The following is a 55,740-nucleotide window of genomic DNA, read 5'->3' as shown; positions in this document are numbered from 1 at the left end:
CGCCGCCGGGGTGTTGAGCGACGCAGTGGTGGCGTTTAGCCGCTTGCACCCTGCGCTGCATATAGAACTACGTAGCGGCGACCAAGTAAGCGATATGGTGCAGGACGGCATCGATTTAGCGTTTCGTCTAGGCTGGCTAAAAGACTCCACGCTACGCGCCCGTCGAATAGGCACTTTTCAACAGCATGTGGTGGCTGCTCCTGATTATCTGAAACGCTACGGCACGCCTTCACACCCCAAGGCGCTGGAAGACCATGCATGGATCGCTTTTACGCCGTTAAAAGCGCCGTTAACCTGGACTTTCCAGCGACGCGATGAGCGGTATGAGGTGCAAATGAGCGCAGGGTTGGCAGCCAACTCAACGGTGAGCTTAGTCGCACTGATGGTCGCTGGCGGGGGGCTCTCCGTATTGCCGGATATGACCGCGGCGCCAGAGATCGCGGCTGGGCGTTTAGTGCGAGTACTTGAAGAGTGGACACTGCCGGAAGGCGGCGCCTATGCAGTCTATCCGCCGGGGCGGCACATAACCGCCAAAGCGCGCGCATTTATGACCTTTTTTGACGCCTGGTTACAAGAAGAGCCTTAACGGGGTGCTGCATTTAATTCGCTGTCACTGTCATAAGTTAGGTTGGTTTCCCAGCTTTCGCTGCTAACGGCTATCGCTGCATGAATACCGGCGGTATCGCCTGCTTTGAAGGCCGCATAGATAGCTTTATGGTCCTTCAAGGCGGTTTCCGGTAGTGAGCGCATAGAGGTTTCCAGTGCGGCTTCGATCAGTTGCAGCAAGGTTTCGCCGACGCGGATGGTCATGGGGTTATGGGTGCTGTGCAGAATGGCGCGATGGAAGGCAATATCGTGCTTGGAGGTTTGAGCACCCGCGCGGATGGCTTCTTCCATGGCGTCGATACTCTGCTGAATACGTTGATGATCCTCTGCCGTTGCCCCGCTCATTGCTTGAAGCGTGTAAGCCGGTTCAAACATGCGGCGAAACTCCAGTACATCCCGCGTCATGCCTCGCGCCAGGATCATCCCGAACGCCATCGGGTCGACGAGCGGCGTGCCTGGTTCGCGGCGAATCATGGTGCCTTGACCCCGTTTGACCTCAACGATCCCTATCGCTTGCAGCATCTTGATGGCTTCACGCACGCTGGATTTACCAATGCCCAGGGTGTGAGTGAGCTCCGTTTCCGAGGGCAGGTAATCCCCTGGCTTGAGGTCGCCTCGTATAAGAGCGGTTTTAATACGCTCTAGCAGTTGCAGCGCAACTGAACTGCGATCCATTGAATCTCCAAAAGAGGTTGTACGGGTCGAGCTAATCTCGGGCTGGCGTTTAAAACTCATGAGGGCCTCGCGTGGCTCATCGGTGTTTCCTGCATTTTATCAATGCCCTAAGCCTAGCGGCTTAAGACAGCTGATTGCATATATTTAAAAGACATATTCTTATTTTCCATTGTTTTATGTGACTGCCTTGCTAATGGTTTGTTCTTTAGTCTAGTCTGAAATCAGACATCTGATGTCTGTTGTTTGTGACGCAAAGCATAAAAGATGGGAACCTGAATGACCAAAAAGCACATCGTGGTATTGACCACGGGCGGCACTATTGCCAGCAAGCCCAGTGATTCAGGCCGAAGCCAGTCAGGGGAGCTAAGCGGCGAGCAGCTGCTGGATCAGGTAGCGCTGCCGCAGGGTGTCGACGTCACGTTAGAAGTGATGTCGATCCTGCAGAAACCCAGTAATGCCGTCACTCTCGCGGATCTTGCTGAACTCCATTGCCAAGGGCGGAGAGCATTGTTGCGAGCCGATGTGGACGGTCTGGTGATCACCCACGGTACCGATACCTTGGAAGAGACCGCTTACTTTCTATCGCTCACGCTGCCAGCGGATAAACCGTGTGTGATCACCGGTTCCCAGCGGGCGCCTCACCAGTTAGGTACCGACGCCTTTAAAAACATCTGCGATGCCATCGTGGCGGCGGTTAGCCCCCAACTGAGTCAGCTTGGCTGTGTCGTGGTATTCAACGAGTCGCTGTTTGCTGCGCGCTATGCCCGCAAGGTGAGCAGTTTCCAGTTGCATGGATTTGATGCCCCCGGCGCTGGTTCGCTGGGGTATATCGACGGTCAACGGCTCAAGCTTTATCACACAGGGACTGCGATTGAGCCCCCCATTGAAGGCTGGGATGTTCCGCTGCCGCGTGTCGATCTACTGCCCGCCTATCTGGATGCCTCGCCAGCACTGCTGAAAGCCTGCTTAGAGAGTGGCGCGAAGGGGGTGGTGATCGATGGCTTAGGCCGGGGCCACGTGCCACCTGGCTGGATGAACGAAATACGAGCATTGGTTAGCGCAGGTGTCCTTGTAGCGGTCGTGAGTAGTTGCGCTCAAGGGCCGGTGAACACCAGTTATGAGTTTAGCGGCAGCCTGGCTGATTTGGTCTCGGCTGGGGTGATCGCGCTCAACGATATCAGTGCACGCAAGGCAAGGCTTGCACTTGCCTTGCTGCTGAGTAGTACCCCGCGCGAAGCGCTGGGGGATGCGATGGAACGCTTAATGGCGTGAGCGGCCTTTTAACCTTGCTCAACTGCAATAACAGGAAGCTAAAAAGCAATTCCCCATAACTAAATAAGGTGCTGGACATGAAACTAACGCTGACAAAAGCCACTCTCTCCGCTGCTATTGCTGTTGCTTCTCTAAGCGCGGCTCAGCTTCATGCGGCCGACTATACCTTCAGCTTCGCACACGTGTTGATTGAAGAAACGCCGAACGGCCAGGCGGCGCTGCGCTTTAAAGAGGAGGTAGAGGAGAAGTCCGATGGTCGTATCGAGATTAACGTGCTGCCGGCCGCTCAGGTAGGTGGCGACGTTGAAATCATTGAGCAGATTCAGATGGGCCTGGTCGATATCGGTATCCCGCCAACGGCCACCCTGGGTAACTTTGAACCGCGCATGCAGATTTTGGATCTGCCGTTCTTGATTGCCGATTACGACACCATGGTGGAAACCCTGGATGGTGAAGTGGGTCGCGAAATCCTCGATACCCTGAATGGTCATAACATGTACGGCGTCAACTTCTGGGGAGCGGGCTTCCGCCATATCACCAACAATGATCGCCCGATCGAAACCCCCGAGGATATGGACAGTATCCGCATGCGCACCATGCAGGCGCCGATCATCATCTCCACCTATGAAAACCTGGGCGCTAATGCCACCGCAATGGCCTTCACCGAGGTTTACAACGGCCTGCAGCAAGGCGTGGTGTCGGGGCAGGAAAACCCACTGGCCAACATCTATACCATGCGTTTCCATGAGGTGCAGGATTATCTCTCGCTGACCAATCACGCTTACCACGCCTATGCGGCGGTAATGAACCAGGACTCCTGGGACTCGCTGCCGGAAGATCTGCAGGCGGTGATGCTGGAAGCCTTCGATAACGGCCGAGACGCGTCCCGTGCGCTAACGCTGCAGGACGAAGAGACCATCATGGAAGAGATCAAAGACGAAATTGCGATCAACGAACTCACCCCAGAGCAGCGTGACGCCTTTATTGAAGCCAGCATGCCGGTGCACGAAGAGTATGAAGATATCGTCACCACGGAGTTGCTGCATAAGGTCTATGACGCTGTGGGTATCGAGTATTGATCCAACGGGTCGGCTAAGACCTGGCTCCTCTCTTCTTACCCCTGTCAGGGTGTGGATATCTCATGTTCGAAGCGCTCAACAAATGTCTTGATCGCTTGGAAAGTGTGGCGATGGTCGTTTTCATGTCGATTGCGACCATCCTCACCACCATCCAAGTCGTGTATCGCTACGGCTTTAGCGGTTCGCTATTTTGGGCTGAAGAAGTCGTTATTTACTCCATTATCTGTATGAGTTTTATAGGTGCCAGTATGGGTGTGCGCCATGGCACGCATATTTCGGTGGATGTGCTGAATGCCATTGCCTCGCCCGCTGTGAACCGCTGGCTGCACATGATCGCAGCACTGATCGGTATCGTGTTCGCTGGCTTCATGACCTATTACGGCTTTGTTCTCTATTTCAGCACGTTGGATCGCGGACAGTTAACCGCTGCACTTCGCCTGCCGATGGCATGGTTCTATCTGCCGATTGGCGTTTCCGGTGTACTGCTGATTCTGCGTTATCTATGGGTAATCAATGAAGTCTGGAAAAAGCCTCCGGTGAGTCTCTCCGAAGAGCTTGTGGCTGAGTCGGATAAGCTCATTTAACCCTGGAGGGCGACCATGATTACTGCATTATTACCGATCTTTTTTGCCGTTCTACTGCTTGGGCTGCCCATCTTTGCTTCCTTGGCATTGGCGGTGTTTCTTGCCATTGAATTCTTTGGCGCTACCAATCCGGTAATCGTGCCGATGCGCATGTTTACCGGCATGAACAACTTCTCGCTGATGGCGATTCCGTTCTTTATCCTGGCGGCGGAGCTGATGCGGATTGGCGGGCTTTCCGACCGGTTGATCAATCTTGCCAAGGCGTTGGTAGGGTGGGTGCCAGGGGGCTTGGCGGCGGCCACGGTGCTGTCATGTCTCTTCTTCGGGGCCATTTCCGGTTCAAGCCCCGCCACGGTGGTGGCGATTGGCTCGATCATGTTCCCGGCACTTGTCGCTGCTGGCTACGATAAGCGCTTTGCGATTGGGTTGATCGCCACCGCCGGTACCTTGGGGCCGATCGTGCCGCCGAGTATTGCGCTGATTATCTATGGCTCAGTGACCGGTACTTCAGTGGGGCGGCTGTTTGCAGCGGGCCTGCTGCCTGCCATTGTGATTGCTTCGATTCTCATCGCCTACTGCATCGTCTTTAGCAGCATCAAAGGCTATGAGCGCGCCCCTTTCCCCTCGCTGAGGCAAATCTTGGTAGCCTTTAAAGATGCTGCCTGGGGCCTTGGCCTGCCGGTGATTCTGCTGGGGGGCATCTACAGTGGCGTCTTTACCCCGACCGAATCGGCGGCGGTCGCCTGCGTATATGGCCTGTTTGTCGGCATGGTGGTTTATCGCACCATTAACGTAACGGAACTGGTGGGTACGCTAAGAAGCTCTGGGTTGATTTCCGCGACGTTACTGCTGATTACCGCGGGGGCCTCTGCTTTTTCTTGGCTGCTCGCGATTACCGGTACGCCCAGCCAGTTGGCAGGCGAAGTGCTGTCGTGGACCGACGATCCGTTCCAGGTCATGGCGCTGTTTAATGTCGTGATGATCGTTGCTGGCTTCTTCCTCGATAGCGCCTCCGCCATCATCGTGCTCTCGCCACTGCTGCAACCGATTGCGGCCCAGGTAGGCGTGGACCCGGTGCATTTTGGGGTGATCACGCTGATCAACTTCTCGGTGGGGATGATTACGCCGCCGGTAGGGTTGAACCTGTTTGTCGCCATGGCGATCTCCAAGATGTCGCTGCAGGAAGTGTTCAAGGCCTGTTTACCGCTGATTGGCTTGATGCTGTTAGCGCTGATCATCATCACCTATATACCGTGGCTGAGTACCTGGCTGCCCTCGTTAATCTATTAACAGCTGGTTTAATGAAACTAAACAATAAGGACAACGAACCATGAGCAAAACGATTGAACAAGCGGTGGCGGAGCAGAGCCTTACGTTACCGGCGATTCCAAGGCCGCGTGGCATGTTTCTGCCCTGGTCTCAGTTGGGCAGCCAGCTGTTTTTAGCCGGGCAGATTTGTGAGCGTGGCGGTGATGTTCTCTATCCCGGTAAGGTAGGGGCTGAGTTCGATCTTGAAACCGGCAAGCTGGCGGCCCAGGCGTGCGCCTTGAACCTGCTGGCCTCGCTCAGCAATGCCCTTGATGGCGATTTTTCCCGCGTGGTGCGATGCGTGCGCATGAATGGGTTCGTCAATGTGGCGCCGGGCTTTCATGATGTGCCGTTGGTCATTAACGGCGCGTCCGAACTTTTTGTCGCGCTGTTTGGCGATGCGGGGCGTCATGCTAGAACCGCCATTGGGGTAGCGACACTACCCGGCAATGCGGCGGTGGAAGTCGAAGCGATTTTTGAAGTGCGTTAAGCACCCACAGAGGTACGTAAAGCATGCAGGATTCACCCATTTTTCTACCGTTGCGTGAGCAGCGCGAGCGGCTGCGGGCGGGCACGCTGACCGCTACCGCGCTGGCCGAAGCGGCAATCGCTGCTTATCAGCAGCGCGGCAAACACGACCACGCCTACCTCACCTGGAACGGCGAGCAGGCACTGGCAATGGCAAAAGCTGCCGATGCGGTGCTCGCCCAGGGTGGTGATGCGGGAGCGCTAATGGGCATGGCGGTATCGATCAAGGATATCTACGCCGTGACGGGGCTGCCGACTTATGCGGGCTCTTCCCAACGCCTGCCGAAGCGCTGGGAGCGCCCCGGCCCGGTGGTGAGCACACTATTGAAACAGCTGCCTTCTGTGATGGGTAAAACCCACTCCGTTGAGTTTGCCTTTGGCGGCTTGGGCACCAATGCCCATTGGGGAGCACCACGCAACCCCTGGGATGCACATCAGCACCGCACGCCTGGCGGCTCAAGCTCCGGGGCGGGTGTTTCACTGGTGGGCGGTACGGCAAGTTTGGCATTAGGCACCGATACCGCCGGTTCAGTGCGTATTCCTGCCTCAATGACCGGCGTAGTCGGCCTGAAAACCACCGCCGGGCGCTGGTCGACCGAGCAGATCGTACCGCTTTCAAGCACGCTGGATACCCCAGGGTTACTGGCGCGTCGGGTAGATGACCTTGCCTTTGCGTTCGATGCGTTGGATGGCGGCCTTAGCGGTCAGGATGATCGAATGCCAGCAACACCGACGCTTGCCGGGTTGACCTTTGGAGTACCAGAAACGTTTTTCTGGGACGACTGCAGTCCAGGTATCGCAGAAACCGTACGCGGTGCCATTAAGCAGCTGGAAGCCGCCGGGGCGCGAATAGTGACCCTCGAGTTGCCCGGCATCGACGAAGCGTACGAACTCTTCAAGCTGGGCGGTGTGGCTGCGCCGGAATTGGCAGCGTTTCTAAACACCGAGCTACCCGAGATGATTGACTCCCTGGATCCTAACGTCGCCGCCCGCGTTAAAGCGGCAGATGACATGCCTGCCTGGGAGTATGTGCGTCGTCGCACGGTGCTGGACTCGCTTGCCGCCTCTGCTGCCGCTCGCATGGCCGATGTAGATGCAGTCCTTACTCCCACGGTGGCGATTACCCCGCCCACTATCGAGAGTCTTCAGCCCGAAGGTGCCTATCCCAAAGCCAACATGCATGCCCTGCGCAACACGGTGATCGCTAATTTCCTAGGCCTGTGTGCCTTAACGCTGCCGGTTGGGAAAGACGCCGCAGGTATGCCTGTTGGCCTACAAGTGCTGGCGGGGCCTTGGCAAGACGCTAATCTTTTGGCCATTGGTCAGGCGATTGAAAACGAGCTGGGATCAGGCTTGGAAATTCTTGGTCAACCGCCAGCGATATGAGCACTGAGACGGCCTAAGTACTCCCGCCGGTTTGGAGCGTAAAGCCCACATCGTGCTGGCGGCGGTAGACGTTTTTACCGCTTAGACGCCGGATGAGTTCTTTGGCGGCTAAGCGGCCCATCTCTTCTCTGGGTGAAAGAATGGTAGTGAGCTGAGGAGTTACGTGCTGACCAAGGGGCAGGCCGTTAAACCCGGCAATGGCGATATCCCCTGGCACGCTTAGCCCTTGACGTTGAGCCGCCAGCAGGGCGCCTGCCGCCAAGTCGTCGTTGGCAAAGTGAATGGCTTGGGTATGAGGGTATTGCACGAGCACTTGGGCCAGTCCTTCAGCGCCCGCCTGTAGGCTGCCCAGGGTATCTAGTTCCAGTAGTGGGGCGTCGATCCCTTTCTCCTTTAGTACCGCTTTATGGCCTTCGTAACGCATGCTGGCGCGATAATCCTGCGAGAGCCGGGCGCCTACATAAACAATCTGGCGGTAGCCTTTGTCGAGAAGATGGTCGGCCATGCAGCGGCCTGCCGCCACGTGATCCAGCCCAACGTTAAGATCCATGCCTTTGCCCAGCTCCATCACCTCCATAATGGGGTGATCCCAGTTCGCCAGCAGCGTATGGCACGCCTTGTTATGGCGCAGCCCAGCGGTGACCAGTGCAGAGCATGACCAGCCCAGAAAAGTGCGCACCAATTGATACTCGCGGTCTAGATCGTAGTCGGTGTTACCCAGCAGTATCTGGTAGCCCTCGGCTTCCAGCGTCTCCTGCAGCCCCTTGATGACTTCCACAAACACGCTATTGATCAGTGACGGCACGATCACGGCAATCAGCCGTGATCGGGATGAAGCCAGACTACCGGCTACCAAGTTGGGCACGTAGCCCAATTGCTCTACGGCTTGTAGAACACTCAGGCGTGCACTATCGCTGACCTTATCAGGGTTGTTCAGTGCTCGAGATGCGGTAATCGGTGATACCCCTGCCGCTTGCGCCACTTGGCTGAGCGTGACTTGGTCGGAGCTTCGGCGCTGCCTGGCAGGGCTGGGAGAGGCAGCGTTGGGCGAGTCTTTAGACATTGGTCGCACGTCCCTGATTTTCAGCTTGTCGTAACGCCAACAATAATCTAAAACGAATGGTAGCGCTATCATGACAGCGCTACCATTTAGCTTCTAATTGCACTGCGACGAGAGCAACAAACACAACAACGATCTCAGCAACAGTCTCAACAGCCGTCTCAACCACTGTCTCAACAACAAAGAGGTGCCGTTAGGTGAGCCAACACGATAAGCAATCACTTCAAGTAGGTCTTATTGGCCTGGGCGCCATGGGCATGGGTACGGCCACCGCTATGCTCAAGCAGGGCTTTAATGTGACCGGGTGTGATATTTCCGCTGGGGCACGCGATGCCTTCGTGGCAGCAGGGGGGCAAAGCGTAGCCACTCCTGCCGAGCTTGCTCACTGCCATATCGTGTTGGTGGTTGTCGTTAACGGGGCGCAGGTTGAGCAAGTGCTGTTCGGTGAGCAGGGTGTGGTAAGCCACTTGGCTCGAGACAGTCTGATCATACAGTGCGCCACGGTGGCGCCCAGTCAGGCCAAACAGCTTGGTGAGCGTGTGGCGGCAGAGGGCTTGCTGCTGCTGGATGCGCCGATTAGCGGCGGTGCTGCTAAAGCCAAAAGTGGTGAACTATCGGTAATGGCATCCGGGGCAACGGAGGCATTTACCTACGCCGAAGCGGTGCTAAACGCCATGGCTGCCAAGGTTTATCGCCTTGGCGATGCGCCTGGCGTTGGCTCAAGTATGAAACTGGTCAATCAACTGCTGGCAGGTGTGCATATCGCCACCGCTGCTGAGGCCATGGCGCTGGGCATTCGCATGGGGCTCGACCCAGAGGTGATATATGACGTCATTACCCACTCGGCGGGCAACTCCTGGATGTTCGAAAACCGCGTGCCGCATATCCTGAGTGGTGACTACACGCCGCTTTCGGCGGTGGATATCTTCGTCAAAGATCTCAACATTGTGCATCAAACCGGCCGCGAGCTGGCATTGGCAACACCGGTAGCGTCCAGCGCTCTGCAGCAGTTTACCGCTGCCAGCGGTGCAGGTTTTGGTCGCGAAGATGACTCGGCAGTGATTAAAGTCTACCAGCGGTTATCGGGCATCGCGTTGCCAGAAGCTGCCAACGACGCCCAGGGAGCCTAATAAAATGGGGATGGGAGCGAACATCGTACTGGGCGCTATTGCCGATGACTTCACTGGAGCGACCGACCTTGCCAATAACCTGGTGCGCGGCGGTATGCGCTGCCTGCAGGTGATTGGCGTGCCCCAGCAAGAAATCGACCTCGCTGATATCGATGCAGTGGTCGTGGCGCTGAAATCGCGTTCCTGCCCAGTAGACGAAGCCGTGGCGGACTCACTGGCTGCCCTTGAGTGGCTTCGCCAGCAGGGCGCCCGGCAGTTGTTCTTCAAGTACTGCTCCACCTTTGACTCCACCGACCAGGGCAATATCGGCCCGGTGGCGGATGCGCTGCTGGAAGCCCTGGACGCGTACCAGACGGTGATGGTGCCCACCTTCCCGGTTAACGGCCGTACGGTCTACCAAGGCCATCTGTTTGTGGGCGACCGCTTGCTCAACGACAGCGGTATGCAGCACCACCCACTGAACCCCATGCAGGACGCGGATCTGGTGCGAGTACTCGCCCGCCAAACGCCGCACCCGGTGGGCTTAGCCAACCGCGCGGTGCTGGTTCAAGGTGCGGAGGCGACCCGCACTCACTTAACGATACTGGCAGATCAGGGGGTTCGCCATGTGATCTGTGATTCCCTGGATGAGCAGGATCTGGATGTACTTGCCGAAGCTACGGTTGCGATGCCCTTGGTTACCGGCGGTTCAGGGCTAGGGCAGGCGTTGCCCGCCCAGTATCGTGCCCAGGGCTGGCTGGGCACGATCAGTGAGCCGGGGCGTTTATCGCCTGCCTCGGGCGGGGCGCTGGTGCTCTCCGGTAGTTGCTCCCGGGCCACGCTGTCCCAGGTGGCGGATTTTCTGGCCAAGCACCCTGCTGGTGGCTTCGCCCTGGATCCCTTGGCGTTGGCCGAAGAAGGACAACAGCAGGAGCAGGCGCTGGCCTTTGCCCGCAAGCGCTTATCTCAAGAGGCGCCGGTACTGCTCTATGCCTCGGCTGATACTGAAAAGGTTAACGCCGCCCAGCAAGCCCTTGGCGTTGCGCATGCGGGTGCGTTAGTGGAAGAGGCGCTGAGCCAGTTGGCTGTCAAGCTTGTAGATGAAGGCGTTGGCCGGTTGCTGGTCGCCGGGGGCGAAACATCAGGTGCAGTAGTCTCGGCGCTGGGCATTGCCACCCTGCGCATCGGCGAGCAGATCGACCCCGGCGTACCCTGGACCCAAGCCCCTCTAGCCGGTCGCAATGCGCCGCTGTCGCTGGCGCTGAAATCTGGCAACTTTGGTGGCGTCGACTTTTTTACTCGGGCGTTTGAGGTGCTGGTATGAGCATCCACTTGCATCGCCATCCCCAGAACAGTTTACGTGAGCAGATCAGCACTCTGGGGAAATCGCTGTTTGACCGCGGCCTGACCATGGGCTCTAGCGGTAATATCAGCGTGCGCCTGGACGATGGCGGCTGGCTGATGACACCCACTAACGCATGCTTGGGGCGGCTGGATCCTGCGCGAATCTCTCATTTGGACAGTAACGGCCAACTGATGAGTGGCGACTCGCCCACCAAAGAGCAGTTTTTGCATATGGCGATGTATGAGGAGCGCCCGCAATCCGGCGCGATTGTGCACCTGCACTCCACTCACTCGGTGGCGGTCTCTTGCCTGCCGGGCGTAGATCCCTGCGACTGCATACCACCACTCACTGCCTACTACGTGATGCGGGTGGGGAAACTGCCGCTGGTGCCGTATCACATTCCTGGCGACCCCAAACTGGGCGATGCAGTGCGGGGGTTAGCGGGCAAACACAGCGCGGTATTGCTGGCTAACCACGGCCCGGTGGTGGCGGGTAAAAACCTCGAGGCAGCGATCTACGCCACCGAAGAATTGGAAGAAACCGCCAAGCTCTACCTGCTGCTACGGGGTGAAAACCCGCGAGGGCTAACGCCGGAACAGGTGGCGGAGCTGGAAGCGCGCTTTCCACGGGATTAACGACGCACTTAACAATGACGTACTGAACAACAAGAGCACCACGATGATTCGATTAGCCGCCAACCTCAGCATGCTGTTTAACGAGCACGCCTTTATGGATCGCTTTGCCGCTGCTGCGAAGGCGGGCTTTAAAGGCGTTGAGTACCTGTTCCCGTACGCCTATGCCGCCGATGAGTTAAGAGATGCGCTGAACAAGCACCAACTGGAGCAAGTGCTGTTTAATCTGCCGCCAGGTGATTGGGATGCAGGTGAGCGAGGCTTGGCGAGCTTGCCGGGTCGAGAAGGAGAGTTTCGTGACTCGGTGATTGAAGGGCTACGTTACGCCGAGGCGCTCAACTGCCCTCGGGTGCATGCCATGGCGGGGCTGCTCCCGGAAGATGCCGATGCCGCGACCCAGGCTGAACACCACGCCACCTATATCCGCAATCTGCATTTTGCTACGGAAGAGGCGGCGAAAGTTGGCCGAGAGATACTGATCGAGCCGATTAATACGCGCGATATGCCCGGCTTTTTTCTCTCTCGCCAGGCCCAGGCCATGGCGGTATTGGAAGAGGTTGGGGCAGAAAATCTAAAGCTACAGTTTGATCTCTACCACTGCCAAATTATGGACGGCAACTTGATTCTCCACCTTGAGCGCCAGTTCAGCTCCATAGGGCATATTCAAGTCGCAGGCGTACCCGGGCGCCACGAACTGGATGTGGGGGAGGTGCATTACCCGGCCATCTTCGAGCGCTTAAGCGCGCTGGGCTATAGCGGCTGGATCGGCTGCGAGTATCGCCCCCAGGCCGACACTCGCGCGGGGCTGGGGTGGGGCGAGGTGTGGGGCCTAACCACACACTGATCGGCACTATCTGCTCGACTCCCACTGATCGGCCCCAACTGAATGAACAATAACAACACTACAACAGGATCCTCACGATGCATATTGCCATTACCGGTGCTGCTGGGTTTCTCGGCCAGCGTTTAGTCAAGCAATTGCTTGAACGTGGTGAGCTTCGCCAGCAGCCTATTACGCGCTTGACACTGATTGACCAGATCGAAGCGCCGCAGCCTGCAGCGGGAAGTGTTGCTGTGACATCAGTGGCGCTGGATATTACCCAACCCGACGCACTGGATAGCGTGTTAGAGCAGCGACCTGATGTGATCTACCACCTGGCGGCGGTCGTAAGCTCCGCCGCAGAAGCCGATTTGGAACTCGGTATGCGGGTTAACTTCGATGCCACACGGGCGCTGCTGGAAGGCTGCCGGGAGCAGGAGCTATCCGATACTCGCTTGATTATGGCCAGCTCCGTGGCGGCCTACGGCGGTGAGTTGCCGGAGGTACTGGATGATATGACGGCACTCCATCCGCAAAACTCCTACGGTGCACAAAAAGCCATGTGCGAGCTGCTCATCAACGATTACAGCCGCCGAGGGCTCATTGATGGTTTAGTGCTGCGCCTACCGACGATTGTGATTCGACCCGGCCGCCCTAATGCTGCGGCCTCCAGCTTTGCTTCCAGCATCCTACGTGAGCCGCTCAAGGGCGAAGAGGCGGTTTGCCCGGTGCCTACCGAGCTGCCGATGTTTGTGATGTCACCGGGCAAAGTGGTGGCGGCGCTGATTCATGGTGCGGAAGTGCCGAGCGAAGCCCTGGCCTCTTTTCGCGCCTTTATGCTACCCGGCATTACCGTCACGGTAGCCGATATGCTGGCAGCACTGCGCGATGTGGCCGGCGAGAAAGCGCTTTCGCTGGTACGCCATGAGCCTGACCCGCGCATTGAAGCCATTGTGGCGAGCTGGCCGGCGCGTTTTGAAACCGCGAAAGCCAAGCAGCTTGGTTTTGTGGGCGACGACAACTTTAAACAGATTATTGATGCGTTCGTTACTGAACCGTCGTGAGTTCCGGCCTGCCACCCGAGGTAGGCAAAAGCCTGGGGCGACGCTACCAATAGCGTGTGTCGCTCCGCACTCCACCCTCACAACAACATAAAGAGGGCACTTCAATGACTAAGCAACACTTTACAAAGACACCCACAATTACACGCCATGCCCTGGTGGCGGCGATTAGCGGTATTGCTACCGTTGGCATTGCACTACAAGCCCATGCGGCGACGGAAGTGAACCTGGGGCACACCCTTTCTGACAGCTCCCACTACTCAGTGGGTGCAGATGCCTTTAAAGAGGCGCTGGAGCGTTTGTCTGATGGCGAGTTCACGGTGACCGAGCATACCTCGGGGTCGCTGGGCGGCGAGCGGGAGATGATCGAAGGGCTGCAAATCGGCACCGTCGATGTGGTGATTACCTCTACCGGCCCGCTAGGTAACTTCGTTCCCGAAACCTATGTGCTCGACCTGCCCTTCCTGTTTGAGAACTACGACCAGGCGCGCTGCGTGCTGGATAGTGAGCTTGGCGACGAACTACTGGAAAAAATGGGCGATCACGATTTGATCGGCCTGGCTTGGACGGAAAATGGCTTCCGTCACCTGACCAATAGCCAGCGAGAAATCGCCACACCAGCAGATACCGAGGGCCTGCGCGTTCGCACCATGGAGAACGAGGTGCATCAGGAGGCTTTCCGTCAGATGGGTGCTCGGCCAACGCCGATGGCCTTCCCGGAACTGTTCACGGCACTTCAACAGGGTACCGTCGATGGCCAGGAGAACCCGATTACGGTCATCGTCGCCACCAACTTCTGGGAAGTGCAGGATTATCTCTCATTAACCGGGCACGTCTATTCGCCGGCCATCGTCCTGGGGTCGCCGATTCTGCTAGATGGCTTAAGTGACGAAGAGCGTGGCTGGTTTAGGGAAGCTGCTGTCGCATCTGCTGAAGCAACCCGTGAAGAGGTCTCGCGGCTAGAGCGTGAAGGCGTGGCGCTGCTGGAAGAGAATGGTATGACGGTAAAGACCGACATTGATGTTGCTCCTTTCCAGGAAGCGGTTCAGCCCGCCTATGAGATATTTACTTCTGAGTACGGCACCGAAATGCTGGAGCGCATTCAGGACAAAGCCAGCAGTTGCTGAGCGCTTCTTCCTCCCCGGCCTTCGGCGTAGCCGGAGGCCGCTTTGGCATGGTGATCTCTTATGCTAGCGGTATTTCTTCGTTTTGAGCATCAGTTAACCCGGCTTGCAATGCTGATCGCAGTGGTCATGCTGGCGATATCGGTGACCCTCAGCTTTTATCAGGTGCTCACCCGCTTTGTGTTTAACGCCCCCTCTACCTGGACGGAAGTCGCCTCCCGCGCCGCCATGATCTGGTGTGTCTTTATGGCCGCTGCCGCCACCTTTCGGGGCGGTTACATGATGGCGGTGGAGGTCGTTTATAAAGTGGTACCTGTGCGTTTTCTCACTCTTTTAGAGGTGCTCATTGTGGTGTGCTGCCTGCTGGTGCTTGGGGTGCTGATCCATTACGGCATCCAAATGACGATGCGGGTGAGCAATCAAACCATGTCGGGAATGAATATTTCGATGTCGTGGGCCTATGCGGCGATTCCCACGGGTTCAAGTTTTGCCATTGTGGCTGTTGCGGCTCGGCTTTTAGCGCAGCTCAGTGGACGTGAAAAGGTAGGGCCGGAGAATAGCGAAATTACTCCTGAGAAGGCGTTGGTTGAAGATGGCCATCTCCCTAAAGGAGGGGCGCAGTCATGAATATGGTTATTGGCCTGTCGCTGATCATTCTATTCACCTTCGGCGTGCCGATCGCGATTTCGATTATCCTGGCGTCAATTATCGGCATCGAATTCTTTACTCGCTTGCCACTGTTGCTGGTGCCGCAGCAGATGTTTATCGGTATTGATAAATTCCCGCTCATGGCGATCCCATTTTTTATTCTTGCCGGGAATTTGATGGCCGCAGGGGGCATCTCCCAGCGCTTGGTGGACTTAGCCAAATCTATCGTGGGGAAGGTGCAGGGTGGCTTGGCCATGTCCTGCGTACTGACCTGCATGATGTTTGCGGCGGTGTCAGGCTCCAGTGTGGCCACCACCTTCGCGATTGGCGCCATCCTGATTCCGGCGATGGTGAAACATGGCTACCCAAAGCCCTTGGCTGCCTCCATTCAGGCGTCATCCGCTGAGCTGGGTGTGCTTATACCCCCGTCGATTCCTCTCATTCTGTATGGCGTGAGTACCGATACGTCCATTGGCCAACTGTTCCTCGCCGGCATTGGCCCCGGCATATTGATTGGCAGCGCTCTGATACTCTTTCTCTACCTGTTTTGCAAGGTGCGCGGTTACGGCAAGGACGACTATAAAGACAGCACCGGATTTATGATCTCGGTAAAGCGTGCCTGGGTGGCCATGCTAATGCCGGTGGTCGTGATTGGCGGTATCTATGGCGGGATATTTACCCCGACTGAAGCCTCCGCCGTGGCCGTGTTTTTTGCCCTGATCGTGGGAGGTTTCTACTACCGTGAACTGAAGGTCGATGACCTGTGGCCGATTATGCGCCAGAGCGTGATCTCTACCGCCGCCGTTATGTTGATTATTGCCGCGGCCTCGCTATTTAGTTTTCTGCTTAGCCGCACGGGGCTACCTGCACAAATCGCCACCCTGGTCACCAATACCATCAATGATCCTCTGATGTTTTTGCTGGTGGTCAATGCATTGCTGTTGGTTGTCGGCATGTTTATCGAAACTTCCGCCGCTATTCTGGTGTTGGCACCGATATTGACCCCGATTGCAATGCAGTTTGGCATCCACCCCGTCCATTTTGGGCTGGTGATGGTGGTTAATCTGGCGCTTGGCATGATTACGCCGCCGCTCGGCGTAAACCTCTTTGCTGCCTGTGCGGTTGCCAAAATCTCGATCGATCAAATGCTGCCATGGCTGGTGCGCTTTGTGCTGGTGGTATTGGCCTGCCTAATGGCGATTACCTATATGCCGTGGATTTCCATGGGGCTGGTGACTGCTTTTTACGGTTAATTTTTTACTGAATCCTGTCGCTTTTTAGCATTACCCGAACAATGACAATTAAAGGAGTGCGATATGCAAGATGCATTAGTGTTACCGCCTCAGCAGGCGCTGATTGGTGGTGAGTGGGTTGATACGGCCACTACCTTACAAGTAGAAGCACCAGCTTCGTGTGAGCCTTTGGCACGTATAGCACGTAGCCAGGAGGGTGACGTTAAGGCAGCCGTTGAGTCGGCACACCAGGCGTTTTCCGGCCAATTGGGCGAGTGGGCGAGTTGGTCTGCCCGGCAGCGCAGCGAATGGTTGCTACGCTTTGCAAATATTATCGAGGCGCATCACGAGCAACTGGCACAGCTTGAGTGTGCTGATACCGGGAAGCCCATGACTCAAGCCAGGGGCGATATTGGTGCCTGCGCACGCTACTTTCGCTTCTATGGCGGTGCGGCGGACAAGCTCCACGGTGAAACCATCCCCTTTGAGACCGACTTCGCGGTCATGACCCTGCGTGAGCCCTACGGCGTGTGTGCGCAAATTATTCCCTGGAACTACCCATCGCAGATCTTCGGGCGCTGTGTGGCCGCGGCGCTGGCCGCGGGTAACACCGTTGTGCTCAAGCCCGCGGAGGATGCCTGTTTAAGCGTACTGCGTTTAGCGCAACTGGCAGTGGATCATGGCCTTCCGGCGGGTGCACTCAACGTGGTGCCAGGGCTTGGTGCTGAAGCGGGCGCTGCCCTTGCTGCCCACCCAAACATTGATCATCTCTCCTTTACCGGCTCGCCAGAGACCGGCACCCATGTCGCCCAGGCGGCCGCGCAGCACCATGTACCCGTCACCCTGGAACTTGGCGGTAAGTCTCCCCAATTAGTGTTTGCCGATGCGGATATTGATGCCGCGCTTCCTGCGGTGGTGCGCGGCATTATTCAGAATGCCGGGCAGACCTGCTCCGCAGGCAGCCGTTTGCTGGTGCAGCGGGAGATCGCTGAGAGCGTGGTCGCTAACCTCAGCGAGCGCTTCGCTGCACTGCGCTGTGATGCAGGCGAAGCGGATGCTGACTGCGGCCCACTGATCAATGCGCGTCAAAAAGCCAAGCTGGAAGCGCGCTTGGCGGCCGCCGAAGCCGACGGTATTCGCGTGGCAGCAAAAGGTCAGTTAGCCGCAAGCGCGCCAAGCGGCGGCCACTTCGTAGTGCCTCAACTACTCACCGATATTCCCGAAGGGCATGAAGTGCTTCAAGAAGAGTTGTTTGGCCCAGTGCTGGTGGTGCAGGTGTTTGAGGACGAAGCGGAAGCTCTGGCGCTGGCTAATGCTACCGATTTTGGCCTCTGTGCCGGTATTTGGACGCGCGATGGTGGTCGCCAGCTCCGTTTGGCTAAAGGTATTCGCAGCGGTCAGGTATTCATCAATAACTACGGTGCCGCCGGTGGTGTAGAGCTACCATTTGGTGGCGTTGGGCGTTCCGGCCATGGCCGAGAGAAAGGCTTTGAAGGTCTGCGTAGCTATACCCGAATTAAGACGGTTGCTATCAAGCACGACTAATCACCATTAATGGAGCAATGACAATGACAACATCTCGCCAGGTAGGCATCGTCGGCGTAGGCCTTATGGGCCATGGGATTGCCAGCAGTCTGCTGCGCGCAGGCCACCAAGTCAGCTTTCTCAATCACTCGGGCAATCAGCCCGTAGATGACCTGCTGGCCGCCGGTGCTACCGCGTTGAATTCAGGCCGAGAGGTAGCACAGAGCGCTGAGGTGGTGATTCTGTGCGTGACCGGCTCACCCCAAGTAGAAGCGGTGCTATTTGAACCTAACGGCGTTTTGGAAGGGATAACGCCCGGTAGTATCGTGGTGGATTGCTCCACCGCCTTGCCCAGTTCAACAGAAAACGTCGCTGCCAGAGTCACAGAGGCTGGCGGGCGCTTTATGGATGCCGCCATGACGCGCACCCCCAAAGAAGCGGCTGAAGGGCGGCTCAACTTGATTGTCGGTGCGCCGAAGGCACTGTTCGATGAAACGCTGCCTCTGCTGCAGGGCTTTGCCGAAAATATTGCCCATGCGGGCGATGTGGGCGCGGGGCATACCCTTAAACTGCTGCATAATTTTGTTTCGCTTGGGTTTTCTGCGGTATTGGCGGAGGCCACTGTCGCTTCACGTAAAGCGGGCATCAGCGATACCGCCTTGCTTGAAGTGCTTGGCGCAGGCGGCGGCGGTGGGGTAGTACTCGAGCGGCTGCGCCCCTATATCGCTGACAATGACCCTTCAGGCTTTAAGTTTAGCGTTGCCAATGCCAGCAAAGACCTCGGTTACTACCATACGATGACCGAAGACCTCGCCGTGGAGGGAGGTATCGCTGAAGCCGTCCGCAACCTGTATAAATCGGTAGAGGATCAAAGCCTGCCAATACCCGCGCTAATCGGTGTGCTAGAGCGGCGTTAAAACAGATTGTGATTTTTCAATGGGCTGTGTTTGGCCTAGGTATTCCCATACGCCGCCAAAAACACATCCACGGCGCTACTGACCTGATGATGCAGCTCTTCATCGCTGGGGAGGTGGCGAACGCCCATGCGGACTTCTGTGACCAACATGCCTTGCCACATACTGCACAGGTGGCTGGCGGCAAGCGTGGGTGTGCCAAGCGTTAAATGCCCGGTTTGGGCTAGTCCCTCCAATTTCTCCTGCAGCCACTGCTTAGTGGCCCAAGGGCCTGCCTCAAAAAAAGCCTGTAGCAGCTCAGGGTGCTGCTCTCCCTGAGTGTTCATCACCCGCTCAACCGCCAAGACATGGGGTTCCAACAAAAAGTGCACTAAGCTCATGCCGACTTCGATCAATGATTGGCGAACCCCCTCGTGGGTGTCGGGCAGTTTATCTAATCCCCTGCGGATGATTTCGGTTTCGCGACGTATCACACTGCCAAACAGTGCCTCTTTGGTCACAAAGTGGCCGTAGACTGTGACTTTGGAAACCCCCGCTTCCCGGGCAACGGCTTCCATCGTTACCCCCTCTAAACCGTGGCGAAAAAACAGACACGTCGCCGCATCCATCATGGCATCCCGTTTAGCCATATCCTTGGGTCGTCCAGCGCGGCGCTTTGATTCAGGCGATGTATGTTGGGGCTCTGTCATTCGGTGCAATCCGGGCTATTGAGTAAATAAATATTGAACGGTATCGTTCAAGAATAAACCATTTCGAGGCCAACATGGGCACTCCTCTAAAAACTTCCTGGAACCACCGGTTTCGCGGCACGCTGGCGGCGCTGTTGATGGTAGGTGGCACACTGGCGACGGTGTTTTCTCTCTCCAGTCAGCACAGCAGTGCTCAGCAGACCCGCCAGCAAGGCGCTGATAACGCCCTGTTACAGGTGTCGACCAAGGCCCTGGAGCAAGCCGAACAACTGCAGCGCGATGTGCGCTTAACCGGTCGTGTGGTGTCGCGCCAGTCGGTATCGCTGGCGTTCGAACCCGCGGGGCGGGTCAGTGCTGTGTCAGCAGACAGAGGCGATGCGGTTGCACAGGGGGATGTGCTTGCCACGCTGGATACCCGTCGATTGGAAAGCCGCTTAGCGGAGGTAGCTGCACGCAGTGAAGAAGCCCGTGCCAGCCTCGCCCTGGCTCAGCGCCAGGAGGAGCGTGAAGCGCAGCTAAACCAGAATAACTTTGCCAGCCGCACGGCGCTGGATCAGGCCCGGACAGATCGACTGACCCTCCAGGCTCGCCTGGCGGCGCTGGCAGCCGAGCGCGATAGCCTTACCGCCGATTTGGATGACAGCACGTTAAAAGCGCCCTTCGGCGGACGAGTGATCGAGCGCCATGTCAGTGTCGGCAGCTTGGTGAGTAGCGGCACTACCGCTTTCGATCTTATCGATGTCGAGCAGTTAGAAGCGCATCTTGGCCTACCCGCAGCGCTGGCCGCGACGTTTACGCCAGGTGAAGCCGTTGAGCTGATGGTGAATGGTGAGGAAGTCAGCGGTAAGGTACGTGCTCGGCTCCCCCAGGTTGATAGCGACAGTCGCACCCAGACGCTGGTGGTATCGCTGGAAACCCCAGACCATGCCGTGCCCGGCGATCTGGCAGAGCTGCGCTACAAGATCACAGAGCCCGCAAACGGATACTGGGTGCCGTTGGATTCCCTGCAAGCCTCCGACCGTGGCCTGTGGAACGTATTGGTGGCCGAGCCGTTAGAGAACGATCACTACCGTGTGGCCCAGGCCAGCGTGGAGCTATTGCATAGCGAAGGAGACCAGGCCTTTGTACGCGGCACGCTGGCGTCGGGCATGCGGCTGATTACCGGTGGCACCCACCGTGTAACGCCAGGTCAGCAGGTCACGCTAAGCGAGGAAGTGGCCTATGAAGCGCCTTGAGTGGTTATTTAACCGTCGACTGTTAGCGCTAGCCCTGGGCCTTCTCGTTGTCGCCGGACTGTCGGCCATTCAAACGCTGCCACGCGCGGAAGACCCCCATTTGGTGGCGCGCATGGCCACCGTGCTTGCGCCTTTTCCTGGCGCCACCCCCGAGCAGGTCGAAGCTTTAGTGGCGCGTCCCATTGAGGATGAGCTACGCACCATCGCTGAGATTAACGTGCTGGAATCCACCTCACGCCAGGGCATTGCGGTGATTAGCCTTGAGCTTGAGGATGCCGTGACCAATGTAACGCCGGTGTGGAGCCGCGTGCGCGACAAGCTGGCCGATGTCGCCCCTACACTGCCTGACGGCGTGCAAACGCCGGAACTGCTGGATGATCGGGGCTACGCATTTAGCATCGTGGCCGCATTGCGCTGGACACTGGATACCCCGCCCAATCCCCAACTGATGGAGCGCTACGCCGAGCGTTTGGAAGCAGCGTTTAGAAACGTCCCTGGCACGGAGTATACCCACCGCTTTGGCGTGGCGGGGGAGCAGGTAGAGGTGAGGGTTAACCCGCTTGAACTGAACGCCTTGGGGCTCTCCGTCGGGCAATTAGCGGCCACTATTGAGGCAAGCGATGGACGACGTACCGCAGGTGAAGTGGTCACCGACGGCCACCGGCTGACGGTGGGGCTAAGCGGTGAGTTTGATGCGCTCGATAGGCTACGCGAGATAGAAGTGACGACTCGGCAGGGGCACACCGTAAGACTTGGCGAGTTGGCTGAGCTACGCCGGGGCGTGCAAGACCCGCCCGCCGCAGTGGCACTGCTTAACGGCGAACGAGCGGTGTATGTCGGCGCACGTATGGCTCCCGGCCAGCGAATCGATAACTGGGTGGAAAAAGCACAAGAGCAGTTGGCGGTGTTCGCCGATGAATTGCCTGTCGGCATCGCGGTTGAAGAGGTTTTCGAACAGGCCAGTTACACCAACCAGCGCTTAAGTGACGTGGCTGGCAGCCTGCTGATGGGGCTAGCGCTGGTGGTGGCGATCCTGTTCATCACTATGGGCTGGCGCTCGGCGGTGACGGTGGGGTTGGCGATCCCCGCCACGGCTCTGCTCACCCTGGCGTTCTTCAAGCCGCTGGGTATCGATATTCACCAGATGAGCATTACCGGCATTATCGTGGCGCTGGGGCTAATGGTCGACAATGCCATTGTGATGACCAACGCCCTGCGCGAGCGCTTTTTGAAAGGCGATTCAGCGCTTGCCGCTACCCGGGACACATTGCGCCACTTAGCGGTGCCGCTGCTGGCCAGCACCTTAACCACCATATTGGCGTTTATGCCGATTGTGTTGATGCCGGGCCCAGCGGGGGAGTTCGTGGGGCCCCTGGCCATGGCGGTGATGGTCGCACTGGTAAGTTCTTATCTGGTTTCGCTGCTGCTGGTGCCTGCGCTGTCACCCATGCTGTTAGCCAGGGTCGCTGATAAACCTCCAACGCCTCGCAATAACGGCGTCAGTGGGATGCTCAAGCGCGGCTTCCGCCGTACGGTACGCAGCGCGCTGCGTCACCCCTGGGCCGCCATGATCATCACCCTGTGTGTGCCCGTGGGTGGCATGGCGTTGATGCCCACGCTGGATGTGGCGTTTTTTCCTCCCGCAGACCGCGACCAGTTTCACATTGAGGTGCGCCTGCCCCCCGCCAGCAGTATGGCCAACACCGAAGCACTGGCCCATGAAGTCGATGCCATGATTCGTGAGTTGCCGGGCATCACCCGCGTCTCGGCGTTTGTCGGTGAAAGCGCGCCAATGATGTACTACAACGTGCTTACCAATGAGGATAACAACCCGGCATTTTTGCACCTGATTGTGGACACAGCGTCTTTACAAATCACTAATGAACGAGTGCCCGCCTTACAGCAGGCGCTTGATCGGCGTTTCCCTCAGGCCCAAAGCGTAGTGCGCAAGTATGAGCAGGGGCCGCCGTTTAAAGCCCCGATTGAGCTACGTGTCTATGGTGATGATCTAGCGGTGCTGTCATCGCTGGGACTTGAGCTAGCGGGTCTGATGCACCAACTGCCTCAGGTGACCCATGTGCGCGCTGGCATGCAGCGTGATTTGCCCAGGTTAACCCTGGATATCGACCACACCGCACTGAGTGATGCGGGTCTAACGCCGCAGCGGCTAGCGGAACAAGTGGGGGCCGCGCTCTCGGGGCAATCGGCAGGCATGCTGCTGGAGGATACGCAGCAACTGCCTGTGCGGGTGCGCTACGCCGATGAGTGGCGCACTAACGCAGAACAGCTGGCGGCGCTGCGCCTGGTCAGCGATCAAGTAGCTGAGGGACTGCCACTGGCGGCGGTGGCAGAGGTGTCACTCACGCCTGCCTGGAGCGTGATTACCCGCCGTAACGCTGAACGGATGCAGTTGGTACAAGGGTACCTGGTGGCCGACGCTCTTCCGGCGGTCTCCATGGCTCAGTTGGATGCCAAGCTTCAGGCAGCGTTGGCGTCGGGGGCGTTTCAATTGCCCCCTGGTTACCGAATCGAAACCGGTGGTGAAGCCGCCGAGCGAGATGACGCCGTGGGCAAGTTGCTTGCCTCGGTGGTGTTGCTGGTCATAGCCATGGTGGCCACCGTGGTATTGGCATTTAACTCCTTTCGGCGGGCCGCCATCGTATTTATTGCCGGCGCCCAGGCGATGGGTATGGGTATTGTGGCGCTGCTACTAAGCGGGCATGCGTTTGGGTTTGTGATTATCGTCGGCATCATGGGGCTGGTGGGAGTAGCGATTAATGCCACTATTATCATTATTGCTGCCTTTGATGACGATGAAGCCGCCCGCCGAGGCGATATCGATGCCATGCTGGCGGTGATCAGTGGCCCCACCAGCCGGCATATCGTTTCGACCACGGTCACTACCTTTGCAGGCTTAATTCCGTTGATGTTGGCTACCGGCGGGCTATGGCCACCATTCGCGCAAACCGTTGGTTTTGGACTGCTCTTAGCGACGCTAGTGTCGTTTTTCTTTACCCCTGCCCTTTATCGGCTGTGGGTATCGAGATCTGTTGACGTTGAGTCTCATGACTGCACGACTATTTTACAAGGATGAGTAAAATAGAATGTATCAACAATCGGTCAAAAGCGTAATGAAGCGAGTGGATAACGCCCTTTATCTAGTCAAAGAGCAAGGGCGGTATCGCGTTTCAACGGGTGGCCTATTAAAATCGGCGCAGCAGGCTTAAGCCGGGTCGCGATCAACCGCAAACGCTGACCATGCCTGACGAACGGTCATAATTTCCAAGCGATTGATGTTGATATGGGCGGGCAGCGTGGCCAAGTAGTAAAGCTGCTCGGCGATATCCTCTGCTTGAAGTGGCGTCGTACCCCGGTAAAGTGCATCCGAAGCGGCCTGGTCGCCTTTAGTTCTGACCAGCGTAAACTCGGTTTCTGCCATGCCGGGCGCCAGGTCAGTGACTCGCACGCCAGTACCTAACAGATCGCAGCGTAGGTTGTAGCTGAACTGCTGAACAAAGGCTTTCGACGCGCCATACACATGCCCGCCAGGATAAGGCCACTGACCCGCCACCGAGCCGAGATTGAGAATACTCGCGCCTTTACCGGTTTTCAGCAGCAGCGGCAGCGCCGCGTGTGTCACATTGACCAACCCCGTGATATTGGTGTCGATCATGGTGTGCCAATCCTCCAGCGCCACCTTTTGCGCCGGTTCCGGTGCCAGGGCTAACCCCGCATTATTGATTAAACACGTCAGCGGCAGAAACGTTTCCGGTAAGTTGCTAATGGCATCAGTCACCGCATCACTATCGCGGACATCCAGCGCCAGTGTTAGCACGGGCACCTGCTTGGAAAGCTCCTCCTCAAGTGCTTTGAGGCGCTCTACGCGTCGCCCGGTTAAAATCAATGACCAGCCCGCTTTGGCAAAGCGCTGGGCAGCCGCTTTACCAAACCCTGACGTCGCTCCGGTAATAAGTACGCTAGGCATTGCAATTTCTCCACGTTATTCAAGCTATTTAAAGGCAAATAATTAAAGGCGATGGGCGCGTTCTTACATCACTGTAAGCAACGCTGGTTCAAGCCTTTAGGGCCAGTTCGTGCCTGTTACTGTGACATCGCTGTTTTCCAATGCGTCTGTCCCTTTGGCACGTAAAGACTGGCCCTACAGCCTAAACGGTTGACTCACTAGGCTGGCAAGCACGCTATTTCTTAACGGATTACTTAAGGTGCTTGCTATGAATACCAATATTGCCGCTTCACATCCACCCGAAAGCGGTGTGGATAATACTTATGTACACACCTTAGATCGCCAGTATGTGTTCCACTCCTGGGCACAGCAAGGCAGTTTAGACCCCATGGTGATTGCAGGGGCTGAAGGGTGTCGCGTATGGGACTATGTGGGGCGCTCGTATCTGGATTTTAGTAGCCAGTTAGTCAATACCAATATCGGCCATCAGCACCCCAAAGTGGTGAGCGCGATTCAAGCCCAGGCCGCGAGCCTGTGTACCATTGCCCCCGCCCATGCCAACTTGGCTAGGGGCGAAGCGGCCAAGCGCATTATCGCCAAAGCGCCCGCTGGGTTTAGTAAGGTGTTTTTCACCAATGCGGGCGCGGATGCCAATGAAAATGCCATTCGTATGGCGCGTCTTTATACCGGGCGAAGCAAAATACTATCCGCCTACCGCTCCTATCACGGCAACACCGGTTCAGCGATTGCTGCCACCGGTGATTGGCGGCGGGTGCCCAATGAGTATGCCAGCGGCCATGTGCACTTCTTCAACCCTTACCTTTATCGCAGTGAGTTTTGGGCGCGCAATGAAGAGGAGGAGCGTGAGCGGGCGTTGCAACACCTGCGCCGGGTAATTGAGTGCGAAGGTGCTAATGCGGTCGCGGCCATCCTGCTGGAAACCATTCCCGGTACGGCTGGCGTACTGTTACCTCCGAAGGCGTATCTTCAGGGCGTTAGAAAACTCGCCGATGAGTTCGGTATTGTACTGATTCTAGATGAAGTGATGGCTGGCTTTGGTCGCACAGGGCGCTGGTTCGCTTTTGAACATTACGACATGGCGCCGGACTTAATCGTCTTCGCCAAAGGGGTGAACTCGGGCTATGTGCCTGCCGGGGGCGTGATTATCTCTGAATCCATCTCACGCTATTTCGATGACCACTTCTTTGTCGGCGGTCTGACGTATTCCGGCCACCCGCTGGCAATGGCGGCGATAGTCGCGACCCTGGATGCGATGGAAGCAGAGGGCGTGGTTAAAAACGCTGACGCGGTGGGTAATGGCCCGTTAGCCGCAGGGTTGCAACAGCTTGCCGAGCGATACGCCATCATTGGAGATTGGCGGGGCGTTGGAGTGTTTCACGCTTTAGAGCTCGTCAGCGACCCGGTTTACAAAACACCACTGCCAGGGGCGGAAGTGTTGCAACTCAAGCAGCAATTAATGGAAAACGGACTGCTGGTCTTTACCGTTGAGAACCGCATCCATGTGGTTCCGCCGTGTATCGTAACGGCCGCTGAAGTAGAGGAGGGTTTAGCCATCTTGGATCGCGTGTTGAAAAACTGTACGGCATCACGCTAGATTGGTTTTTAAATGCCCGTTTTAAGTGCCCGTTGTTAAAGTACCCGTTCTCAAGTGCTTAGAGCGTTATCGTAGGCGAGGCCCAGGCGCTGTATGCCTGGGTCGATACGCTCCCTCTCGATGGCGCCAAACCCTAGCCGGAAAAAGCGCCGCGGCGGGGCGGCATCGAAGAAGTGCTGGAAGCCGGGTTCAATGAGCACACCCCGCTGGGCGGCATGCCAGGCTAGCCGCTGAGTGTCGATGCCCGCATCCGCTTCCATCCAGAAGGCGCTGGAACGACTGCTGCTGTGGCTGAGGCAGCCGGGCAATGCCTGATCAATAGCGAGCCGCATCGTGTCGCGCCGCCGGTCGATCTCCTCCACATGCAGTTTGAGGTAGCGCTCGTAATAGCCTTGAGAAATAAACTGTGCCAGCTGGTGCTGTAACGCGGCGGGTGGGTGACGGTACATCATACGGCGCAGCGCTCGCAGCTCGTCGATCACCTCGGCATCGGCCACGACATAACCCATGCGCAGACCAGGCGAGAGCGCCTTGGATAAGCTGCCCATGTAGATAATTCGGGCGCTCTGCGCGCTGGCTTTGAGGGCTGGCAGTGCGAACTGGTCGCCATGAATCTCGGCGTCGTAGTCATCCTCAATCACGATTTGGTCGTGATGGGGTAGCTGGGCCAGTAGAGCTTCGCGCCTCTCGCGGCTCATGGTCACACCTGTGGGCACCTGATGACTGGGCATGACGTACAGATAGTCACACTGCTGAGACCCCTCAAGACGCATGCCTTCCGTATCCACGGTTTGCAACTGCAGGCAGGCACCGCGCTGGGCAAACACATTCATTGCTTCGCGGTAACCGGGAGATTCTAGCGCCACGCGAGTGCCCCGATGGCAGAGCAGTTGCGCGATCAGATAGAGTGCATTTTGCGTTCCCATGGTGATCAGAATCTCTTCTGAGCGAGCAAAAATTCCCCGGCGCGGCAAAATACGTTTGCGCAATTGCTCAATCAGGAGCGGGTCGTCCTGGTCAATACGATCGCGCAGCCAGGGTTTATCGCGTTGCGAACTCAATAAGCGCCGAGAAACATCTCGCCACTGGGCTAACGGAAAAAGTCGCGTATCTAACTGGCCGTAAATAAACGGGTAGGCATATTCCGACCAATTACCGGGTTTGAGAATGCCTTGGTAGTTAGTAGGGCGCTGAGTAATGCGTTTGTGCCAGTTTGGTGCGCTTACGGCGTCGTTACAGGGGTCGGTTAACGCTGTTAGTGATGAACTAAGCGTTGATTGAGGGTCGCTATAATCAGGGTGTAAATAGTAGCCGCTACGAGGGCGACTTATTAAATAGCCATCCTCGACCAGCTTTTCGTAAACAATCGCCACCGTATTACGCGAAATACCCAACTGCTGCGAAAGTTTGCGGCAGGAGGGGAGCGCGTCCTCGCTGGGTAAACTGCCCATACGAATCGCTTCCAGCAGCGTTTTGCGTAGTTGTTCTTGCAGGCAGGCGCCAGCGTTAGGGTCGACCTCAAGACACAGTGATGTCATGCACATCTCCTCTTTAAAACCCTGGCCGTCTATCCCATTCACTCAAGCATCTCTCCTTAAACAAAGCATCTTTCGTGCCAGCTCTGTTGTTGGCAGTGGCTATCGGTAACTGTCCTTTTAATTTGCGCTAACTGGCTCTAATCGCAGAGAGGATAAAAATCTAGGGTGAAGTCAGCTTCTGCATATCGCCCAACTGTTTGCAGACCCACTGCAAACGCAAAGGCGAGCGATGTTTTGACTGCTTTTTCTAAAACCTATTTTTTAAAAGCGTATTTTTGAAAACCTAGGGGATATCAGACGATGAAAAAAATAGCTGCCTTAGCCTCCGCAATAAGCATCGGCGCGCTTGCTTTAAGTGCGTCACTGACCGTTTCCGCTGCGGATTTAGATGAAATAGAGAGCCGTGGCTATATGAGCGTGGCCACCGAAGATAACTACGCGCCGTTTAACTTTATGAGTGGCAGCGACCCCGATGGCTTTATCAAAGATATATTGATTGAACTGGAGGAGTACGCTGACTTCGAGATCCGCCAGGATATTTTGCCTTGGACGGGGCTTTTGGCCTCGGTTTCATCGGGCCAATACGACATGGCACTTACCGGCGCGTCGGTGACCGACGAACGCCTGCGGGTGTTTAACTACGCGCCGCCGTTTGCATCGGCACAGCACTTTTACATTAAGCGGGCAGGTGATGACCGTATCAACAGCATTGAAGACTTAAGTGGTATGACGCTGGGTGTTCAGGCGGGCAGTGCACTGCTATCGCGCCTGCCAGAGTTGGAGGTCATGCTGGAAGAGAGTGGTGGCGAGCTGGGCGACGTAATGCAGTATGAGGCCTATCCAGAAATCTACGCTGACCTGGCCAACGGTCGTGTCGATTACGTGATTAACTCCATCGTGCCGGTTAATGACCTGATCAGTGAACGCCCTGACGTATTTGAAGCCGGTCAAGCGGTCTCCGGTCCTGGCTATGTTGCCTGGCCGATGCCTAAAGACAGCCCACAACTGCTGGCCTATATCACCGACTTTATGAGCCACCTGCGTGATTCTGGCCGCCTGGCCGAGCTGCAGGAAAAGTGGTTTGGCGAGTCCTTTGATGACCTGCCGACAACCCCTATCACCTCAGTGGAAGAGTTCCACGAAATGGCCGGTATGTAAGCCATCACATTCGCCTGCCGCCCAGCCTGGGCGGCGGTTTTCTTATCGCGAATTAGGGGGTGAGCATGGACAGTAGCGCATGGGGGCTTCTCATCCAGGGCGCCTGGACAACGCTTTGGATATCCGGCATCTCCATTGCCATCGGTGTGGTAATGGGGCTTTTGATTGCATTGCTTAGGGTGGCCAAAATTCCCGTTTTGCATCAATTGCTAGGCGTCTACATTAGCTTGGCGCGGGCAACGCCGCTGGTGACGCTGGTGCTGTTTATCTTCTTAACCGCGCCGACCATGGGCGTTAACCTCAACCGCAATGTGGCCGGTATTATCGCGTTAACCCTCAATACCACTGCTTTTAACGCTGAAATCTGGCGCTCTGCCTTTAACAACTTCTCCAAAGAGCAGCGTGAAGCGGCCCTGGCCATCGGTATGACACCGTGGGTCTATTTCCGCCGTATTATGCTGCCACAAATCACCATTACCAGCCTGCCGGGCTTGGTGAATGAAATGTCATTTCTGATTAAAGGCAGCCCCGCTATTGCGGTCATCGGCGTCGTCGACCTGACCCGTGTGACCAACCGTATTTCGGCGGTGACCTACGACCCACTGCCACCCATTTTAGCGGCTGCGGCGCTGTATATGCTGATTATCAGTCTGTTGGTGTGGTTTCAACGTGTGGCTGAGCGTAAAGCCAGCCGGCTGGCCGTTTAAGGTGGTCGTTTAGGGAGTCTCTATGAGCAACTGGGAAATTCTTTGGTCATCTTACGATGTGTTTTTAAGTGGTTTTTATAACACCTTAAAGCTATTTGGTTTATCCGCTGTCTTGGCTTTTTTAATGGGCAGCGCCATGGTGTTTTTATTGGAGGGTTCCCGCCCACGGTTAAAGGTTCCGCTGCGGATTTTTATCGATGGCATGCGTATGCTGCCATTTTTGATCCTGGCCTACCTGCTCTATTACGGCTTACCTAGTGCAGGCATCCGCATGAGTGCCTGGACGGCCGGGATTATCGCCCTGGTGATCTACCATGGCGCATACTTCGCGGAGATTCTGCGCGGCTGCCGCGCTACCTTCGCCCAAGGGCAGGTAGAGGCAGCAATCGCCCAAGGGTTCTCGCAGCCCCAAATGTTTATGCGCATTATCTTGCCGCAGCTGATTTTGAAAACCCGCGGCTTATTGGGTAATCAGTTGATTATCCTACTCAAAGACACCGCCTTTCTGGTGATCATCACCGTGCGCGAACTCACCGCGGCGGCGAGCAGCCTGTCGAGCACCTACTTCATTCCCATGGAAGCGTTCATCGTGGTGATCGGCTTCTACTGGCTGATCAGTATTGGTTTAGAACTATTTATCAAAATGATTGGCCGTTTTGGCGCCAAGCGAGGATTCGAAAATGCCTGAGACCGCCGCTGTTAGTATTCGTAACCTTTCCAAAAGCTTCGATGGCATTGAGGTGCTGCGGGATGTATCGCTGGAAGTTCAGCCCGGCGAAGTGGTGAGTATTTTGGGCTCATCGGGTTCGGGTAAATCTACCCTGCTGCGCTGCATTAACTGGCTTGAGCAACCCGACCGGGGCGACATCCGTATTGCCGGTGATCGTATCGGCGTGAGTGACACTGGAAAACCCATGTCGCGCCGTGAGCTGGCAGGCATGCGCGCGCGCTTGGGCATGGTGTTCCAGGGCTTTAACCTCTGGCCTCACCTGAGTGTGCTGCGTAATGTCACCGAGGCGCCAATTCATGTTCAGGGGCTAAGCAAAGCCGAGGCTGACGAGCGAGCCATGGCGCTGCTCGAAAAAGTCGGCATGGCCGACAAGCGTGAACAATATCCCTACACACTCTCTGGTGGTCAGAAACAGCGGGTAGCGATTGCGCGGGCACTCGCCATGCAGCCTAAGGTGATGCTGTTCGATGAGCCCACTTCAGCCCTCGACCCCGAGCTGGTGGGGGAAGTGCTTGGGGTGATCAAAGACCTCTCCAAAGAAGGCTACACCATGGTGCTGGTGACCCACGAAATGGAGTTTGCCCGGGCAGTCTCCGATCAAGTGGTCTTTCTCGACAAAGGCATCATCATTGAAAAATCCCACCCCAGCGAGTTCTTTGAGAACCCTAAAACCGACCGAGTACGGCGCTTTCTGGAACTTGAAGCGCCTGCGGTGTGAGCACACTGAATCTGGCGCTGGCTAGATCATTACCCCAACTGCCTGCGCCAGCGGCTCTCTATGGTATCCAGCTCTGCCGGGCCGTACTGTGCATGATCATGCGGCCCGTAGTAGGCCCATAATTGATCGCCATAATCGAAGTGCCACCACTCGCTGGGCAGGTTGGTGAAGCCTTGTTGTTGCAGGGTGTGATAGAGCAGGCGGCGGTTATCCCGCGCCTTATGTTGCTGCGGGGTAAGCATTTCCAGCTTTTCGAAATAGTCGCTATGGGAGGCGGGAAGCGCCTCGTCAAACAGGGTGCCCATATCCAGTGGCAGGCCATCGGCATCACAAAGCGTGACATCGACGGCGCCGCCGGTGAGGTGCGGGCTGGGGGCTAAAGGGTCGCGACTGGGTACCGATACGAACTCTCTTGTACGCTCCAATAGCTCCGCGTCGCTGAGGTCTGGATGGTGGTGGTGGATGGCTTCATGCAGGGTATCAAACAAGTACTGCTGCACCCGCCATGGCCGCCAGCCATCCAGTACGATCAACCCGATGCCCTCGGGTAAGCTACGTGCCGCAGCGAGTAGCGCCCGATAAACCCCCTCACGAACGAAACACTCCGGCACCGCACCCGGAATACCCAGCCGAGCATAGGCGGGGAACACGCTGACCGGTGCCGGGGCGAGGCTCATCGGTACCAAGCGCTCGCCGTTATCTTCAATAGGCGCGCGGCGCAGCTGTTCCCAGCAGGGAGCTGAATGGCTGGGTATAGGCGGCAAGGCCTTCAATAGTGTGCTCAAAGGCATTATGTTATCCAAGCAGAGTGTTATCCAAGCTGGTTATTAAAACTAGTTGTCAAAACTGAGTAGGCAGCCACAGCGTCAGCGATGGAAAAAGGATTAATAGAATAAGCACCGCAATCGCCGTCAGCACAAAGGGCCAAATGGTTCTAAATAGCGACACTATCTCAAGCCGACTAACCGCGGCGGCCACGAACACACAGGCGCCCAGCGGCGGCGTGATTAAGGCAATGGTAATGTTTAGCGTGATAATGACGCCCAGATGGATGGGGTCGATACCTGCCATCATAGCCACCGGCGCAAAGATAGGCGTCAGTAGCATCAATGCCGACACCTCCTCCATAAACATGCCCGTGATGAAGGTGATCGCACTAAGCAGCAATAAAATAACCACGCTATTGTCCACGTAGGGTGATAGCAGGGATACAAACTGCGCAGGTACTTGCGCATAGGAGAGCAGCCAGCTAATCGTCGCCGAGGCCGCCATGATGAGAAAAATCGCCGAGGTTAAGCGTGCCGTATCAAGGATGGCTTGCCAGCACTCTTTAAAGCGTAACCCTCCCAGCACAAAGCCACATAAGGCCACATACAGCGCTGTCAACGCGCCCGATTCTGTAGGCGTCACAAAGCCCAGCACGATGCCAGCAACAATAATAAAGGGAGCGATAAGCGCGGGCAGAGCGGCCGCGAAGGCTATGCCAAGTTGGCCGATTGAGGGCAACTGGCCACTTTTGGGTAATCGGTGGCGCCAGGCATACCAGGCGTTCATGCCCATAAAGGCAACCCCCAGCAGCAGACCTGGTACTACGCCCGCCAGAAATAGATCGCCTACTGAGGTGTTGGTCAGTGAGGCGTAGAGGATCATAAAGATACTGGGTGGAATAATCGGGCCGATCAGCGAGCTACCGGCGGTCAACCCAGCGGCAAAAGCCCTTGAGTAGCCCTCCTTCTCCATGGCAGGTACTAACAGCGACCCCAGTGCCGAGGTATCCGCCACCGCTGAGCCATTGACGCCTGCGAAGAACACGCTCGACACCACGTTGACGTGGCCCATACCGCCCCGCAAGTGCCCCACTATCAGGCGGGCGAACCCCATCAGGCGCTCGGTTAAGCCGCTGACGTTCATCAGGTTGCCAGCGAAGATGAATAACGGAATAGCCATCAAGGAGAACACATTGATACCGCCAAAGAATTGCTGGGGCAGCATACGTGGAATCATTGAGGGGTCGACAAACAGAAAGCCTACTATCGCCGTGGTCAGCAGTGCGATGAACAGAGGAAGCCCAAGCAAAACGTGGCCGAGGAAAACCGCCAACATAGTCACAATCATAAGGTGTCCTCGACAGTTTTAAGTGGCGCGGGGCCATAGAGAAGCGCATGCCAAGCCAGTAATAAAAAGCCAACGGGTAGCGAGAGGAGGGGCACCGTGCGGCTAATGCCAAGCCCTGAGGTGGTAAACATGCTGACCGAGAGTGCATAGCGATAGCTGACCCAGGCACCCCCCGCTGCAATCAGCAGGGTGAGCAGCCACTGGTACACGTTCAGCAAACGCGCGAGAGGGGGTGGCAGTAGCTTCTCCAACAGACCAACGCGCATGTGACCCCCTTCCGACCAGACGGTGCCAGCCGCGAGCATCACGGTGGCGATAATCAAAAATCGCGATATCTCATCTGTCCAAATAGGGGCACCACCGGCGATGTAGCGGGCAAACACCCCATACAATATGGCCGCAACATTGAGGGATAGCAGCGCGCCCGCCAGGGTTAGGGACACCGGGCGGCTGATCGCCAGTAGACGGGATCGAAACGTATTAAACATGGCAGCCTTCCAGGAAGCACAGAAACGTTAAGCACTAGAACATGCAGTACTGGAATATTAAGTACTGGAAATAGGGGGCCGGTAAGGTACCAGCCCCTGTTGTTAACAGCCGTTAGTCGAGCAGTTCGCTCATGCCTGCATCTTCCAGCGCCATATCGATCCAGCGTTGCTCGATATCACGTTCTTCGAGCCACTCAAGATAGGCGGGCTGGCCAATGTCGCGGAAAGCGGTGAGCTCCTCTTCAGAAGGGCGAATCACTTCCATACCTTGCTCTTCCAGGTAGGCGATACGTGCCTCGACCTGTTCCTCGTTGTGCTCACGGGCATTGTGATTAGCTTCGGCGACGGCCTCCATAAAGGTGCTGCGAAGCTCATCGTCCCAACCTGCGATCATGTCGCTATTGCCCACCAGGAACTGATCGGAGTATTGGATATTGGCTAGGGTCAGGTAATCCTGCACTTCGTAGAGGCTGCCCAGGATGATATACATCGGCGGGTTCATCTGGCCGTCGGCCACTCCTGTACGCAGTCCCATGTAGGTCTCTGTCCAGGGAATGGGAGTGCCGGAGGCGCCGAAGGATTCATAGAGGGCTACCTGGCTGGGATCCATGGCCCGGAAACGCAGCCCTTCGAAGTCGTCCGGGTGGCTGATAGGCCGTTCATTGTTGGTGAATGCCAGGAAGCCCCCCTCTTCGACGACCGCCAGCATATCGATACCGGCACGCTCCTGCAGAGCACTGCTGACTTCCTGCCAATACTCTCCTTCATCGAAGAAGCTACGTGCTGCCGCAAAGTCGTCGAACAGAAACGGAATAGCGCTGACGAAGATCTCATCAACGAGAGGAGAGACGCCTGCAAATGACGCCACGTTGAGCATGGGCGTATTCATGGTTTGTTCCATGCGCTCCTCTTCATCACCCAGCATGCTATTCGGGTAGAGCTCAAGCTGTATCTCACCGTCAGTTTTTTCGTCTACCAACGTTTTAAGGTTCTCTGCAAAGACGTGGACAGCATTCTTTTCGGGATCTGGGGCACCGTTGTAACTCAGATTAATGGTGGTGGCTGCAAGAGTGTTTCCTGCCATCATGGCAGAGCCAATCAGGCAAGCCGAGATGAGTCGTTTGGGTAAAAAGTGCTGAGTAAACATCGTAAGTCTCCTGGTTTATTGTCGTGAGCTATGAGGCGCTAAGGGCGCGTTATTGGATTTATAAGGAGTGCTTACTAGAAGACTATGTATTGAGGTGTTGACTATGCAATACCTAAACTGTGGCTTTTATTGCAACAGTCGTGGTGCATCGGCGGAGAAAAAGCGCATGCCTTTGTGCAAATGATCGATGCAAGTGATTGAGGCGACCGGGAGTTCCTGCCCTTTCAGGCTAACAATTTGTGCCCGCGTACCGTTCATCACCGGGTACTGCATGGGTAGTGTGAAGATCTCACCGCGCTCAATCTCATCCGCTACGGTGAGTTCGGGCATAAACGTAACGCCGATGCCTGAGCGGACGAAATTCTTTAGCACCGAAACAGAGTTGGTATGCAGGCGTGCTTCAAGATGAATGCGCTCCTGGTGGGCCACCATATTGACCATTTGCCGCATACCAAAAGGATTGTCCATTAACGCCAGGGGCCACTCCTTTAAGTCATGCAGCGTTACCGGGCGGTTAAGATCACTTAGTGGGTGATTGGGGGGCACAATAACATCGAGCGGCTGGCGTGTTTCCACGTGGCAGAAAAGTTGCGGGTCTACCGGCGGTGCATAAAGTAGCGCTATATCCACTTCACGATCTTTGAGTAACGACATCGCTTCGTTGACACCCGCCATGCGAATTTCGACATTGATACCTGAAAACGCTGACATAAAAGTGCCTAGCGGTGCGGCGATCAGGTCAGCGATAAACCCTTCTCCCACGGCAATGCGAACTTCCCCTTTCGCTAGACTTTGAAGTGCCATTAGCTGGGAGAGCACCGCTTCTTCTGAAGCCCGCTGGGCATGAAAATGGTGCACCAGTAGCTGGCCCGCTGCGGTTGCGCGCATCCCTCTTCCGTGCCGCTCGCATAGCTGGGTATCCAGCTCTTCTTCTAGTGCTTTTAGTTGGCGGCTAACGGCAGAAGCATCGACATTCAGGTGGGCCGCGGCGCGCCTGAGCGAGCCGCGGCGAATCACTTCATTGAGGTAGGTTAATGCACGCTGGTTAAGCATAAAACACGCCTGTAGTGGAGTGTTTTATATCTTACCCGCTATCACATTATTGCTGGCTCTTAATGTAAATAGTTTTTTAATGTGATTAGTTTTACGCGATCGGTTTTAGCCTGGAAGACGGCCATAGTCGTGAACGCTTATTCCACGGGGCTTATTCCAAGGACTCACTCCAAGGGTGTTATTCCACGGGCCGGGCACGCTGGATGATTGCCGCGCAATCCAGCCCGGTGGGTAGCGTGCCTGTATTGAGGCCACTGCGGTCGGCAAGGCGACCAGCGCAGAATGCATCGGCCACATAAGCGGGGGCGTGCTGAACCAGCAGGGCGCCCTGTAACGCTAGGGCCATGCCGTCCGCCAACTGGCGGGCGCGGTACTGGAGCGTTTGAGTATCCTGCATCTGCCGCTGTAATTGGTGGATAAAACGGTCAAGATGCCCATTGGTGCCCTGTGAAAGGCCGAGTTCGGCGAAGTAGGCGTCGAGTACTTCGGGCTGCTTTTCAATCGCGCGCAGGATATCCAGGCACTGAACATTACCGCTGCCTTCCCAGATGGCGTTAACTGGGGATTCGCGGAACAGACGTGCCGTTATGTGGGTCTCCATGACGCCGCTTCCACCAATCACCTCCATTGCCTCGTATGCGTGGTGGGGCGTGCGTTTACATATCCAGTACTTGCCCACAGGGGTGGCGATTCGCGAAAGCAGGCGCTCATGCTCGTTGTCCTGATGATCCATGGCGCGGGCCATACGCAGCATTAAGGTGGTGGCGGCTTCGCTCTCAATGGCCAAGTCAGCGAGCACATTTTGCATCAGCGGCTGCTCGCTGAGCCGCTTCCCAAAGGCATGCCGATGAGAGGCGTGGTGAATGGCCTGGGCGGTGGCTTGGCGCATTCCGGCAGCTGAACCAATCATGCAGTCGTAGCGGGTCATGGCGACCATCTCGATGATGGTGCGCACGCCGCGGCCTTCATCGCCCACCATCCAGGCAAAGGCGCCCCGCAGCTCGGTCTCGCTGGAAGCATTCGATACGTTGCCCATTTTACGTTTTAGCTGCTGTATATGAAGCGGGTTCTTACTGCCGTCGGGCCGCCAGCGTGGCAGCAAGAAACAGCTCAAGCCACTGGGCGCCTGGGCGAGTACCAGAAATGCATCGCACATTGGCGCGGAGACAAACCATTTATGCCCCACCAGCTCAAAAGCTTCCCCCGGCCCGCCTTGATCAATCGGGTAGGCGCGGGTGGTGTTCAAACGCACATCGGAGCCGCCCTGCTTTTCGGTCATTGCCATGCCCAGAGTGAGGCCCTGTTTCTCGAAATAGGGGACGTTGCGCGGGTCGTAATGTGGGGCGGTGATTTTATCGCCCCAGCTCTCAAGCAGGCTGGGTTGATGGCGCAGTGCGGGCAGGGCTGCAAAGGTCATGGTAATCGGACAGCCGTGGCCCGCTTCTACCTGGGCCTGTAAAAAGTAGTTGGCGGCCCGATAAACATGCGCACCGGGCCGAGGGGTTCGCCAGGGGCTAGCATGCAAGCCGTGCTCTATCGCCGTTTGCATAAGCTGATGATAGGCGGGATGAAACTCGATCAAATCGACCCGATGGCCTTGCTGGTCGTGGGTCACTAACTGGGGGGAGTAACGGTTGGCCTCAACCCCCAAGGCAATCGCCTCAGCAGAGCCCGCCCACTGGCCAAACGTCTTGAGTGGGGCATCGTCGTCAGACCCGCTTTCACGGTTAACGCCTTCCTGAAGAACGCGATCAGCTGTGTAGCTATTGTAGCTTTCCAGCGGTGGCGGCTGGTTTTCTACCTGGTGAGTGCTAGCTTGGAGTTGATCGGCCAGGGGGTAATGATGGTTCATGGCAGGCACCTAGCGCGTAACGACGATAAGGGTGATTGTTTAAACGAACGTTTTACGGCTCATATATTTTGGAGCGTTTATGAGAGCATAGTTGCTGGACGGAGTAGTTGCTGGACGGAAAAGTCGCTAAAAACGGAAGGCGAAGAGGGGGAGGGATGGATCCTGCTTTGCTCAGTCAGCGTATTTAACCGACAATGCCGCTTATCCTTCTCAGTCACGGGTACTATCGATGCAAGCAAACGCGATGCAGACAAACGGCTTTTTTGACGAAATTGGCGAAACTATCGGTGAAGCCATCCGCGTGGTGGTGGAGTTTCTGCTGGGCATTTTCACCAACTTCTTCGGTGCGTTCGGCGATTTCATCAATGGCCTGACGCGCTCGCTGGGCATCAATGACTCGTTTTTCAGCATTGCCGTCTTAGTGATCGGGCTGCTGATCCTGTGGGGCGGTTTGCGCGCGTTTCTGCGTGGCTCGCTAATCGGCGGTATTGTACGTACCGTATTGGGGCTGTTTATTCTTTCGTGGTTGATGATGTAGACACACTGAGAGGAGGAGTAGATGAAGCAGTTTGCGTTGATCGCCTATGATTACACCGATGAGGGGGCCTTAAACCGCCGCCTGGCTTGTCGCGAGCTGCACCTGGAAGGACTGCGTAATCTCTATCGGTCGGGTAATTTCGTAAGTGGTGGGGTAGTGCTGAACGATGAAGGTAAAATGATCGGTTCAAATGCACATTTCAGATTTGCTACTCGAGAAGATTTAGAGGCTTGGCTGGCGCAAGAGCCTTATATGACTGAGCGTGTCTGGGAGCAGGTCGATATACGCGAAGTTAAGCTGTTTGATCCCTCTATATAGTATGACGAACGAGCTCGGGTATTGTTTATAAAAAATGTCATAAAATAATGCCCCCGTTTCTCTCCTTGGTTAACACCCCATACACTGATGATGAGCAATCGCGTTGCCCTTGAGTCAGTTTCATCAGGGGCATGATAGATTGTCATTTGCTTATTTGGTGCATTTTGGCATCATTTGCACTCATTTTGTGCAAAGCGAGTGTAATGAAAACTTATCTTGGCAAGATGCGGGGGCAGCCAGTCAAGCGTGCCTGGGTAGGCTGGCAGGATGCTTTTTGGTCATGGGTCGGGGCCTTTACCGGTATGGCGGTCATTTGCTGGTTAAGCTCGGCGTGGCTGTCACAACAACTGCTCATCGTAGGCTCCTTCGGCGCAACCTCGGTGCTCATCTACGCAGCACCTGAAAGCCCTTTTGCCCAGCCCAGCCATGTACTCTTTGGCAGCGTGCTCTCCGCGGGTATTGGCGTTGCTTGCTACCAACTGCTGGGAGCGACCCCCCTCTCAATGGCTCTGGCCGTATCACTGTCGGTGCTGGGTATGCAGCTAACCCATACGGTTCACCCACCAGGAGCCGCGGCGGCTCTGATTGCGGTAGGCGGGGGTGCCAGCGTTCATCAACTGGGGTGGTGGTATCCTCTTTTGCCAATCGGAGCGGGCAGTATAGTGATGCTGGTAATCGCCATATTGGTCAATAACCTTGCCCGTCACCGCCGTTATCCGCGCTACTGGTAATGTTAAAATTGGCTCAGCTGTTGTTCCAGAGCAAAGATATGGGCATCTTTGGCGCCTAGTTCCCGCAGCGCCACGGCGAGGTTGACCAAGTAGTCGCGGTTGGGGCCGCTGGGCCCATGGGCGTTGGCAATTTGCTGGGCGATCTCATCAAGCGGCGCGTCGCCCAAAAAGGCCGGATTGTCATCGCTGGCCAGATAAATAAGCCCTTCGCTCTGTTCGGTTCCGTTGCCTTTCTCGTCCATAAACGTCAGCGGTACTTTTTCCCGCAAATAGCCGTTCTTCTCCCGCACATCCAACGGCGCGAGCACTTCCGGGGCAATGCGGTAGGCCATGCCGTGGCAAATCGAATCTTTGGCGCGGATCAGCGTTGCCACCCGCCCAGGCGCTTCAGGCGTGCCGCGGTGATCATGGGAGCCCTGCCAAAATCGCCGCTCCCAGCCGTGTATATACGCCGGGCGGCGCTCCAGGTAGGCAAAGTCAGCCTTCCAAATCAGTGAGCCGTAGCCGAATAGCCATATCGCCGCATGGCCTTCGAAGAAGTTTCTTTGCTGGTTAAGTGCAGTGGTATCAAGCATCGGTATCAGGCAGCGTTTTTAAGGCACATTTTTCAAGTAACATGGGGGCCAACGACGGTGTAAAACCACCATCTTAACATGTCACGGTTGATCACCCACACGATTGCCAAGACCACGACTGGAGGCAGCCATGCGCGCGATTTTTCTGGTGGATAACGGCTCGCTACGAGCGCAGGCAACGCTGAATTTACGCCGCGTGGCGGCTTCGCTTAGCGGGCTTGTAGGCGAAACCGTGCAGGCGGCCTCGCTGCTGCACTCCAATAAGATTCCTGCGGATGAGGTGGGAGGTATTCCCGCCACTACCCTTGGCCCCGCCGCTGAACGCTGTGCCGAACAGGGGGCAACGGAGATTATCGTGCTACCGTTCTTTTTTGGCCCCAGCAAAGCGCTGACGGGTTATCTGCCCGAACGCATGGCCACGCTGCAGGAGCGCTTTCCCCACGTTAAGGTGCGGGTAGCCCAGCCCTTAGTGGATGAGTTCGGCGATAACGACCTGCGTTTAGCCCATCTGCTGGCCGATAACGTGCGCGACAAGCTTCGCCCAGGTACTAAACCGCATGTGGCGCTGGTGGATCACGGCAGCCCGATTCCTGAGGTTACCGCCGTACGCAACCGCCTGGCGGGGCAGCTTAGCGTGCTGCTAGCCGATGACGTAGCGTGTGTTGCCGCTGCCTCCATGGAGCGGCGCGAGGGCGATGAGTACCGCTTTAATGAGCCACTGCTGGAAAACTTGCTGGCGCTACCCGAGTTTAAGATAGGCTCGGTGATCCTGGCGATGCTGTTTCTTTCGCCGGGGCGCCACGCCGGGGAGGGCGGCGATATTGCCGAGATTTGTGCAGCGGCTGAACAGCAGTATCCAGGGCTTTCCGTTACCACGACGAAGCTGGTGGGGGAGCATCAAGGGATCGTTGATATATTGCACTCGCGGCTGCGCCAAGCGCTTGATGATGAACGCTTTCTACTCGATATCCCGGCAAGCGCCTGACGCCACTAGGGTTTGATGGGTGAATACACGCCTAATAGCGCGTAGAATCGCGAGCCTTTCTATTCGTTGTAAGCTGTCGTCGTTACTGACAATGCGCTAACCAGGGCTCCTTTTGTGATCGCTACCGCCAATATCACCATGCAGTTTGGGGCCAAGCCCCTGTTTGAAAATGTCTCCGTTAAATTCAATAACGGCAACCGTTACGGCCTGATTGGCGCGAACGGCTGCGGCAAATCCACCTTTATGAAAATTCTCGGTGGCGATTTGGAGCCCACTTCCGGCCAGGTGATGCTGGATAGCAGTACACGGCTGGGTAAGTTGCGTCAGGATCAGTTTGCGTTTGAAAATGAGCGGGTGATCGATACCGTCATCATGGGCAATGTAGAGCTCTGGTCGGTCGCCGCTGAGCGTGAACGCATTTACTCCCTGGCAGAGATGAGCGAAGAGGACGGCATGGCCGTCGCTGACCTGGAAGTGCGCTTCGCCGAGCTGGACGGCTACACCGCCGAGCCCCGCGCAGGCGAACTGCTGCTAGGCCTGGGCATTCCCATTGAGCAACACACGGGCCCGATGAGCGAAGTCTCTCCCGGCTGGAAGCTGCGCGTGCTGCTCGCCCAGGCGCTATTCGCTGACCCGGATGTACTGTTGCTGGATGAGCCGACCAACCACCTGGATATCAACACCATCCGCTGGCTGGAAGATATTCTTAAAGCGCGCAGCAGCACCATGATCATCATCTCCCACGACCGCCACTTCCTGAACAGCGTGTGTACGCATATGGCGGATCTGGATTACGGTGAAATCACCCTGTTCCCGGGTAACTACGATGATTACATGACCGCCGCCACCGCTGTTCGCGAGCGTCAGCACTCGGATAACGCCAAGAAAAAGGCCCAGATTGCCGAGCTGCAGCAGTTCGTGAGCCGCTTCTCCGCTAACGCCTCGAAAGCTAAGCAGGCTACGTCTAGAGCGCGTCAAATCGATAAAATCAAACTGGAAGATATCAAGCCTTCCAGCCGCGTAAGCCCCTTTATCCGCTTTGATCAGGCGAAGAAAATCCACCGTAATGCCGTCAACGTGGACGGCATTACCAAGAGCTATGAGGGCGACAAGCCACTGTTCGAGCGTCTTTCCATGACTGTGGAAGCCGGTGAGCGCATTGCTATTATCGGCCCCAACGGCATCGGCAAAACCACGCTGCTGAAAACCCTGGCGGGCGAGTTACACCCGGACGCGGGCGAAGTGAAGTGGACCGAAGCCGCTGAAGTGGGGGTTTTTGCTCAGGATCACAGCGACGACTTTGCCGTCGATGCCACGTTGTTTGAGTGGATGTCAGCATGGACTCAAGGTGGCGAGCAGGTGGTTCGCGGTGCTCTGGGGCGGATGCTGTTTTCCAGCGACGATATTGGAAAATCGGTGAAGGTCATTTCCGGTGGCGAGCAGGGGCGCATGCTGTTTGGTAAGTTAATCCTTACTCAGCCCAACGTAATGCTGATGGATGAGCCGACTAACCACCTGGATATGGAGTCTATCGAGGCGTTGAACCTGGCCCTGGAGAACTACCCCGGCACGCTGATGTTTGTGAGCCACGACCGTGAGTTCGTCTCGTCACTGGCCACGCGCATTATTGATATGCAGCCGGAAGGCATTGTCGATTTCAGCGGCAGCTACGATGACTACCTGCGCAGCCAGGGGGTCGTGTGACGTTGTTTTTGTCAGCATAGCTCTGTAAATCTATTCGCCGATAATTTGCTCAAAGGTGCTGTCGGTGGCGAGTTCGCGCTCGTCATTGAGCATTTTGCCGCTAAACACCGTCTGCATCTCTTTGGCGAGTTCTACGTAGACATGCATTTGTTGATTACGTCGCTTACGTAGCGGTGGTTTCACTAATAAGCTAATACCCTTGATGGGCTCATGGGTTTCCCCGCGCAGCAGGTCAGGCATTTCCCCCGGTGGAAAGGCGTTGGCGATAGTGACTGGGTTGGAAGGCTGTTGGCCGTCGATTAAAAATATCTTCTTAAGCGCGTCGTAGTGAGCGTCTTTCTCCCGCAGCCACTGGGTAAGGCGCTCGTCTGAATCTTCACTGGGTTGATCAAAGATTATAAAAAGCGAATGCTGCTTAACTTTTTTAGTTTGCTTTGAGGGTGCAGGGGTGTCAGGTTCTTGAGCTTTTTCAGAGTTGTCTGCTTGTACCGGACGAGGCGCAGCGGCTTTCGCTTTCGCTGCGCGCCGTCGGCGGCGCCAGGGCACAATGACATATATAAATATCGCTGTTGCCATTGCGCCTAATACCAGCGATGCGAAGGCGAGTACTATTATAGTAGTGGTGCGATCCATACTCTCAGAATCCTTTTTTTAATCAGCGCTCAGGCTTTATTTAGCCGACGACAGTTTGTTTACGCCCAAAGAACAGCCACAACCACGCGGCATTGACCATAAGCTGCAGCGCGTAAGCCGCTAAGCTTACTGAGCGCCATACTGAGTCATCCGCCATATAAATACGCCAAGCGACGATAGCCATCAACAAATACAGTATGCCCCAAGCGAAGGGGAAAGCGATATTCGGTGGTGTCCAGCTTGGCTTACTTAGTTCGCGGAACCAACCATCAGGCCGAAAGCGCGCACCCAGTCGTGGCGGCAAGGCCGACGAGCAGTAGAGACACCAGCAGCGCTAATAGCGAAGCAAGCATTCATTACCTGTATGTTCAAACGAAAGAATCAATAGCCTAGCAGCGTTTATCCAAGAGGCTCAACACAAAGTAATCACGAGCCGCAATGAGTCAATTGTATTGCCTGAGTTTACCGTGTTCGCGCAAGGCAGTATTGTTTTGTCAAACAACCTAATGAAGCGCTACTCATGAAATACTGCTCAACAACCGATGATATCGATAGTACCTTTCTGGCAAGTGTGGGAAGTGCTGCTTGGCATCGGCATATGGCGAGCTTGGTACGCTCATCGGGACAGCGCGATTTCCCCGTTCGTCTGGAGCAAGTGCTGCGCGCGCTAACCGGTTTCGATACGATTCTGATCAATACCTACAAAGGGCGTCATAGACCACTACTGATTCACGACGATTACCCGTCAGAAAATCGCCCTCAAGCGATAGATCGCTACCTCAGCGGTGCGTATTTATTGGATCCTTTTTTTACCGCCATGAGTGGTGGCCTGGATAGCGGTGTGCACCGGTTGCGGGAGCTAGCCCCTGATCGTTTTGAATCCAGTGATTACTATGCCCACTATTATCGCGCGTTAGGATTGGCGGATGAGGTTGGTCTCTTCGCACGTGTGGGGGATGATGTCTTGATGGTGGTATCGCTGGGCTTTCAGGCAGAAGCTCCCTTGAAACGACGTGCATTGCAGGTGTTGAAGAATGTGGTGCCGATGATCGAAACCTTGTTGATGGAGTTCTGGAAATGGCAGGGCGTCCTCTTCCAGCCGACATTGGAAAAGGACGCCCCGGTGGAAGCTGCCTTCGTAAGCTTTGGCCGAGAGGTTTTAACGGCACGTGAACAGGAAATCGTTCGTCTGTTGCTTGCGGGGCACTCGACCAAATCAGCGGCCCGGGAACTGGATATCAGCGATGGCACTGTGAAGGTACACCGCAAGCATATTTACCAGCGTCTGGATGTCTCCAGTCAATCGCAGTTGTTCCAGCTATTTCTTGAACACGTGGCTCTCATTTCCCGGCAGTTGAGAGGTTAAGGTGCTAGGTTTGTAGCGCCATCCAGATGGTTTTGATCTCGGTATACTCGTCAAGCGAGTGAAGCGATTTATCCCGTCCATTACCGGATTGCTTAACCCCACCGAACGGCACTGTCATGTCTGGGCCTGCCCAGTTGTTAACGTAGACCTGCCCGGAGTGCAGCTTGCGTGAGACGCGCATAATACGATCAATGTCCTGGCTCCAGACGGCGGCCGCCAAGCCGTAGTCGCTGTCGTTGGCAAGTGTCAATGCCTCCTCTTCGGTATCGAAGCCAAACACCGACAGCACCGGCCCGAAGATCTCCTCGCGACCTATGGTCATGGCCGGGGTGACATCGTCAAACACGGTGGGAGGAATAAAGAGCCCGGAGCTATCTAATGGCTGTCCCCCGGTACGAAGCGTGGCACCCTCTTCCTGCCCCTGGCGGATATAATCAAGCACCCGCTGGTATTGAGTGTTATCGACCATCGCCCCCATAAAGCTTTGCGGGTCGAGTGGGTCGCCTGGTTGCATGGCAGCCGCAGCGTCCACCACTTTCTCGACGAAAGCGTGGCGAATGCTATTTTCCACCAACAGCCGCGAGCCAGCGATACAGACTTCACCTTGGTTATGAAAAATCGCAGCGGCTGCGTTTTGAGCTGCAACGTCTAGATTTTTGCAGTCGGCAAAGATGATGTTGGGGCTTTTGCCGCCGCACTCCAGATAAACGCGTTTCAAATTGGATTGGCCTGCGTACTGCATGAGCTGTTTGCCCACTTGAGTGGAGCCGGTAAAGGCGAGGCAGTCGACCTCCATCGACAGGGCCAGCGCTTTACCCACGGTGTGGCCATAGCCGGGGAGTACTTGAAACACCCCGGCGGGTAGGCCCGCTTGTTGGCTTAGTTGAGCAAGGCGCAGCGCCGATAACGGTGACTTTTCTGACGGTTTGAGAATAACGCTGTTACCGGCCGCCAATGCCGGTGCAATCTTCCAGGCGGTCATCATCAATGGGAAGTTCCAGGGGACGATGGATACCACTACCCCGAGTGGCTCGCGCACAATCAAACCGAGATGATGGTCTCCCGTCGGGGCCACCTCACCATAAAGCTTATCGATACTTTCGGCGGTATAGCGCAGGCAGCCGATGGCACCGTCAATATCCCCCAGTGCACTGGTAATCGGTTTCCCCATATCCAGAGTGTCTAGCAGGGCAAGCTCGTGTCTATGGGTCTGCATTAACGCCGCCAGATCAAGCAGCGTGGCTTTGCGCTGACCTGGGGCGAGTCGCGACCACTCTCCCTGGTCAAAGGCCTGCCGAGCTGCGCGGGTAGCGAGCTCGGCATCAGCGTCAACACAGCTGGCGACCTCAGCCAACACTTCGCCGGTGGCTGGGTTCACCGTGGATAGGGTGGCGCCGCGCTGTGCATCGACAAAGGTGTCGTTGATATAGGCGCGGGTTTCAAAGGAGAGTGTGTCTGCCAGTGCTTGCCACTCGGCCAGGTTCGTTGGGACAGTTGTGCTCATTGGGTAACCTCAAGGTCGTTAGCGTTATGCAGTAGCGCGTCGCACAGCACCTGGGTGCCAAGTGCACACTGCTCTGGTGTTGAGTACTCGGCTTCGTTATGGCTAATGCCATCGCGGCAGGGAATGAAGATCATCGCGGTGGGCGCCACCCGTGATACATACACCGCATCATGGCCCGCACCACTGAGCATACGGCGGTAAGTAATGCTTCGCGCCCTGGTCGCCTGTTCGATGGATGCAATGCATTGGTCGTTAAATGCCACCACCGGGGAGCTCCAGAGGCGTTGCGGTGTTATCACAACACCAAAGGTCTCTACCAAGGCATCTAGCTCGCTATAGAAGCGAGCCTCCAGCGCGTCTAGCTGATCATCGTGCACATGACGTAGGTCGACCGTCATGGTGACCTGGGCGGGAATCACGTTGCGAGAAGGCGATCGATCTCCAGACAGCCAAAGGTGACCTTGCTGTCGCCACTGGTGTCGCTGGCGGCGATAGCGTATAGCCGGTCAATGAGCCGGGCGGCAGCGGCCAGGGCGTCGTGACGATATGCCATGGGGGTGGTGCCCGCATGGGCAGCGTTGCCTTCGATCATCAGGTCAAACCAGCGCATCCCTTGCACCCCGGTGACCACACCGATATCTAAGCCCTCCTCTTCAAGCACCGGCCCCTGTTCGATATGCAGTTCCAGAAAACTGGCTAACCGAGGCTCGCCAGTAGGCAGGCTTCCCTTCATGCCTGTCTCCTCAAGGGCCTGTTCAAAACTGATCCCCTGTTCGTCCTGGCGAGCGAGGGTCTCCTCCACCGTAAACACCCCCGCATAGGTGCCGGAAGCCATCATCGCGGGGGCAAAACGGCTACCTTCCTCGTTCGTCCAAACGATCAGTTCCAGAGGTCGTTCGGTCACGATTTGGTGATCGTGTAGGGTGCGAAACACTTCCAGTCCCGCGAGAACCCCCAGTACACCGTCGAAACGACCTCCTTTCGGCTGGGTATCCAGGTGGCTGCCGACAGCGGCGGGCGCCAGATCCTCACGTGCGCCGGGCCGCCGGAAAAAAAGATTACCCACGGCATCACTGCGAACATGGCAGCCAATATCAGCGCACCATTCGATCAACTGCTGCCGTCCGGTAGTATCTTCGGGTGTCAGTGCCAAGCGGTTGCTGCCGCCATTGGGGGTAGCGCCGATCTCTGCCATGGCCATTAAACTTGACCACAATCGCTGGCCATCAATGGACACTTGCATGGCGTGTCTCCTGTTGTGTTTGTTGGGTTAAGGAGATCCACCATAGGAGGCCTTTCGCGCAGCCGATATACCCCAATGGGGATATATTCCCGACACTGTTTTCCCCGCTAGCCTGTGAAGTCACCTCAACAACGGCTTCCTAATAAGCGAGGGTATGACGATGACTCAACAGCAGGCGAAAGGCTCTTACGACGTGCAAGACCTTTGGCAAAAAGATAAAAATCACTTTATCCATCCCTTTACCGACTTCAGTGTGTTCCACGAAAACGGCTGTGACTTAATTACCGACAGTGATGGTATCTATGTCGAAGATGCACACGGCAACCGCTTTATCGATGGGATTGCCGGCCTGTGGTGTGTCAATGTGGGCCACGGCCGTGCCGAAATTGGCCAGGCGATGGCCGAGCAAGCCACACGCATGGCCTACTTTTCCACTTTTAATAATCTCTCCAATGCCCCGGCCACCGAGCTGGCGGCCAAGCTCTCAGAGCTTGCGCCTGCCCACTTGAACCATGTGTTTTATAGCTGCGGCGGGTCAACGGCAAACGATGCCACCATCCGGCTTGTGCATTACTACTTCAATCGATTGGGCAAGCCTTCGAAAAAGCGGATCTTGTCGCGCACCAATGCCTACCACGGCACCACCTACATGGCGGCGAGCCTGACCGGTATCGCCAGCAATAACTGGCAGTTCGATACGCTGGATCTGGTGACCCATCTGAGCGAAGCCAACTGCTATCGCCGCCCAGAGGGGATGAGTGAGGCCGAGTATTGTGATCACCTGGTCGATGAACTCGAGCAGACCATTGACCGGCTAGGGGCGGATAACATAGCGGCCTTTATTGCGGAGCCAATCATGGGCGCGGGGGGCGTATTGATGGCACCACAGGGCTACCATTCCCGCGTGCAGGCCATATGCCGTGCCAACGATATTCTGTTCATTGCTGATGAAGTGGTGACAGGCTTTGGACGTTTAGGGCACTTCTTTGCCTCAGAAGCCGTGTTTGAAACCCAGCCCGATATTATCAATGTGGCGAAAGGGCTTTCATCTGGGTATGCCCCATTAGGTGCAACGCTGATATCTGACGCCCTGTATGCGGTACTAAGTACTCCTCAAGGCCCCGGCGGGGTATTGAGCACCGGCTTCACCTATTCCGGGCATCCCGTGAGCTGTGCTGCAGCGCTTAAAAATATCGAAATCATTGAGCGTGAAGGCATTTGTGAGAATGTTCGCGAAGTTGGCCCCTATCTTGAATCCAAGCTCAAAACGCTCGCCTCTCATGAAACGGTAGGTGATATACGTGGCAGTCATTTCATGATGGCGATTGAAAATGTGGCTAATAAAACAACCAAAGAATTACTCCCCGTTGACGCGCGCGTAGGTGACCGCGTGGCCGCTGAAGCACAGAAACGTGGTTTGATTATTCGGCCGGTTGGTCATCTCAATATCATCTCGCCGCCCCTGATCTGGACGCGTCAAGTAGTCGACGACGTCGTTGCTATTCTCGACGAAGCGTTTGCCGCCACCACGCGCTCACTTAAAGCGGATGGTTACCTATAAACACTGCTATTCGGGACGGGCGTTAGCGCCCGTCTTCAGTAGTGACCTACGACAACGATAAAGGGGAATAACCAATGGAAGAGTATGGAGCTTTAAGCCTTATACCCACGTTAGTGGTTTTAGTCATGGCGATTATTACCAAGCGCACGATTGAGTCCCTTCTGGCAGGCGCGCTGGTAGGCTTATTAATGTTTCAACCCCTCAATGTCATTACCCAAGGGTCGGATATACTGCTATCGGTATTGGGTAATGACACGGTGACGTGGATTATTCTGGTGTGCGGGCTATTTGGTAGCTTGATTGCCTTGCTGGTAAAAACCGGAGGGGTGTTAAGCTTTGGTGATGCCGTTACCCGACGCATCCATACCCGCCGACAAAGCTTGTTAGCTACCTGGGGGCTGGGACTAATCATTTTTGTCGATGACTATCTCAATGCGCTGACCATTAGCGCTTCCATGAAGAAAATCACTGATCGCTTTAACATATCCCGTGAGAAGTTGGCCTATATCGTTGACTCTACTGCAGCGCCGATCTGTATTCTCGTACCGTTTTCCACCTGGGCTGTGTTCTTTGCAGGTTTGCTGGAAGAGAACAATGTCGCTGGTAACGGCATGGAGCTGTACATCCAAGCCATACCGTTTATGTTTTACGCCTGGATAGCGGCGGCGCTGGTGCCCCTGGTGGCACTGGGCATTATCCCCAATCTTGGCCCGATGCGAGCAGCGGAGGCCCGCGCTGAAGCTGGCCAGCCGCAACCAGATGGCGCTGACGACAGCGCGCTGGAAATAGAAGATACAGGCAAAAAACGCCCTCATCTGCTCAATTTTCTGCTTCCCATTGCGACGCTGATTTTCTTCACCTGGTATTTTGAGATTGATGTGCTGCGCGGCGTGATTGTGGCGCTTGCAGTGACGCTAGTGCTTATCGCGGTGCAACGGCTGTTAAGCTTCAACGATACGTTTGACACCGCGTTGGATGGCTTCAAAGCCATGATTATGCCACTCGGCACGCTGGTGGCTGGGTTTGTGCTTAAGGAGGTCAATGACCTACTTGGCTTAACCAACTATGTGATCGAGAGTGTTCAACCTTTAATGACCGCGGGTATGCTACCGGCGGTTGTCTTCGTCACCATGGCCTTTCTCGCTTTTGCGACCGCCTCCTTCTGGGGACTGTTTGCCGTGGCGATGCCTATCGTATTACCGCTTGCCAGTAGTATGGATGCGCATATGCCGCTCGTGGTGGGGGCTTTAATCTCCGCCAGTGCCTTTGGCAGCCACGCCTGCTTTTACGGTGATTCTACCGTCCTTTCTGCCCAAGGGGCGGGGTGTACGCCAATGGCCCATGCGTTAACGCAACTTCCCTATGTCCTAATCGCCGCTGCCGTGGCAACCGGCTTCTTTATAGTGGTGGGGAATATATGAAACACGCGCCGACCTTTCCTACAACGGCCACCGAACCTCTGGCGCGTGAGCTAACACCCAAAGCATTGGGCTTTTCAATGCCGGCGGAGTTTGCGCCTCATGCAGCCTGCTGGATGCTGTGGCCACAGCGCCCAGATACATGGCGCTACGGTGCGAAGCCCGCTCAGCAAGCCTTTGTGGATGTGGCTGTGGCGATTGCTGAGAGCGAGATGGTCTTCGTGGGGGTTAACGATGAGCAGTATGAAAATGCCCGTAATCAGTTGCCTGCGCATATTCGGGTGGTTGAGTTGTCCAGCAATGATGCTTGGATGCGCGATGTCGGCCCCACCTTCATTACCCATCCCGATGGGCGACTCGCCATGGTGGACTGGGAGTTCAATGCCTGGGGCGGGTTGAAGGAGGGGCTCTACTTCCCATGGGACAAAGACAAGCGGGTTCGTTGTAAAATCAGTGAGATGCTGGGTATTCAACGATTCGAGGCCCCGCTCGTATTAGAAGGAGGAGCCATTCATGTGGATGGTGAAGGTACGCTCATCACCACGGAAGAGTGCTTGCTGAATCCTAATCGTAATCCGGAGATGAGCCGCGCCACGATCGAACACTGGCTGCAGGAGTATTTAGGTGTCAGTCACATCATCTGGTTACCGCGTGGCTGTTATCTCGACGAGACCGATGGCCACGTTGACAACCTGTGCTGCTTTATTGCGCCAGGCCATGTTGCGCTAACGTGGTGTGAGGATGAGCAAGATCCCCAGGGCGCTATTTGCCGGGAAGCCTTGCGTGTGCTGGAAAACGCCACGGATGCTCAAGGTAGGCGGCTCACTATTCATAAGCTGCCCCAGCCAGGCCCTCTACATATTGCCGAGGATGAGGCCAGTGGGATTGATCGCCTGAACAGCTCGCATCCCCGCTTACCTGGGGATCGCATGGCAGGCTCTTACGTCAACTTTTATATTAGTAACTCGGCCATTGTGATGCCCTTGCTGGATCCTCGTTACGATGAACAGGCCAAAGGCATTCTATCCCGGTTATTTCCCACGAAGAGGGTGATCGGCGTTGCGGCAAGGGAAATACTGCTTGGCGGCGGGAACATTCACTGCATAACTCAGCAGCAACCACGCGTATAGGTGTTTCGCAGGAAAAACGCCCTGTTCAGCCACAGGCTGAACAGGGCGCGGTGATAAAAGTCACCCTTGGCCGTTACTGGATACGGTCATAGCCATTATTCATAAATGGATAGTTGGTGTATCCCTTCTCATCACCGCCATAGAACGTTTCGTGATTCGGCTCGGTGAGTGGTGCGTTAACGCGGAAGCGCTCGGGTAGATCGGGGTTAGCAATGTAGGGGCGGCCGAAAGCCACTGCATCGGTAGTGTTTTCGCTAATGCGGGCCTCAGCGCGCTCTGCATCGTAGTTACCGCAGTAGATCAGGCTACCGCTAAAGCGCTCACGTATCTGCTCACGGAAACCGTCAGGGAAGGTGATATCGCCACCGGCCCAGTTGGGTTCGTTCAGGTGCAGGTAGGCAAGGCCGCGCTTGGAAAGCTGCTCGGCCATGTAAAATGCCATCGCTTCCGGCTCATCGTCGGTCAAACCAAACAACTCGATAAATGGTGTCATACGGATGCCGACCCGGTCAGCCCCGTAAACGTCAATCACCGCATCAACCACTTCCAGCGGGAAGCGAGCCCGGTTTTCCAGCGATCCGCCATACTGGTCGGTACGCTTGTTGGTGCCCGTCGCCAGGAACTGGTTAAGCAAGTAGGCATTCGCGGCGTGGACTTCGACCATGTCGAAGCCGGCACGCTTGGCGCGTTCGGCCGCTTGGCGATAGTCGGCAACAATGCCTGGGATCTCGTTGGTTTCCAGCGCACGTGGCGTGCTGGTGGGGTGCTGACCCGCGGTGCCATCTTCAAACTCTACGAAACACTGGGCGCCTTCGCCTTTCAAGGCACTCGGTGCTACCGGCTGTTGGCCGTCAGGTTGAACCATTTCGTGAGAAACTCGCCCAACGTGCCACAGTTGCAGAGCAATACGGCCACCTTTGGCGTGTACTGCGTCAACAACGCCTTTCCAGCCTGTTTCCTGCTCATCCGTCCAAATACCGGGTGTATACACGTAGCCACGGGCAGTGGGAGATATGTTGGTGGCTTCGCTGATGATTAGCCCCGCTCCTGCGCGCTGGCCATAGTAAGCTTCCTGAATTTCACCCGGTACGCTATCGGGTGTACGCGCACGTGTCAGTGGCGCCATAACAACCCGGTTAGGAATCGATAGGCTACCCAGTTGGAGGGGAGTAAACAGTGTTTCGAAAGCCATCAATTAAGCTCCTTTTGAATGCTTCGATGAAATAGTACGCACCATAATAGACCAGTTTACTAGTTAGCGCCAACCATCCTATTTTCAGACCGTTACCCTGTGTGCCTATCCCTTAATGCAAAACCCCTCCTGTAAAATCAGGTGGGGGCATTAAACATAGAAAAATACTTATTGGCTTGAATAAAGCTGATGCCGCTCGCGCCATAATTGCATTTGCATGCACCGTTCTACATCATGAGGTTAACTTAAACGTTATAAGGCCTTACACGTGCTGTATGACGTTAACCAAACGCTTGAGTAGGCGGCATGACACCTAAACTCCCCATCAACATTGATGACTTGCTCCATCACCGCACGGTGGAAAACGAACGCATTGAATACAAGGAAGGTTGGAACCCTGAGTCCATCCTGCATACCTTGTGTGCCTTCGCTAATGACTTTCACAATTTGGGTGGTGGTTATGTGCTGGTGGGTGTTGCTGAAAAGAATGGCCAACCGCAGCTACCGCCTGCCGGTTTATTACCGGATCAAATCGATGCTATTCAAAAAGAGCTGTTAAATCTTGGGCACTCAGCGATTGCGCCGCACTATCACCCGTTAACCGCGACTTATGAGATCCAGGGCAAAACAATTTTGGTGCTATGGGCTCCGGGAGGTGAAACACGCCCCTATAAAGCTAAAACCAGCTTGAGCAAGAAGAGTGATTGGGCCTATTACCTGCGCAAACATACCAGCACGGTGAAAGCATCGGGGCGGGATGAGCGCGAGCTGCTAAGTTTGGCGGCAACCGTACCCTTTGATGATCGCTATCGCCAAACGGCGGATTTAAGCGACCTTTCACCCTACCTGATGCGTGATTTTCTGCACGATATCGGCAGCGAATTAGCGGCTGAAGCCCGAGAGCTGGATATTGAAACCTTGGGCCGCCGAATGAATGTGATCGGTGGGCCAAGTGAGATGGCCTTTCCCAAAAATGTGGGGCTGCTGTTTTTTAATGAGCATCCTGAGCAGTTTTTCCCAGCCACTCAGATAGATGTGGTGTATTTTCCAGACGGTGCGGGTGGTGACCATTTTGAAGAGAAGGTATTCAAGGGCCCGCTGGGACGTATAACCCGTACGGCATTGGACTACATTAACCGCAACTATTTAAAAGAGGGTGTAACCAAACACGCTGATCGTCCTGAGGCCGAGCGTTTCTGGAATTTTCCGCTGGTCGCCATTGAAGAAGCGGTGGTGAATGCGGTGTATCACCGCTCTTATGAAATTCGTGAGCCCATTGAAATCCGTATTGATGGCCAGGAGCTTGTCGTGCTCAGCTTTCCAGGGCCAGATCTATCTATTCGCTTGCAAGACCTGCAAGCAGGTAAAGCAGTCAGCCGCCGCTACCGCAACCGGCGTATCGGCGAGTTTTTAAAAGAGCTGGATTTAACCGAAGGCCGTTCAACGGGCGTGCCAAAAATTCTTCGGGTGATGAAGGCGAACGGTTCTCCAGAGCCAGTGTTCGAAACCGACGATGAACGCAGTTACTTTTTAATTCGCTTACCCGTTCACGAGGGATTTTCGGTTGATGAGGACATAGCCCCTGTAGCAACCAAGCGAGTAACCGAACAAGTAACCGAACAAGTAACCGAACAAGTAATGCGGTTATTGCAAGCTCTGCTTGAAGAGCCAATGAGCACTAAAGCACTTCTTGAGGCGTTATCACTCACGCATCGCCCCACGTTTTTACAAAATTATTTACAACCGGCATTGGCACTGACATTGATTGAAATGACGCAACCTGACTCTCCGCGTAGTCCAACCCAAAAATATCGATTAACCGATCTGGGTAAGCAAGTGCTTGCCACCAAGAATACGCATCAATAAACACCGCCCTTATCACTTCCAAGGTCTAGAGCTTCTCTATTGACTGCTATCTTGACACCGGGGGCATGCTGACAAGCGCCAATAGATACTTCTTCTGGCCTCTCCAATGCTCGTTCAATTCCACTTCGCCCAAGGCCAACGCCGTTTGGCGGGAGTGTCGATCTGCTGCAGTGCGCTTGAAAGCGGCAACATAATGGCACCTAACTGGCGATAGCAGATCGCGCTGCTGAGCACCCCTGGGCACTGTTTGAGTAGCAGCTCGCACTGTTGCGAGGCGATATAGAGCTGTTCGGTGACGGCTGGGGCAAACAGCGGCTTGGACTGTTGGCAGCAGCGAGTGAGCTCCCGAGACAGCATGGAAAGCATGCTGGTATCCATCCAGCAGGGCAGCGGGTCTTCCAGGCGGCCGGCAATAGAATGCTGCACCGCTTCAAAAGAAGTGCGCAAAAATATGACCGTTTGGCGAAGTTGCCGCTGCTCGCTAGTCATTCCACTGCTCCCTCACGCTGGTGGCTTCCTGTGGGCATAATGTGGGCATAGACCCGACCATCTACTCTATGAAATAAAGAGAGTGTTTCTCATTTGCATCTTGGTTGACGATAGCGCTACTCCATCGACCTGTCAATGCTATGGCTATAAGGCGCAGTGGTTTATGAGCCCGCCTCAAACAGCTGCCAGTCGTTATTGGTCAGCGGTTGGGCTCCGTTTTCAGTAACCACCACGGTGTCGCTTATTCCAACGCCCCACTGGCCGGGCACACGTAGGCAGAGCGGCAGGTGAAACACCATGTTGGTTTCAAAAGTACGGGCCTGCCCTTTGGCGATAAAGCCGGTGCCCTCCACCCAGCTAGGCGGAAACTGAGCGCCCACGGCATAGCCAAAGACACCGGAGAAAAAATACTGGTCACGCTGGGGGGCGAGTAGGGCATCAGCCGCCTGGGCCGCGGCATCAAAGGTATTGCCTGGACGCATGGCGTCGCAGAGCGCTTCAAACAGTGAGCGGCAAAGATCCCGAGTGGCGGAGAGAGCCGGGTTTGGAGCACCCGTCACGGCAGTGCGCA

At 55.9% G+C, this 55,740-nt stretch carries 54 protein-coding genes (2 of these 54 only partly in view); 34 read left to right on the top strand and 20 right to left on the bottom strand.

The window, feature by feature from the left end:
• Positions 1-586 carry the 3' portion of a LysR family transcriptional regulator gene (locus LMS44_RS20380; protein ID WP_278370568.1) on the top strand. The gene continues 320 nt to the left of window position 1, outside the view, so the window shows 586 of its 906 coding nt (coding positions 321-906); the start codon falls outside the window, past its left edge; the stop codon is at positions 584-586.
• Here the strand turns inward: LMS44_RS20380 and LMS44_RS20375 are convergent.
• Entirely contained in the window at positions 583-1,281 is a 699-nt protein-coding gene (locus LMS44_RS20375; protein WP_249362061.1) for a FadR/GntR family transcriptional regulator, read from the bottom strand. The genes LMS44_RS20380 and LMS44_RS20375 overlap by 4 nt on opposite strands.
• A gap of 276 nt (positions 1,282-1,557) precedes the next feature.
• Here LMS44_RS20375 and LMS44_RS20370 point away from each other — a divergent pair, with 276 nt between their 5' ends.
• The 6 genes from LMS44_RS20370 (at position 1,558) to LMS44_RS20345 (ending at position 7,438) form a co-directional block, all read left to right on the top strand.
• Positions 1,558-2,553 carry an asparaginase gene (locus LMS44_RS20370; protein WP_138799255.1) on the top strand — a complete coding sequence of 332 codons (996 nt, stop codon included), beginning with the start codon at positions 1,558-1,560 and terminating at the stop codon, positions 2,551-2,553.
• A 77-nt stretch (positions 2,554-2,630) separates the two neighbouring features.
• The gene (locus LMS44_RS20365; protein ID WP_342411063.1) at positions 2,631-3,632 is read left to right on the top strand and encodes a TRAP transporter substrate-binding protein; all 1,002 of its coding nucleotides are present in this window, start codon (positions 2,631-2,633) and stop codon (positions 3,630-3,632) included.
• 62 nt (positions 3,633-3,694) lie between these two features.
• Complete coding sequence (locus LMS44_RS20360) at positions 3,695-4,216, top strand: TRAP transporter small permease (RefSeq protein ID WP_022521622.1); 522 nt, start codon at positions 3,695-3,697, stop codon at positions 4,214-4,216.
• A gap of 15 nt (positions 4,217-4,231) precedes the next feature.
• Positions 4,232-5,506: a TRAP transporter large permease gene (locus tag LMS44_RS20355; protein ID WP_009285971.1), complete on the top strand. Its 1,275-nt coding sequence runs from the start codon at positions 4,232-4,234 to the stop codon at positions 5,504-5,506.
• 40 nt (positions 5,507-5,546) lie between these two features.
• The gene (locus LMS44_RS20350; RefSeq protein WP_498946294.1) at positions 5,547-6,014 is read left to right on the top strand and encodes a RidA family protein; all 468 of its coding nucleotides are present in this window, start codon (positions 5,547-5,549) and stop codon (positions 6,012-6,014) included.
• Positions 6,015-6,037: 23 nt separating this feature from the next.
• Positions 6,038-7,438, top strand: coding sequence for an amidase (locus LMS44_RS20345; protein WP_498946292.1), 1,401 nt, complete (start codon positions 6,038-6,040; stop codon positions 7,436-7,438).
• Between the two features lie 13 nt (positions 7,439-7,451).
• Here the strand turns inward: LMS44_RS20345 and LMS44_RS20340 are convergent, their stop codons facing one another.
• Complete coding sequence (locus LMS44_RS20340; RefSeq protein ID WP_498946290.1) at positions 7,452-8,501, bottom strand: LacI family DNA-binding transcriptional regulator; 1,050 nt, start codon at positions 8,499-8,501, stop codon at positions 7,452-7,454.
• 194 nt (positions 8,502-8,695) lie between these two features.
• Between LMS44_RS20340 and ltnD the strand changes: the two genes are divergently transcribed.
• The 10 genes from ltnD (at position 8,696) to LMS44_RS20290 (ending at position 18,910) form a co-directional block, all read left to right on the top strand.
• Positions 8,696-9,628, top strand: coding sequence for an L-threonate dehydrogenase (ltnD, locus tag LMS44_RS20335; protein ID WP_022521627.1), 933 nt, complete (start codon positions 8,696-8,698; stop codon positions 9,626-9,628).
• Between the two features lie 4 nt (positions 9,629-9,632).
• Complete coding sequence (otnK, locus tag LMS44_RS20330) at positions 9,633-10,931, top strand: four-carbon acid sugar kinase family protein (protein ID WP_498946287.1); 1,299 nt, start codon at positions 9,633-9,635, stop codon at positions 10,929-10,931.
• Positions 10,928-11,587 (top strand): 3-oxo-tetronate 4-phosphate decarboxylase, encoded by a 660-nt coding sequence (gene otnC, locus LMS44_RS20325; RefSeq protein WP_022521629.1) that lies wholly within the window; start codon positions 10,928-10,930, stop codon positions 11,585-11,587. Before otnK ends, otnC begins: the two co-directional genes overlap by 4 nt.
• A gap of 43 nt (positions 11,588-11,630) precedes the next feature.
• Entirely contained in the window at positions 11,631-12,428 is a 798-nt protein-coding gene (gene otnI / locus LMS44_RS20320) for a hydroxypyruvate isomerase family protein (RefSeq protein ID WP_498946285.1), read from the top strand.
• Between the two features lie 77 nt (positions 12,429-12,505).
• A complete protein-coding gene (gene denD / locus LMS44_RS20315; protein ID WP_027957116.1) occupies positions 12,506-13,468 on the top strand; it encodes a D-erythronate dehydrogenase in 963 nt (320 codons plus the stop codon).
• Between the two features lie 104 nt (positions 13,469-13,572).
• Entirely contained in the window at positions 13,573-14,592 is a 1,020-nt protein-coding gene (locus LMS44_RS20310) for a TRAP transporter substrate-binding protein (RefSeq protein WP_022521632.1), read from the top strand.
• Positions 14,593-14,652: 60 nt separating this feature from the next.
• On the top strand, positions 14,653-15,216 hold the full coding sequence (locus LMS44_RS20305; RefSeq protein ID WP_498946283.1) for a TRAP transporter small permease: 564 nt from the start codon (positions 14,653-14,655) through the stop codon (positions 15,214-15,216).
• A complete protein-coding gene (locus LMS44_RS20300; RefSeq protein ID WP_138799267.1) occupies positions 15,213-16,490 on the top strand; it encodes a TRAP transporter large permease in 1,278 nt (425 codons plus the stop codon). The genes LMS44_RS20305 and LMS44_RS20300 overlap by 4 nt, the downstream gene beginning before the upstream one ends.
• A 63-nt stretch (positions 16,491-16,553) precedes the next feature.
• Complete coding sequence (locus LMS44_RS20295; protein ID WP_138799268.1) at positions 16,554-18,014, top strand: aldehyde dehydrogenase family protein; 1,461 nt, start codon at positions 16,554-16,556, stop codon at positions 18,012-18,014.
• 23 nt (positions 18,015-18,037) lie between these two features.
• Complete coding sequence (locus LMS44_RS20290; protein WP_022521636.1) at positions 18,038-18,910, top strand: NAD(P)-dependent oxidoreductase; 873 nt, start codon at positions 18,038-18,040, stop codon at positions 18,908-18,910.
• 35 nt (positions 18,911-18,945) lie between these two features.
• On the opposite strand, the gene LMS44_RS20285 is transcribed toward LMS44_RS20290, so the two are convergent.
• Positions 18,946-19,596, bottom strand: a complete 651-nt coding sequence (locus LMS44_RS20285) for a TetR/AcrR family transcriptional regulator (RefSeq protein WP_498946280.1) — start codon at positions 19,594-19,596, stop codon at positions 18,946-18,948.
• Between the two features lie 74 nt (positions 19,597-19,670).
• On the opposite strand from LMS44_RS20285, the gene LMS44_RS20280 reads away from it, so the two are divergent.
• Together LMS44_RS20280 and LMS44_RS20275 are read left to right on the top strand one after the other, a co-directional pair.
• Positions 19,671-20,831 (top strand): efflux RND transporter periplasmic adaptor subunit, encoded by a 1,161-nt coding sequence (locus tag LMS44_RS20280; RefSeq protein WP_498946278.1) that lies wholly within the window; start codon positions 19,671-19,673, stop codon positions 20,829-20,831.
• A complete protein-coding gene (locus LMS44_RS20275) occupies positions 20,818-23,925 on the top strand; it encodes an efflux RND transporter permease subunit (protein ID WP_498946276.1) in 3,108 nt (1,035 codons plus the stop codon). The genes LMS44_RS20280 and LMS44_RS20275 overlap by 14 nt, the downstream gene beginning before the upstream one ends.
• Before the next feature lie 129 nt (positions 23,926-24,054).
• Here the strand turns inward: LMS44_RS20275 and LMS44_RS20270 are convergent, their stop codons facing one another.
• Positions 24,055-24,816, bottom strand: coding sequence for an SDR family NAD(P)-dependent oxidoreductase (locus tag LMS44_RS20270; RefSeq protein ID WP_022521639.1), 762 nt, complete (start codon positions 24,814-24,816; stop codon positions 24,055-24,057).
• Between the two features lie 247 nt (positions 24,817-25,063).
• Here LMS44_RS20270 and LMS44_RS20265 point away from each other — a divergent pair, with 247 nt between their 5' ends.
• Positions 25,064-26,410 carry an aspartate aminotransferase family protein gene (locus LMS44_RS20265; protein WP_476488591.1) on the top strand — a complete coding sequence of 449 codons (1,347 nt, stop codon included), beginning with the start codon at positions 25,064-25,066 and terminating at the stop codon, positions 26,408-26,410.
• Between the two features lie 50 nt (positions 26,411-26,460).
• Here the strand turns inward: LMS44_RS20265 and pdxR are convergent, their stop codons facing one another.
• Entirely contained in the window at positions 26,461-27,948 is a 1,488-nt protein-coding gene (pdxR, locus tag LMS44_RS20260) for a MocR-like pyridoxine biosynthesis transcription factor PdxR (protein ID WP_476488590.1), read from the bottom strand.
• A 300-nt stretch (positions 27,949-28,248) separates the two neighbouring features.
• On the opposite strand from pdxR, the gene LMS44_RS20255 reads away from it, so the two are divergent.
• From LMS44_RS20255 to LMS44_RS20240, 4 genes are all read left to right on the top strand, one after another.
• Positions 28,249-29,106, top strand: coding sequence for a transporter substrate-binding domain-containing protein (locus LMS44_RS20255; protein ID WP_009285958.1), 858 nt, complete (start codon positions 28,249-28,251; stop codon positions 29,104-29,106).
• Between the two features lie 65 nt (positions 29,107-29,171).
• On the top strand, positions 29,172-29,813 hold the full coding sequence (locus tag LMS44_RS20250; protein WP_022521643.1) for an amino acid ABC transporter permease: 642 nt from the start codon (positions 29,172-29,174) through the stop codon (positions 29,811-29,813).
• Between the two features lie 22 nt (positions 29,814-29,835).
• A complete protein-coding gene (locus LMS44_RS20245) occupies positions 29,836-30,501 on the top strand; it encodes an amino acid ABC transporter permease (protein WP_022521644.1) in 666 nt (221 codons plus the stop codon).
• Positions 30,494-31,261 carry an amino acid ABC transporter ATP-binding protein gene (locus tag LMS44_RS20240; protein WP_190374506.1) on the top strand — a complete coding sequence of 256 codons (768 nt, stop codon included), beginning with the start codon at positions 30,494-30,496 and terminating at the stop codon, positions 31,259-31,261. Before LMS44_RS20245 ends, LMS44_RS20240 begins: the two co-directional genes overlap by 8 nt.
• 29 nt (positions 31,262-31,290) lie before the next feature.
• On the opposite strand, the gene LMS44_RS20235 is transcribed toward LMS44_RS20240, so the two are convergent.
• From LMS44_RS20235 to LMS44_RS20210, 6 genes are all read right to left on the bottom strand, one after another.
• Positions 31,291-32,052 (bottom strand): M15 family metallopeptidase, encoded by a 762-nt coding sequence (locus LMS44_RS20235; RefSeq protein WP_233975062.1) that lies wholly within the window; start codon positions 32,050-32,052, stop codon positions 31,291-31,293.
• Between the two features lie 49 nt (positions 32,053-32,101).
• Positions 32,102-33,376, bottom strand: a complete 1,275-nt coding sequence (locus LMS44_RS20230; protein WP_039857366.1) for a TRAP transporter large permease — start codon at positions 33,374-33,376, stop codon at positions 32,102-32,104.
• Positions 33,373-33,864, bottom strand: a complete 492-nt coding sequence (locus LMS44_RS20225; RefSeq protein ID WP_498946272.1) for a TRAP transporter small permease — start codon at positions 33,862-33,864, stop codon at positions 33,373-33,375. Before LMS44_RS20225 ends, LMS44_RS20230 begins: the two co-directional genes overlap by 4 nt.
• A 112-nt stretch (positions 33,865-33,976) precedes the next feature.
• Positions 33,977-35,011: a TRAP transporter substrate-binding protein gene (locus LMS44_RS20220; RefSeq protein ID WP_498946270.1), complete on the bottom strand. Its 1,035-nt coding sequence runs from the start codon at positions 35,009-35,011 to the stop codon at positions 33,977-33,979.
• 126 nt (positions 35,012-35,137) lie between these two features.
• The gene (locus tag LMS44_RS20215; RefSeq protein WP_498946267.1) at positions 35,138-36,064 is read right to left on the bottom strand and encodes a LysR family transcriptional regulator; all 927 of its coding nucleotides are present in this window, start codon (positions 36,062-36,064) and stop codon (positions 35,138-35,140) included.
• A 178-nt stretch (positions 36,065-36,242) separates the two neighbouring features.
• A complete protein-coding gene (locus LMS44_RS20210) occupies positions 36,243-37,916 on the bottom strand; it encodes an acyl-CoA dehydrogenase family protein (RefSeq protein WP_498946265.1) in 1,674 nt (557 codons plus the stop codon).
• A gap of 244 nt (positions 37,917-38,160) precedes the next feature.
• Between LMS44_RS20210 and LMS44_RS20205 the strand changes: the two genes are divergently transcribed.
• From LMS44_RS20205 to LMS44_RS20195, 3 genes are all read left to right on the top strand, one after another.
• Entirely contained in the window at positions 38,161-38,454 is a 294-nt protein-coding gene (locus LMS44_RS20205) for a hypothetical protein (protein WP_498947307.1), read from the top strand.
• A 21-nt stretch (positions 38,455-38,475) separates the two neighbouring features.
• Positions 38,476-38,772: a YciI family protein gene (locus tag LMS44_RS20200; protein WP_022521652.1), complete on the top strand. Its 297-nt coding sequence runs from the start codon at positions 38,476-38,478 to the stop codon at positions 38,770-38,772.
• Positions 38,773-38,975: 203 nt separating this feature from the next.
• Positions 38,976-39,503, top strand: a complete 528-nt coding sequence (locus LMS44_RS20195) for an HPP family protein (RefSeq protein ID WP_133731449.1) — start codon at positions 38,976-38,978, stop codon at positions 39,501-39,503.
• Positions 39,504-39,505: 2 nt separating this feature from the next.
• On the opposite strand, the gene LMS44_RS20190 is transcribed toward LMS44_RS20195, so the two are convergent.
• A complete protein-coding gene (locus LMS44_RS20190; protein WP_009285951.1) occupies positions 39,506-40,078 on the bottom strand; it encodes a gamma-glutamylcyclotransferase in 573 nt (190 codons plus the stop codon).
• Between the two features lie 130 nt (positions 40,079-40,208).
• Here LMS44_RS20190 and LMS44_RS20185 point away from each other — a divergent pair, with 130 nt between their 5' ends.
• Together LMS44_RS20185 and LMS44_RS20180 are read left to right on the top strand one after the other, a co-directional pair.
• Positions 40,209-41,063, top strand: a complete 855-nt coding sequence (locus LMS44_RS20185) for a sirohydrochlorin chelatase (protein ID WP_342584076.1) — start codon at positions 40,209-40,211, stop codon at positions 41,061-41,063.
• A gap of 114 nt (positions 41,064-41,177) precedes the next feature.
• Positions 41,178-42,767: an ABC-F family ATPase gene (locus LMS44_RS20180; protein WP_022521655.1), complete on the top strand. Its 1,590-nt coding sequence runs from the start codon at positions 41,178-41,180 to the stop codon at positions 42,765-42,767.
• Positions 42,768-42,797: 30 nt separating this feature from the next.
• Here the strand turns inward: LMS44_RS20180 and LMS44_RS20175 are convergent, their stop codons facing one another.
• On the bottom strand, positions 42,798-43,400 hold the full coding sequence (locus tag LMS44_RS20175) for a cell division protein ZipA C-terminal FtsZ-binding domain-containing protein (protein WP_039857361.1): 603 nt from the start codon (positions 43,398-43,400) through the stop codon (positions 42,798-42,800).
• 40 nt (positions 43,401-43,440) lie between these two features.
• On the bottom strand, positions 43,441-43,704 hold the full coding sequence (locus LMS44_RS20170; protein WP_498946261.1) for a TspO/MBR family protein: 264 nt from the start codon (positions 43,702-43,704) through the stop codon (positions 43,441-43,443).
• Between the two features lie 216 nt (positions 43,705-43,920).
• On the opposite strand from LMS44_RS20170, the gene LMS44_RS20165 reads away from it, so the two are divergent.
• Positions 43,921-44,766, top strand: a complete 846-nt coding sequence (locus tag LMS44_RS20165) for a helix-turn-helix transcriptional regulator (RefSeq protein ID WP_498946259.1) — start codon at positions 43,921-43,923, stop codon at positions 44,764-44,766.
• 4 nt (positions 44,767-44,770) lie between these two features.
• On the opposite strand, the gene LMS44_RS20160 is transcribed toward LMS44_RS20165, so the two are convergent.
• Genes LMS44_RS20160 through LMS44_RS20150 form a run of 3 tightly spaced genes read right to left on the bottom strand, consistent with a single transcriptional unit; the run spans position 44,771 to position 47,513 of the window.
• Positions 44,771-46,270, bottom strand: a complete 1,500-nt coding sequence (locus LMS44_RS20160) for an aldehyde dehydrogenase (RefSeq protein ID WP_498946257.1) — start codon at positions 46,268-46,270, stop codon at positions 44,771-44,773.
• The gene (locus LMS44_RS20155; RefSeq protein ID WP_498946255.1) at positions 46,267-46,668 is read right to left on the bottom strand and encodes a M20/M25/M40 family metallo-hydrolase; all 402 of its coding nucleotides are present in this window, start codon (positions 46,666-46,668) and stop codon (positions 46,267-46,269) included. Before LMS44_RS20155 ends, LMS44_RS20160 begins: the two co-directional genes overlap by 4 nt.
• Before the next feature lie 17 nt (positions 46,669-46,685).
• Positions 46,686-47,513 (bottom strand): hydantoinase/carbamoylase family amidase, encoded by an 828-nt coding sequence (locus LMS44_RS20150; protein ID WP_498946253.1) that lies wholly within the window; start codon positions 47,511-47,513, stop codon positions 46,686-46,688.
• 154 nt (positions 47,514-47,667) lie between these two features.
• Between LMS44_RS20150 and LMS44_RS20145 the strand changes: the two genes are divergently transcribed.
• The 3 genes from LMS44_RS20145 to aguA all read left to right on the top strand — a co-directional run bounded on the left by LMS44_RS20145 (position 47,668) and on the right by aguA (position 51,622).
• Positions 47,668-49,074, top strand: a complete 1,407-nt coding sequence (locus tag LMS44_RS20145; RefSeq protein WP_498946251.1) for an aspartate aminotransferase family protein — start codon at positions 47,668-47,670, stop codon at positions 49,072-49,074.
• 74 nt (positions 49,075-49,148) lie between these two features.
• The gene (locus tag LMS44_RS20140) at positions 49,149-50,495 is read left to right on the top strand and encodes a Na+/H+ antiporter NhaC family protein (RefSeq protein ID WP_041158727.1); all 1,347 of its coding nucleotides are present in this window, start codon (positions 49,149-49,151) and stop codon (positions 50,493-50,495) included.
• Positions 50,492-51,622, top strand: coding sequence for an agmatine deiminase (gene aguA, locus LMS44_RS20135; RefSeq protein ID WP_498946248.1), 1,131 nt, complete (start codon positions 50,492-50,494; stop codon positions 51,620-51,622). The genes LMS44_RS20140 and aguA overlap by 4 nt, the downstream gene beginning before the upstream one ends.
• 73 nt (positions 51,623-51,695) lie before the next feature.
• On the opposite strand, the gene LMS44_RS20130 is transcribed toward aguA, so the two are convergent.
• Positions 51,696-52,814, bottom strand: coding sequence for an alkene reductase (locus LMS44_RS20130; RefSeq protein ID WP_498946246.1), 1,119 nt, complete (start codon positions 52,812-52,814; stop codon positions 51,696-51,698).
• 306 nt (positions 52,815-53,120) lie between these two features.
• Between LMS44_RS20130 and LMS44_RS20125 the strand changes: the two genes are divergently transcribed.
• Positions 53,121-54,680: an RNA/DNA-binding domain-containing protein gene (locus tag LMS44_RS20125; RefSeq protein ID WP_498946244.1), complete on the top strand. Its 1,560-nt coding sequence runs from the start codon at positions 53,121-53,123 to the stop codon at positions 54,678-54,680.
• Positions 54,681-54,794: 114 nt separating this feature from the next.
• Here LMS44_RS20125 and LMS44_RS20120 read toward each other — a convergent pair whose 3' ends face one another.
• Positions 54,795-55,169, bottom strand: a complete 375-nt coding sequence (locus tag LMS44_RS20120; RefSeq protein WP_498946242.1) for a hypothetical protein — start codon at positions 55,167-55,169, stop codon at positions 54,795-54,797.
• 161 nt (positions 55,170-55,330) lie between these two features.
• A protein-coding gene (locus LMS44_RS20115; RefSeq protein WP_039857351.1) for a M24 family metallopeptidase crosses the window boundary here: on the bottom strand, positions 55,331-55,740 show its 3' end. Its footprint extends 778 nt past the window's final position; only the last 410 of its 1,188 coding nucleotides appear in the window; its start codon lies off the right edge, out of view; its stop codon occupies positions 55,331-55,333.

Source organism: Halomonas profundus (genome assembly GCF_020865425.1).
Classification (GTDB): domain Bacteria; phylum Pseudomonadota; class Gammaproteobacteria; order Pseudomonadales; family Halomonadaceae; genus Vreelandella; species Vreelandella titanicae.
Note: the sequence above shows the minus strand (reverse complement) of the source record. Positions and strands in the feature narration are given on the sequence as shown.

Excerpts from the sequence above, each read along its gene's own strand:
- LMS44_RS20375 (WP_249362061.1), bottom strand. The coding sequence starts at position 1,281 with ATGGATCGCAGTTCAGTTGCGCTGCAACTGCTAGAGCGTATTAAAACC.
- LMS44_RS20370 (WP_138799255.1), top strand. The coding sequence starts at position 1,558 with ATGACCAAAAAGCACATCGTGGTATTGACCACGGGCGGCACTATTGCC.
- LMS44_RS20365 (WP_342411063.1), top strand. The coding sequence starts at position 2,631 with ATGAAACTAACGCTGACAAAAGCCACTCTCTCCGCTGCTATTGCTGTT.
- LMS44_RS20360 (WP_022521622.1), top strand. The coding sequence starts at position 3,695 with ATGTTCGAAGCGCTCAACAAATGTCTTGATCGCTTGGAAAGTGTGGCG.
- LMS44_RS20355 (WP_009285971.1), top strand. The coding sequence starts at position 4,232 with ATGATTACTGCATTATTACCGATCTTTTTTGCCGTTCTACTGCTTGGG.
- LMS44_RS20350 (WP_498946294.1), top strand. The coding sequence starts at position 5,547 with ATGAGCAAAACGATTGAACAAGCGGTGGCGGAGCAGAGCCTTACGTTA.
- LMS44_RS20345 (WP_498946292.1), top strand. The coding sequence starts at position 6,038 with ATGCAGGATTCACCCATTTTTCTACCGTTGCGTGAGCAGCGCGAGCGG.
- LMS44_RS20340 (WP_498946290.1), bottom strand. The coding sequence starts at position 8,501 with ATGTCTAAAGACTCGCCCAACGCTGCCTCTCCCAGCCCTGCCAGGCAG.
- otnK (WP_498946287.1), top strand. The coding sequence starts at position 9,633 with ATGGGGATGGGAGCGAACATCGTACTGGGCGCTATTGCCGATGACTTC.
- otnC (WP_022521629.1), top strand. The coding sequence starts at position 10,928 with ATGAGCATCCACTTGCATCGCCATCCCCAGAACAGTTTACGTGAGCAG.
- otnI (WP_498946285.1), top strand. The coding sequence starts at position 11,631 with ATGATTCGATTAGCCGCCAACCTCAGCATGCTGTTTAACGAGCACGCC.
- denD (WP_027957116.1), top strand. The coding sequence starts at position 12,506 with ATGCATATTGCCATTACCGGTGCTGCTGGGTTTCTCGGCCAGCGTTTA.
- LMS44_RS20310 (WP_022521632.1), top strand. The coding sequence starts at position 13,573 with ATGACTAAGCAACACTTTACAAAGACACCCACAATTACACGCCATGCC.
- LMS44_RS20305 (WP_498946283.1), top strand. The coding sequence starts at position 14,653 with ATGCTAGCGGTATTTCTTCGTTTTGAGCATCAGTTAACCCGGCTTGCA.
- LMS44_RS20300 (WP_138799267.1), top strand. The coding sequence starts at position 15,213 with ATGAATATGGTTATTGGCCTGTCGCTGATCATTCTATTCACCTTCGGC.
- LMS44_RS20295 (WP_138799268.1), top strand. The coding sequence starts at position 16,554 with ATGCAAGATGCATTAGTGTTACCGCCTCAGCAGGCGCTGATTGGTGGT.
- LMS44_RS20290 (WP_022521636.1), top strand. The coding sequence starts at position 18,038 with ATGACAACATCTCGCCAGGTAGGCATCGTCGGCGTAGGCCTTATGGGC.
- LMS44_RS20285 (WP_498946280.1), bottom strand. The coding sequence starts at position 19,596 with ATGACAGAGCCCCAACATACATCGCCTGAATCAAAGCGCCGCGCTGGA.
- LMS44_RS20280 (WP_498946278.1), top strand. The coding sequence starts at position 19,671 with ATGGGCACTCCTCTAAAAACTTCCTGGAACCACCGGTTTCGCGGCACG.
- LMS44_RS20275 (WP_498946276.1), top strand. The coding sequence starts at position 20,818 with ATGAAGCGCCTTGAGTGGTTATTTAACCGTCGACTGTTAGCGCTAGCC.
- LMS44_RS20270 (WP_022521639.1), bottom strand. The coding sequence starts at position 24,816 with ATGCCTAGCGTACTTATTACCGGAGCGACGTCAGGGTTTGGTAAAGCG.
- LMS44_RS20265 (WP_476488591.1), top strand. The coding sequence starts at position 25,064 with ATGAATACCAATATTGCCGCTTCACATCCACCCGAAAGCGGTGTGGAT.
- pdxR (WP_476488590.1), bottom strand. The coding sequence starts at position 27,948 with ATGACATCACTGTGTCTTGAGGTCGACCCTAACGCTGGCGCCTGCCTG.
- LMS44_RS20255 (WP_009285958.1), top strand. The coding sequence starts at position 28,249 with ATGAAAAAAATAGCTGCCTTAGCCTCCGCAATAAGCATCGGCGCGCTT.
- LMS44_RS20250 (WP_022521643.1), top strand. The coding sequence starts at position 29,172 with ATGGACAGTAGCGCATGGGGGCTTCTCATCCAGGGCGCCTGGACAACG.
- LMS44_RS20245 (WP_022521644.1), top strand. The coding sequence starts at position 29,836 with ATGAGCAACTGGGAAATTCTTTGGTCATCTTACGATGTGTTTTTAAGT.
- LMS44_RS20240 (WP_190374506.1), top strand. The coding sequence starts at position 30,494 with ATGCCTGAGACCGCCGCTGTTAGTATTCGTAACCTTTCCAAAAGCTTC.
- LMS44_RS20235 (WP_233975062.1), bottom strand. The coding sequence starts at position 32,052 with ATGCCTTTGAGCACACTATTGAAGGCCTTGCCGCCTATACCCAGCCAT.
- LMS44_RS20230 (WP_039857366.1), bottom strand. The coding sequence starts at position 33,376 with ATGATTGTGACTATGTTGGCGGTTTTCCTCGGCCACGTTTTGCTTGGG.
- LMS44_RS20225 (WP_498946272.1), bottom strand. The coding sequence starts at position 33,864 with ATGTTTAATACGTTTCGATCCCGTCTACTGGCGATCAGCCGCCCGGTG.
- LMS44_RS20220 (WP_498946270.1), bottom strand. The coding sequence starts at position 35,011 with ATGTTTACTCAGCACTTTTTACCCAAACGACTCATCTCGGCTTGCCTG.
- LMS44_RS20215 (WP_498946267.1), bottom strand. The coding sequence starts at position 36,064 with ATGCTTAACCAGCGTGCATTAACCTACCTCAATGAAGTGATTCGCCGC.
- LMS44_RS20210 (WP_498946265.1), bottom strand. The coding sequence starts at position 37,916 with ATGAACCATCATTACCCCCTGGCCGATCAACTCCAAGCTAGCACTCAC.
- LMS44_RS20205 (WP_498947307.1), top strand. The coding sequence starts at position 38,161 with ATGCAGACAAACGGCTTTTTTGACGAAATTGGCGAAACTATCGGTGAA.
- LMS44_RS20200 (WP_022521652.1), top strand. The coding sequence starts at position 38,476 with ATGAAGCAGTTTGCGTTGATCGCCTATGATTACACCGATGAGGGGGCC.
- LMS44_RS20195 (WP_133731449.1), top strand. The coding sequence starts at position 38,976 with ATGAAAACTTATCTTGGCAAGATGCGGGGGCAGCCAGTCAAGCGTGCC.
- LMS44_RS20190 (WP_009285951.1), bottom strand. The coding sequence starts at position 40,078 with ATGCTTGATACCACTGCACTTAACCAGCAAAGAAACTTCTTCGAAGGC.
- LMS44_RS20185 (WP_342584076.1), top strand. The coding sequence starts at position 40,209 with ATGCGCGCGATTTTTCTGGTGGATAACGGCTCGCTACGAGCGCAGGCA.
- LMS44_RS20175 (WP_039857361.1), bottom strand. The coding sequence starts at position 43,400 with ATGGATCGCACCACTACTATAATAGTACTCGCCTTCGCATCGCTGGTA.
- LMS44_RS20165 (WP_498946259.1), top strand. The coding sequence starts at position 43,921 with ATGAAATACTGCTCAACAACCGATGATATCGATAGTACCTTTCTGGCA.
- LMS44_RS20160 (WP_498946257.1), bottom strand. The coding sequence starts at position 46,270 with ATGAGCACAACTGTCCCAACGAACCTGGCCGAGTGGCAAGCACTGGCA.
- LMS44_RS20155 (WP_498946255.1), bottom strand. The coding sequence starts at position 46,668 with ATGACGGTCGACCTACGTCATGTGCACGATGATCAGCTAGACGCGCTG.
- LMS44_RS20150 (WP_498946253.1), bottom strand. The coding sequence starts at position 47,513 with ATGCAAGTGTCCATTGATGGCCAGCGATTGTGGTCAAGTTTAATGGCC.
- LMS44_RS20145 (WP_498946251.1), top strand. The coding sequence starts at position 47,668 with ATGACGATGACTCAACAGCAGGCGAAAGGCTCTTACGACGTGCAAGAC.
- LMS44_RS20140 (WP_041158727.1), top strand. The coding sequence starts at position 49,149 with ATGGAAGAGTATGGAGCTTTAAGCCTTATACCCACGTTAGTGGTTTTA.
- aguA (WP_498946248.1), top strand. The coding sequence starts at position 50,492 with ATGAAACACGCGCCGACCTTTCCTACAACGGCCACCGAACCTCTGGCG.
- LMS44_RS20130 (WP_498946246.1), bottom strand. The coding sequence starts at position 52,814 with ATGGCTTTCGAAACACTGTTTACTCCCCTCCAACTGGGTAGCCTATCG.
- LMS44_RS20125 (WP_498946244.1), top strand. The coding sequence starts at position 53,121 with ATGACACCTAAACTCCCCATCAACATTGATGACTTGCTCCATCACCGC.
- LMS44_RS20120 (WP_498946242.1), bottom strand. The coding sequence starts at position 55,169 with ATGACTAGCGAGCAGCGGCAACTTCGCCAAACGGTCATATTTTTGCGC.